Origin of the sequence: Burkholderia sp. COPS, assembly GCF_019425585.1 — a bacterium.
Taxonomy (GTDB): domain Bacteria; phylum Pseudomonadota; class Gammaproteobacteria; order Burkholderiales; family Burkholderiaceae; genus Burkholderia; species Burkholderia cepacia.
The window spans coordinates 1-54,835 of the sequence record NZ_WIXR01000043.1 but is presented as its reverse complement, the minus strand read 5'-3'; the positions used below and the strand labels follow the sequence as shown (position 1 = coordinate 54,835).

55 protein-coding genes and 2 pseudogenes (1 of these 57 cut by a window edge) are annotated in these 54,835 nt (G+C 68.9%); 26 read left to right on the top strand and 31 right to left on the bottom strand.

The genetic code is table 11. From position 1 onward, the window contains the following. The 3 genes in view from FOZ70_RS29855 to FOZ70_RS29845 are tightly spaced (at most 9 nt apart) and all read left to right on the top strand, a layout consistent with a single transcriptional unit that may run on beyond the window. Positions 1–486: the 3' portion of a serine hydrolase domain-containing protein gene (locus tag FOZ70_RS29855; protein ID WP_060127139.1), read on the top strand. 711 nt of this gene lie to the left of the window's left edge; the window shows 486 of its 1,197 coding nt (coding positions 712–1,197); its start codon lies off the left edge, out of view; its stop codon occupies positions 484–486. Then, on the top strand, positions 483–1,694 hold the full coding sequence (locus FOZ70_RS29850) for an MFS transporter (protein ID WP_060127142.1): 1,212 nt from the start codon (positions 483–485) through the stop codon (positions 1,692–1,694). The genes FOZ70_RS29855 and FOZ70_RS29850 overlap by 4 nt, the downstream gene beginning before the upstream one ends. 9 nt (positions 1,695–1,703) lie before the next feature. Next, positions 1,704–1,913, top strand: a complete 210-nt coding sequence (locus FOZ70_RS29845) for a helix-turn-helix transcriptional regulator (RefSeq protein ID WP_059497611.1) — start codon at positions 1,704–1,706, stop codon at positions 1,911–1,913. 75 nt (positions 1,914–1,988) lie between these two features. On the opposite strand, the gene FOZ70_RS29840 is transcribed toward FOZ70_RS29845, so the two are convergent. The 4 genes and pseudogenes from FOZ70_RS29840 to FOZ70_RS38270 all read right to left on the bottom strand — a co-directional run. Further along, a complete protein-coding gene (locus FOZ70_RS29840) occupies positions 1,989–2,993 on the bottom strand; it encodes a sugar-binding transcriptional regulator (protein ID WP_175849138.1) in 1,005 nt (334 codons plus the stop codon). A gap of 65 nt (positions 2,994–3,058) precedes the next feature. Beyond that, a complete protein-coding gene (xylB, locus tag FOZ70_RS29835) occupies positions 3,059–4,540 on the bottom strand; it encodes a xylulokinase (protein WP_219707420.1) in 1,482 nt (493 codons plus the stop codon). A gap of 83 nt (positions 4,541–4,623) precedes the next feature. Then, on the bottom strand, positions 4,624–6,063 hold the full coding sequence (gene dalD, locus FOZ70_RS29830; RefSeq protein WP_219707419.1) for a D-arabinitol 4-dehydrogenase: 1,440 nt from the start codon (positions 6,061–6,063) through the stop codon (positions 4,624–4,626). A 191-nt stretch (positions 6,064–6,254) separates the two neighbouring features. Then, positions 6,255–6,407 (bottom strand): annotated as a pseudogene (locus FOZ70_RS38270) (LysR family transcriptional regulator); the annotation flags it as partial. Here FOZ70_RS38270 and FOZ70_RS29825 point away from each other — a divergent pair. Further along, positions 6,402–6,548: pseudogene (locus FOZ70_RS29825) on the top strand (MFS transporter); the annotation flags it as partial. The pseudogenes FOZ70_RS38270 and FOZ70_RS29825 overlap by 6 nt on opposite strands. Before the next feature lie 120 nt (positions 6,549–6,668). Here FOZ70_RS29825 and kynA read toward each other — a convergent pair. The 3 genes from kynA to kynB form a co-directional block, all read right to left on the bottom strand. Continuing rightward, positions 6,669–7,604, bottom strand: a complete 936-nt coding sequence (gene kynA, locus FOZ70_RS29820) for a tryptophan 2,3-dioxygenase (protein WP_219707426.1) — start codon at positions 7,602–7,604, stop codon at positions 6,669–6,671. Positions 7,605–7,693: 89 nt separating this feature from the next. Next, a complete protein-coding gene (gene kynU / locus FOZ70_RS29815; RefSeq protein ID WP_104767033.1) occupies positions 7,694–8,944 on the bottom strand; it encodes a kynureninase in 1,251 nt (416 codons plus the stop codon). A 27-nt stretch (positions 8,945–8,971) separates the two neighbouring features. Beyond that, positions 8,972–9,613 carry an arylformamidase gene (kynB, locus tag FOZ70_RS29810; protein WP_021162542.1) on the bottom strand — a complete coding sequence of 214 codons (642 nt, stop codon included), beginning with the start codon at positions 9,611–9,613 and terminating at the stop codon, positions 8,972–8,974. A 130-nt stretch (positions 9,614–9,743) separates the two neighbouring features. Here kynB and FOZ70_RS29805 point away from each other — a divergent pair, with 130 nt between their 5' ends. Beyond that, complete coding sequence (locus tag FOZ70_RS29805) at positions 9,744–10,244, top strand: Lrp/AsnC family transcriptional regulator (protein ID WP_006477992.1); 501 nt, start codon at positions 9,744–9,746, stop codon at positions 10,242–10,244. Here FOZ70_RS29805 and FOZ70_RS29800 read toward each other — a convergent pair. From FOZ70_RS29800 to FOZ70_RS29790, 3 genes are all read right to left on the bottom strand, one after another. Continuing rightward, positions 10,231–10,740 carry a flavin reductase family protein gene (locus tag FOZ70_RS29800; protein WP_060069749.1) on the bottom strand — a complete coding sequence of 170 codons (510 nt, stop codon included), beginning with the start codon at positions 10,738–10,740 and terminating at the stop codon, positions 10,231–10,233. The genes FOZ70_RS29805 and FOZ70_RS29800 overlap by 14 nt on opposite strands. A 305-nt stretch (positions 10,741–11,045) precedes the next feature. Then, positions 11,046–11,711, bottom strand: a complete 666-nt coding sequence (locus FOZ70_RS29795) for a hypothetical protein (RefSeq protein ID WP_027789263.1) — start codon at positions 11,709–11,711, stop codon at positions 11,046–11,048. After that, on the bottom strand, positions 11,708–13,114 hold the full coding sequence (locus FOZ70_RS29790; protein ID WP_048024939.1) for a selenium-binding protein SBP56-related protein: 1,407 nt from the start codon (positions 13,112–13,114) through the stop codon (positions 11,708–11,710). Before FOZ70_RS29790 ends, FOZ70_RS29795 begins: the two co-directional genes overlap by 4 nt. A gap of 583 nt (positions 13,115–13,697) precedes the next feature. Between FOZ70_RS29790 and msrA the strand changes: the two genes are divergently transcribed. After that, positions 13,698–14,258 (top strand): peptide-methionine (S)-S-oxide reductase MsrA, encoded by a 561-nt coding sequence (msrA, locus tag FOZ70_RS29785; protein WP_041492935.1) that lies wholly within the window; start codon positions 13,698–13,700, stop codon positions 14,256–14,258. A 34-nt stretch (positions 14,259–14,292) separates the two neighbouring features. Here msrA and FOZ70_RS29780 read toward each other — a convergent pair whose 3' ends face one another. From FOZ70_RS29780 to pdxH, 3 genes are all read right to left on the bottom strand, one after another. After that, positions 14,293–15,582, bottom strand: coding sequence for a DUF72 domain-containing protein (locus FOZ70_RS29780; RefSeq protein WP_060321102.1), 1,290 nt, complete (start codon positions 15,580–15,582; stop codon positions 14,293–14,295). A gap of 23 nt (positions 15,583–15,605) precedes the next feature. Next, on the bottom strand, positions 15,606–16,826 hold the full coding sequence (locus FOZ70_RS29775; RefSeq protein WP_021162549.1) for a cyclopropane-fatty-acyl-phospholipid synthase family protein: 1,221 nt from the start codon (positions 16,824–16,826) through the stop codon (positions 15,606–15,608). A 121-nt stretch (positions 16,827–16,947) separates the two neighbouring features. After that, positions 16,948–17,592 (bottom strand): pyridoxamine 5'-phosphate oxidase, encoded by a 645-nt coding sequence (gene pdxH / locus FOZ70_RS29770; protein WP_021162550.1) that lies wholly within the window; start codon positions 17,590–17,592, stop codon positions 16,948–16,950. 128 nt (positions 17,593–17,720) lie between these two features. On the opposite strand from pdxH, the gene FOZ70_RS29765 reads away from it, so the two are divergent. Next, on the top strand, positions 17,721–18,578 hold the full coding sequence (locus tag FOZ70_RS29765; protein ID WP_048024931.1) for a tRNA threonylcarbamoyladenosine dehydratase: 858 nt from the start codon (positions 17,721–17,723) through the stop codon (positions 18,576–18,578). 144 nt (positions 18,579–18,722) lie between these two features. On the opposite strand, the gene trxA is transcribed toward FOZ70_RS29765, so the two are convergent. Both trxA and FOZ70_RS29755 read right to left on the bottom strand, forming a co-directional pair. Further along, on the bottom strand, positions 18,723–19,571 hold the full coding sequence (gene trxA, locus FOZ70_RS29760; RefSeq protein WP_219707418.1) for a thioredoxin: 849 nt from the start codon (positions 19,569–19,571) through the stop codon (positions 18,723–18,725). 52 nt (positions 19,572–19,623) lie between these two features. Beyond that, complete coding sequence (locus FOZ70_RS29755; protein WP_060049557.1) at positions 19,624–20,505, bottom strand: pirin family protein; 882 nt, start codon at positions 20,503–20,505, stop codon at positions 19,624–19,626. Positions 20,506–20,768: 263 nt separating this feature from the next. Here FOZ70_RS29755 and FOZ70_RS29750 point away from each other — a divergent pair, with 263 nt between their 5' ends. Further along, a complete protein-coding gene (locus FOZ70_RS29750) occupies positions 20,769–21,647 on the top strand; it encodes an EamA family transporter (RefSeq protein WP_175849485.1) in 879 nt (292 codons plus the stop codon). Between the two features lie 72 nt (positions 21,648–21,719). On the opposite strand, the gene FOZ70_RS29745 is transcribed toward FOZ70_RS29750, so the two are convergent. Together FOZ70_RS29745 and tsaE are read right to left on the bottom strand one after the other, a co-directional pair. Then, entirely contained in the window at positions 21,720–23,246 is a 1,527-nt protein-coding gene (locus tag FOZ70_RS29745) for an N-acetylmuramoyl-L-alanine amidase (protein WP_042977130.1), read from the bottom strand. Further along, the gene (gene tsaE / locus FOZ70_RS29740; RefSeq protein WP_048024926.1) at positions 23,228–23,782 is read right to left on the bottom strand and encodes a tRNA (adenosine(37)-N6)-threonylcarbamoyltransferase complex ATPase subunit type 1 TsaE; all 555 of its coding nucleotides are present in this window, start codon (positions 23,780–23,782) and stop codon (positions 23,228–23,230) included. Before tsaE ends, FOZ70_RS29745 begins: the two co-directional genes overlap by 19 nt. Before the next feature lie 17 nt (positions 23,783–23,799). On the opposite strand from tsaE, the gene queG reads away from it, so the two are divergent. The 3 genes from queG to xerD all read left to right on the top strand — a co-directional run bounded on the left by queG (position 23,800) and on the right by xerD (position 26,505). Further along, positions 23,800–25,023 (top strand): tRNA epoxyqueuosine(34) reductase QueG, encoded by a 1,224-nt coding sequence (gene queG, locus FOZ70_RS29735; protein WP_111997488.1) that lies wholly within the window; start codon positions 23,800–23,802, stop codon positions 25,021–25,023. Positions 25,024–25,087: 64 nt separating this feature from the next. Continuing rightward, a complete protein-coding gene (locus tag FOZ70_RS29730; RefSeq protein WP_021162558.1) occupies positions 25,088–25,555 on the top strand; it encodes a methylated-DNA--[protein]-cysteine S-methyltransferase in 468 nt (155 codons plus the stop codon). After that, positions 25,555–26,505, top strand: a complete 951-nt coding sequence (gene xerD, locus FOZ70_RS29725; RefSeq protein WP_021162559.1) for a site-specific tyrosine recombinase XerD — start codon at positions 25,555–25,557, stop codon at positions 26,503–26,505. Before FOZ70_RS29730 ends, xerD begins: the two co-directional genes overlap by 1 nt. A gap of 48 nt (positions 26,506–26,553) precedes the next feature. Here xerD and FOZ70_RS29720 read toward each other — a convergent pair whose 3' ends face one another. After that, positions 26,554–28,116, bottom strand: coding sequence for an AMP-binding protein (locus FOZ70_RS29720; protein WP_111997489.1), 1,563 nt, complete (start codon positions 28,114–28,116; stop codon positions 26,554–26,556). A gap of 269 nt (positions 28,117–28,385) precedes the next feature. On the opposite strand from FOZ70_RS29720, the gene ybaK reads away from it, so the two are divergent. Together ybaK and plsY are read left to right on the top strand one after the other, a co-directional pair. Beyond that, the gene (gene ybaK / locus FOZ70_RS29715) at positions 28,386–28,877 is read left to right on the top strand and encodes a Cys-tRNA(Pro) deacylase (RefSeq protein WP_059590557.1); all 492 of its coding nucleotides are present in this window, start codon (positions 28,386–28,388) and stop codon (positions 28,875–28,877) included. A 114-nt stretch (positions 28,878–28,991) separates the two neighbouring features. After that, positions 28,992–29,630 carry a glycerol-3-phosphate 1-O-acyltransferase PlsY gene (gene plsY, locus FOZ70_RS29710; protein WP_059484351.1) on the top strand — a complete coding sequence of 213 codons (639 nt, stop codon included), beginning with the start codon at positions 28,992–28,994 and terminating at the stop codon, positions 29,628–29,630. A 79-nt stretch (positions 29,631–29,709) separates the two neighbouring features. Here the strand turns inward: plsY and FOZ70_RS29705 are convergent, their stop codons facing one another. Further along, a complete protein-coding gene (locus tag FOZ70_RS29705; RefSeq protein WP_021162564.1) occupies positions 29,710–30,195 on the bottom strand; it encodes a YajQ family cyclic di-GMP-binding protein in 486 nt (161 codons plus the stop codon). Between the two features lie 137 nt (positions 30,196–30,332). Between FOZ70_RS29705 and murB the strand changes: the two genes are divergently transcribed. Continuing rightward, entirely contained in the window at positions 30,333–31,382 is a 1,050-nt protein-coding gene (gene murB / locus FOZ70_RS29700) for a UDP-N-acetylmuramate dehydrogenase (RefSeq protein ID WP_219707417.1), read from the top strand. 90 nt (positions 31,383–31,472) lie between these two features. Here the strand turns inward: murB and argF are convergent, their stop codons facing one another. Further along, positions 31,473–32,402: an ornithine carbamoyltransferase gene (gene argF, locus FOZ70_RS29695; RefSeq protein ID WP_027789281.1), complete on the bottom strand. Its 930-nt coding sequence runs from the start codon at positions 32,400–32,402 to the stop codon at positions 31,473–31,475. A gap of 413 nt (positions 32,403–32,815) precedes the next feature. On the opposite strand from argF, the gene FOZ70_RS29690 reads away from it, so the two are divergent. Beyond that, complete coding sequence (locus FOZ70_RS29690; RefSeq protein WP_021162567.1) at positions 32,816–33,136, top strand: DUF3579 domain-containing protein; 321 nt, start codon at positions 32,816–32,818, stop codon at positions 33,134–33,136. 168 nt (positions 33,137–33,304) lie between these two features. On the opposite strand, the gene rpsT is transcribed toward FOZ70_RS29690, so the two are convergent. Beyond that, the gene (gene rpsT, locus FOZ70_RS29685) at positions 33,305–33,577 is read right to left on the bottom strand and encodes a 30S ribosomal protein S20 (protein ID WP_006482211.1); all 273 of its coding nucleotides are present in this window, start codon (positions 33,575–33,577) and stop codon (positions 33,305–33,307) included. 304 nt (positions 33,578–33,881) lie between these two features. On the opposite strand from rpsT, the gene murJ reads away from it, so the two are divergent. Together murJ and FOZ70_RS29675 are read left to right on the top strand one after the other, a co-directional pair. Next, positions 33,882–35,432: a murein biosynthesis integral membrane protein MurJ gene (gene murJ / locus FOZ70_RS29680; RefSeq protein ID WP_059623896.1), complete on the top strand. Its 1,551-nt coding sequence runs from the start codon at positions 33,882–33,884 to the stop codon at positions 35,430–35,432. 8 nt (positions 35,433–35,440) lie between these two features. Continuing rightward, positions 35,441–36,283 carry a SirB1 family protein gene (locus FOZ70_RS29675; protein ID WP_027789283.1) on the top strand — a complete coding sequence of 281 codons (843 nt, stop codon included), beginning with the start codon at positions 35,441–35,443 and terminating at the stop codon, positions 36,281–36,283. A gap of 70 nt (positions 36,284–36,353) precedes the next feature. Here the strand turns inward: FOZ70_RS29675 and FOZ70_RS29670 are convergent, their stop codons facing one another. The 5 genes from FOZ70_RS29670 to lpxK form a co-directional block, all read right to left on the bottom strand. Then, entirely contained in the window at positions 36,354–37,112 is a 759-nt protein-coding gene (locus FOZ70_RS29670; protein ID WP_059623898.1) for an SDR family NAD(P)-dependent oxidoreductase, read from the bottom strand. 294 nt (positions 37,113–37,406) lie between these two features. Continuing rightward, on the bottom strand, positions 37,407–38,069 hold the full coding sequence (adk, locus tag FOZ70_RS29665) for an adenylate kinase (protein ID WP_021162571.1): 663 nt from the start codon (positions 38,067–38,069) through the stop codon (positions 37,407–37,409). 207 nt (positions 38,070–38,276) lie between these two features. Further along, positions 38,277–39,068 carry a 3-deoxy-manno-octulosonate cytidylyltransferase gene (kdsB, locus tag FOZ70_RS29660; protein WP_027789285.1) on the bottom strand — a complete coding sequence of 264 codons (792 nt, stop codon included), beginning with the start codon at positions 39,066–39,068 and terminating at the stop codon, positions 38,277–38,279. Between the two features lie 116 nt (positions 39,069–39,184). Further along, positions 39,185–39,379, bottom strand: a complete 195-nt coding sequence (locus tag FOZ70_RS29655) for a Trm112 family protein (RefSeq protein WP_006482216.1) — start codon at positions 39,377–39,379, stop codon at positions 39,185–39,187. Next, positions 39,360–40,388, bottom strand: coding sequence for a tetraacyldisaccharide 4'-kinase (lpxK, locus tag FOZ70_RS29650; RefSeq protein ID WP_048026552.1), 1,029 nt, complete (start codon positions 40,386–40,388; stop codon positions 39,360–39,362). Before lpxK ends, FOZ70_RS29655 begins: the two co-directional genes overlap by 20 nt. 450 nt (positions 40,389–40,838) lie before the next feature. Here lpxK and xseA point away from each other — a divergent pair, with 450 nt between their 5' ends. After that, positions 40,839–42,221: an exodeoxyribonuclease VII large subunit gene (gene xseA, locus FOZ70_RS29645; protein WP_048026554.1), complete on the top strand. Its 1,383-nt coding sequence runs from the start codon at positions 40,839–40,841 to the stop codon at positions 42,219–42,221. Positions 42,222–42,435: 214 nt separating this feature from the next. Beyond that, positions 42,436–43,014: a superoxide dismutase [Fe] gene (gene sodB / locus FOZ70_RS29640; protein ID WP_011352986.1), complete on the top strand. Its 579-nt coding sequence runs from the start codon at positions 42,436–42,438 to the stop codon at positions 43,012–43,014. Positions 43,015–43,120: 106 nt separating this feature from the next. On the opposite strand, the gene chrA is transcribed toward sodB, so the two are convergent. Together chrA and FOZ70_RS29630 are read right to left on the bottom strand one after the other, a co-directional pair. Then, positions 43,121–44,329: a chromate efflux transporter gene (gene chrA, locus FOZ70_RS29635; RefSeq protein ID WP_193094921.1), complete on the bottom strand. Its 1,209-nt coding sequence runs from the start codon at positions 44,327–44,329 to the stop codon at positions 43,121–43,123. A gap of 87 nt (positions 44,330–44,416) precedes the next feature. Continuing rightward, positions 44,417–45,124 (bottom strand): Crp/Fnr family transcriptional regulator, encoded by a 708-nt coding sequence (locus FOZ70_RS29630; protein WP_069253748.1) that lies wholly within the window; start codon positions 45,122–45,124, stop codon positions 44,417–44,419. A gap of 81 nt (positions 45,125–45,205) precedes the next feature. Here FOZ70_RS29630 and FOZ70_RS29625 point away from each other — a divergent pair, with 81 nt between their 5' ends. From FOZ70_RS29625 to FOZ70_RS29615, 3 genes are all read left to right on the top strand, one after another. Then, positions 45,206–45,730: an Mpo1-like protein gene (locus FOZ70_RS29625; RefSeq protein WP_021156377.1), complete on the top strand. Its 525-nt coding sequence runs from the start codon at positions 45,206–45,208 to the stop codon at positions 45,728–45,730. Then, a complete protein-coding gene (locus tag FOZ70_RS29620) occupies positions 45,723–46,769 on the top strand; it encodes a 2-dehydropantoate 2-reductase (protein ID WP_219707416.1) in 1,047 nt (348 codons plus the stop codon). Before FOZ70_RS29625 ends, FOZ70_RS29620 begins: the two co-directional genes overlap by 8 nt. Positions 46,770–46,869: 100 nt before the next feature. Further along, positions 46,870–47,472, top strand: coding sequence for a methyltransferase domain-containing protein (locus FOZ70_RS29615; protein WP_219707415.1), 603 nt, complete (start codon positions 46,870–46,872; stop codon positions 47,470–47,472). Between the two features lie 19 nt (positions 47,473–47,491). Here FOZ70_RS29615 and FOZ70_RS29610 read toward each other — a convergent pair whose 3' ends face one another. Further along, complete coding sequence (locus FOZ70_RS29610; RefSeq protein ID WP_021156380.1) at positions 47,492–48,766, bottom strand: EAL domain-containing protein; 1,275 nt, start codon at positions 48,764–48,766, stop codon at positions 47,492–47,494. 180 nt (positions 48,767–48,946) lie between these two features. After that, positions 48,947–50,383 carry a multidrug transporter subunit MdtD gene (mdtD, locus tag FOZ70_RS29605; protein ID WP_021156382.1) on the bottom strand — a complete coding sequence of 479 codons (1,437 nt, stop codon included), beginning with the start codon at positions 50,381–50,383 and terminating at the stop codon, positions 48,947–48,949. A gap of 218 nt (positions 50,384–50,601) precedes the next feature. Between mdtD and FOZ70_RS29600 the strand changes: the two genes are divergently transcribed. Further along, complete coding sequence (locus FOZ70_RS29600) at positions 50,602–50,925, top strand: DUF2917 domain-containing protein (protein ID WP_021156384.1); 324 nt, start codon at positions 50,602–50,604, stop codon at positions 50,923–50,925. A gap of 463 nt (positions 50,926–51,388) precedes the next feature. Beyond that, on the top strand, positions 51,389–52,780 hold the full coding sequence (locus tag FOZ70_RS29595) for a CoA transferase (RefSeq protein WP_176129730.1): 1,392 nt from the start codon (positions 51,389–51,391) through the stop codon (positions 52,778–52,780). A gap of 21 nt (positions 52,781–52,801) precedes the next feature. Here the strand turns inward: FOZ70_RS29595 and FOZ70_RS29590 are convergent, their stop codons facing one another. Next, on the bottom strand, positions 52,802–53,548 hold the full coding sequence (locus FOZ70_RS29590; protein ID WP_021156386.1) for a GntR family transcriptional regulator: 747 nt from the start codon (positions 53,546–53,548) through the stop codon (positions 52,802–52,804). 166 nt (positions 53,549–53,714) lie between these two features. Between FOZ70_RS29590 and FOZ70_RS29585 the strand changes: the two genes are divergently transcribed. Beyond that, on the top strand, positions 53,715–54,560 hold the full coding sequence (locus FOZ70_RS29585) for an aldo/keto reductase (protein ID WP_059816165.1): 846 nt from the start codon (positions 53,715–53,717) through the stop codon (positions 54,558–54,560). A 60-nt stretch (positions 54,561–54,620) separates the two neighbouring features. Continuing rightward, the coding region (locus FOZ70_RS29580; RefSeq protein WP_219707414.1) for a hypothetical protein at positions 54,621–54,835 on the top strand (215 nt) is incomplete at its 3' end.

Below are 54,835 nucleotides of genomic sequence, written 5' to 3'. Positions count from 1 at the left end.
CCGCGACGGATGGCGGACGTCGATCTCGTGCCGGTGTTCGACGGCACGATCGGCATCCGCTTCGAGCCGGCGCGCGTGTTCGATGCCGATGCGTGGCCGTCGGGCGGCGCGGGGATGGTCGGCACCGCGCGCGATTGCGTGACGCTGCTCGACGCGCTGCGCACGGGCCGCGACGGCTGGCTCGAACCCGCATGGGTCGACGAGATGGCGCGCGTCCAGCCGGGTGCGCGCGAACTGCGGGATGCGCCGGGTTTCGGCTTCGGGCTCGGGTTCTCGGTGCTGCGCGATCCGGTGGCCGCGCGGTCGCCGGAGTCGGTCGGCACCTGGCGCGGGGGCGGCGCGTACGGGCACACGTGGTTTGTCGACCGCGCGGCGGGGCTGACGGCCGTCGCGCTGACCAACACGCTGTACGAGGGCCTCGACGGGCGGATCGTGACCGCGGTGCGCGATGCGGTCTACGGCGTCGATACCGGGAGCGCGGCATGAGCGACTGCACGACGATCGATGACGAGCCCGCCGTTCAGCCGGTGCAGGCCGGTGCGCGCCTGCCGGTTGCGAACCTGCTGGCGCTCGCGACGGCCGCGTTCATCACGATTCTCACCGAGGCGTTGCCGGCCGGCCTGCTGCCGCTGATGAGCGCCGACCTGCGCGTGCCCGAGGCGCTGATCGGCCAGCTCGTGACCGTATATGCGCTCGGCTCGATCGTCGCGGCGATTCCGCTCGTCGCCGCGACGCGCGCGATGCGCCGGCGCACGCTGCTGCTCGCGGCGCTGGCCGGCTTCGTCGTGTCGAATGCGCTGACGGCCGTGTCGCCGTACTACGCGCTGACGCTCGCCGCGCGTTTCGTCGCGGGGATGGCGGCCGGGCTGCTGTGGGCGCTGCTCGCCGGCTACGCGAGCCGGATGGTCGATGCCCCGTTGCGCGGCCGGGCGATCGCGGTCGCGATGCTCGGCGCGCCGGTCGCGATGTCGATCGGCATTCCGGCCGGCACCGCACTCGGCGCGGCGCTCGGGTGGCGCGTCGCGTTCACGGGTATCACGCTCGCGGCGCTCGTGCTGATCGGCTGGATCCGTTGGCGTCTGCCCGATTATCCGGGGCAGCAGGCCGGCGCGCGCGAGCCGGTGCTCGGCGTGATGACGCTGCCCGGTGTGCGGCCGGTGCTGACCGTGATGTTCGCGTACGTGCTGGCGCACAACATGCTGTATACGTACGTCGCGCCGTTTCTCGCGGGCGTGCGGATGGGCGCGCAGATCGATGCGGTGCTGCTCGTGTTCGGTATCGCGTCGCTGGTCGGCATCGCGCTGACGGGCGCGTGGATCGGCGCCGCGCAGCGGCGGCTGACGCTCGCCAGCATCGCGTTGTTCGCCATCGCGGCGGCGATGCTCGGCGCCGGTTCCGGCATGGCGATCGTCTATGCGGGCGTCGCGCTGTGGGGGCTCGCGTTCGGCGGTGCGCCGACGCTGTTCCAGACGGCCACCGCGAACGCCGCGGGAGAGGCGGCGGACGTCGCGCAATCGATGCTCGTGACGGTGTGGAACCTCGCGATCGCGGGTGGCGGTATCGCGGGCGGGATGCTGCTCGGCGCAACCGGGGCGGGCGCGATTCCGTGGGTGCTCGTCGCGCTGCTGGCGGCCGCGTGGGTCGGCGCATGGCGTGCTCGCCGGCATGCGTTTCCGGCGCCGCGCGCCGCGTGAGTTGGCAGTGTGCAGGTACGGGCGCGATCGCTGACGGCGCGCGAGAAGGAGGGGCTGAAATGGACTGCGGCAGGCAAGACGTATGCCGATGTCGGACTGATACCGTCCATCCATGACAGGACTGCGAAGTTTTACCCAATGAACGTGATGCGCAAGCTTCGTGCGGCCAACCAGGCGGTGGTCGTCATGAAGGTCACGATGCCCGGGTGTCTGCAGTGATGTGCGGTTTGTCCGGACGCGTCGGCGATCCGGTGTGCGGCGACCGCATGCGGTGACGGGAAGCCGGCACGCCGGCTACGCGTCCAGCGCCGCCCTCGCGCACGTCTCGTCGGTGACGAGCCCCGACATCCAGCCGCCGCGCAATGCGGCGATCACCGCATCGCGTTTCTTCGGGCCGCCCGCGAATGCGATCGTCGGGCGCTTCGGCGGCGTGGCGAGCGACACGCTCGTCACGCGCGTGCCGGTCGACACATCGATCAGCTTGCCTTGCGCGTCGATCGGCACGCCGAGCAGTTCGGCCACCGCGCCGCGCGCGGTCATCTCGTCGCGCTCCTGTTCGGTGATGAAGCCGTCTTCGTAGAGCGGGCAGTGCGGGCCGATGTTGCCGATCCCGACGAACGCGACGTCGGCCTGGCCCGACAGCGCCTCGACGATCCGGTACAGCCGGTGATTGCACCACTGCGCGCGCTCGGCGGCGCTGTCGGCGAACAGCGGCGCGGGCAGCAGGAAGTGCTTGCTGCCGGTTTTCTCGGAGATGTACTGCGCGACGTCGTAGCGGTTCGACGAACCGTCGGCCGCGATCGCGCCGACCATCGACACGAGGCGATGCTGCGGGCGGTCGATCTGCGCGATCTGTGCGACCGCGGCCTTCAGCGTCCGGCCGCTGCTGACCGCGATCACCATCGGCCGCGTTTCGTTCAGGTAGCGCTCCATCACCTGCGCGCCGGCGACGGCCAGCTTGCGGTCGATCGCGTCGGGCGCATCGGCATCGACGGGCACGACTTCGCACATCGCGAGGCCGTAGCGCTTCGACAGCTGCGCGCCGAGATCGAGACAGTCGGCGAGCTGGTGGTCGACGCGCACGCGGATCAGGTTCTTCTCGACCGCGAACGCGACGAGGCGCTGCGCGACCGGGCGCGACACCTGCAGCTTTTCCGCGATCTCGTTCTGCGTGTCGCCCGCGACGTAGTAGAGCCACGCGGCACGCGTGGCGAGATCGAGTTTTTCTGAGGACTTGGACACGATAGCGATTCGGTTCGGAGCTGGGGGGCCGCCCGCGGGCCGGCCGGCGGGCCGCATGACGGCATCCACTGTACCGCATGTCGCGCATGCGGCCGACGGCCGGCACGCGTGACGGGCGGCGCTTACGCGAGCCGTGCGCGCGACGGTTCGTACAGCGGCCGCACGTGGCGGTACAGCGAGCGAAACGCATCGAGGCGTTCGCGCAGCAGCGCATGGCGGGCGGCATCCGGCGCGTATTCGGCCCGCACCGGCGGCTTGGCCAGCACCGCATGCGGATCGCCGCCGACGGCCAGCCAGCCGAGCCGCGCCGCGCCGAGCGCCGCACCCGTTTCGCCGCCGCCGTGCTGGCGCGTGCGCACGTTCAGCGCATCGGCGATCAGTTGTGCCCAGTACGCGCTGCGCGCGCCGCCGCCGATCAGCGACAGCTGGGCGGTTTCGACGCCGGCCGCATGCAGCGCGTCGAGACCGTCGGCGAGGCCGAGCGTCACGCCTTCGAGCACCGCGTAGCCGAGATGCGCGCGTTCGGTCGCATGCGTCATCCCGAAGAACACGCCTTGTGCGTACGGGTCGTTGTGCGGCGTGCGCTCGCCGGACAGGTAGGGCAGGAACAGCGGGGCCGTCGCGCGCGCGTCGGCGTCGAGCGCCTCGACTTCGGCGAGCAGGGCGGGCTCGTCGGTGCCGGTCAGCTTGCAGACCCAGCGCAGGCAGCTCGCGGCCGACAGCACGACGCTCATCAATTGCCAGCGATCCGGAATCGCATGGCAGAACGCATGCACGGCCGATGCGGGGTTCGGCATGAAGCGATCGCCGACCACGCTCAGCACGCCGGACGTGCCGAGCGACACGAAGCCGTCGCCTGCATGGATCGCACCGATGCCAAGCGCGCTCGTTGCGTTGTCGCCGCCGCCGCCGGCTACCACGACCGCCTCCGACAGTCCGAGTTCGCGCGCGATGTCCGCGCGCAGCGTGCCGGACGGCGCGTTGCCTTCGACGATGCGCGGCATCTGGTCACGCGTCATCCCGCATGCGGTGAGCAGCGCGTCGGACCAGTCGCGGCGTGCGACGTCGAGCCACAGCGTGCCGGCTGCGTCCGACGGATCGGACACCTTTGCACCGGTGAGCCGGAACCGCAGGTAGTCCTTCGGCATCAGCACGCAGGCAGTGGCCGCGAACACATCGGGTTCGTGCTTCGCGACCCACAGCAGCTTCGGCGCGGTGAAGCCCGGCATCGCGAGATTGCCGGCGAGGGCGTGGAGATCGGGCGCGCGTTCGGTGAGCAGCGCGCACTCGTCGGCGCTGCGCATGTCGTTCCACAGGATCGCGGGGCGCAGCACGCGATCGTCGCGGCCGAGCAGCACGGCGCCGTGCATCTGGCCCGACAGGCCGATGCCGCGCACGGCCGCGAATGCTTGCGGATGTCGTTCGCGCAATGAGGCGAGCGCGGCGAGCGTGCCTTGCCACCAGTCGTCCGGATGCTGTTCGGCCCAGCGCGGATGCGGCCGCGACACGGTAAACGGCGAGCCGGCGGTGCCGACGACCGTGCCGTCCGGGGCGAGCAGCAGCACCTTCACTTCCGAAGTGCCGAGGTCGATGCCGAGATACATGAGCGATCCGTTCCGTCAGTGGGGACTCGCTACTTTAGCCGCGCGGCCGTGCACGTGCCAAGGCAGGTTCGCCCCGATGCGCGTCAGCGCGCCGCGAGCCATGCATCGACCCGCGCGAGTCCGGCGCGCAACGCCTCGAACAGCGCCGGGTTGCCGGCGAGCGAACCCCACAGCGCGCGGCTTGCGCACAGCGCGGCGACCTGGTCGTCGGCCTCCGGGTGGCCGGCCCCCGGATGGCCGGACCCCGGACGGCCGGCCCCGACGATCGCACGCGCGGCGCTTTCGTCCATCACGCCGTCCTGGTACGCATACGGCAAGGTGCCGCGCGCCCAGCGTTCGAGAAAGCGCAGGAACAGCGCGGGCAGCACGGCGGTGGCGACCGGTGCCGCGCCGCGTGCGAACGATTCGACGAGCGTCGGTGCGATGAAGCCGGGGATCTTCGAGAAGCCGTCGGCCGCGACGCGCTGGTTCGTGTCGAGTACGTACGGGTTGCCGAAGCGCTCGAGCACGACGTCGCGGTAGCGCGCGAGATCGAGCGGGCTCGGCGTCAGGCACGGGATCACGTCCTGCGTCACGTAGTCGTGCGCGAAGCGCCGGATCGCCGCGTCGTGCGTCCCTTCGTGGATATACGTGTGGCCCGCGAGCGTGCCGGCCCACGCGATGCAGCTGTGCGTCGCGTTGAGGATGCGGATCTTCGCTTCCTCGTACGGGTGGACGTCGTCGACGAGTTCGGCACCGGCCAGCTCCCAGCGCGGCCGGCCGGCCGCGAAGCGATCCTCGATCACCCACTGGATGAACGATTCGCCCATCACCGGGCATGCGTCGTCGATGCCGGTGGCGGCCAGCACGCGCTCGCGCACGTCGGCGGTCGGGCGCGGCGTGATGCGGTCGACCATCGCGCTCGGCGTCGCGACGTTCGCATCGAACCACGCGAGCAGGTCGGCCTGCCCGCGCCGTTCGAGGAATTCGCGCATCCCCGCGCGAAAGCGCGCACCGTTGTTGCGCAGGTTGTCGCAGCTCTGCAGCGTGAGCGGGCCCGCGCCGCGCTTCACGCGTTCGGCGAGCAGCGCCGCGAGCGCGCCGTACAGCGTCGTGCGCGCACCCTGCAGGTCGGCCGCGAGATCGGCATTCGCGACGTCGAGCCGGTTGTGTTCGTCGAGGTAGTAGCCGCCTTCGGTGACGGTGAACGACACGATCCGGCAGGCCGGATCGGCGCCGGCGTCGATCAGCGCGGCGAGATCGATCGACCAGGGCAGCACGCGCGTGATCGCGCGGATCGTCTCGTACGCGCGCTCGCCTTGCGGCGTGACGGTCTCGAGCGTGTATTCGCCGTGCTGCGCGGCGAGCGCGTCCATCGTCGCGCGCATGTCGTCGCGGATGTTGCCGACGGTCAGCGACCAGCGCTCGTCGGGCGGCACGGCCGCGTTCACGCGATGCAGATACCACGCCTGGTGCGCGCGGTGAAACGAGCCCGCGCCGATGTGCAGCAGCACGGGCGTGCGGGCGGAGGGCGATGCGCTCATCCGGTGTCTCCTGTTCGTGCCAGATTTTCCTGCCGAGTACGAATACGATCATTTGCTCTATGTGTGAGCGAATGATCGTATTCGGGCGAGCGAAAGTCAAGGCGGGGAAACGGCATTTCGATGGTGCGCTGCGGCGGCAGGCGGAATGAGCGGGCGGAAAGGGCGGACGGGCCGCCGGCCGGGAGGCGCCGTCAGCGTTCCTCGCGCGTCAACGCGAAGAGTTCCTCGAGCAGCTTGCCGGCCGGCTGCGGCAGGATGCCGTGGCGGCGCCGGAACGCGGTGAGCGTGCGCACGGCGACGACTTCGCGCACGGGCAGCGTGTCGATCGTGCCGGCGCGCTGCTGCTCGCCGCGCTCGCGATCGTGCTCGACGGTTTCGACTGCCAGTTGATCGGTTTCGCGATTCCGGTGCTGATCCGCGAATGGGGAATCACGCGCGGCGCATTCGCGCCGGCGGTGGCTGCCGGGCTGATCGGGATGGGCATCGTCTGCGTTGCGCTGTTGGCCGTGCGGCGGCATATCCCCCGACTGTCACGTGCGGCAGCGCAGCCGCGCGAAGGGGAGGAACTGGCCCGCACGTCGTCGTGACGGCGGGCGAGTGGGGCGTTACAGCGTGGTGCGCACGTGCCAGAGCTCGGGGAACAGCACGACGTCGAGCATCTTGCGCAGGTACGGCGCACCGCTGGTGCCGCCCGTGCCCTGCTTGAAGCCTATGATGCGTTCGACGGTCGTCACGTGACGGAAGCGCCACTGGCGGAATGCATCCTCGAGATCGACGAGTTCCTCGGCCATCTCGTAGAGCTCCCAGTGCTGCTGCGGGTGGCGGTACACCTCGAGCCACGCGGCTTCGACCGTTTCGTCGTGCTGCGTCGGCTGCGTCCAGTCGCGCTCGAGCCGCGCTTGCGCGATCGGGAAACCGCGCCGCGCGAGCAGGCGGACGACCTCGTCGTAGAACGACGGCGCCTCGAGCGTCGTGCGCACCTGTTCGAGGATGTCGGGCCGGTGCGCATGCGGCTGCAGCATCTGCACGTTCTTGTTGCCGAGCAGGAATTCGAGCTGGCGATACTGGTACGACTGGAAACCCGACGACTGCCCGAGATACGGCCGCATCGCCGAATACTCGGACGGCGTCATCGTCGACAGCACGTTCCACGCCTGCACCAGTTGCTCGAGGATCCGCGACACGCGCGCAAGCATCTTGAACGCCGGCGGCAGCGCGTCGGTGCGCACCGCGTCGAGCGCGCCGCGCAGCTCGAACAGCGCGAGCTTCATCCACAGTTCGCTCGTCTGATGCTGGATGATGAACAGCATCTCGTTGTGATCGGGCGACAGCGGATGTTGCGCGTCGAGGATCGAATTCAGCGACAGGTAGTCGCCGTAGCTCATCGACTTCGAGAAATCGAGCTGTGCGTTGTGCCAGCCGGCTTCGCCCGAGGCTTCGCCCGGCACGTGAGGCGCTTCGTGCGCCGCTTGTGCCGGATGTGCGGCGCGTGCGCCCGAGAACGGGCAGCCCGCCGGCGCGTCGCCGCCGGGTGGCTGCATATGACCAGAATTCACGACTATCTCCAGATTTGAATGACGGGGCGCGGCGCGCAATCCGCGTGACCGCGTTGCGCGCCGGGCAAGGCCGCTCAGGTCACCGCGCCGCGTTCGGCGAACTCGGGCGCCTTCCACGCGTCGGTGGCGAGGATGTCGCGCAGCGTCTCGACGGCATCCCACACGTCGACGAAGCGCACATAGAGCGGCGTGAAGCCGAAGCGCAGCACGTACGGCTCGCGGTAGTCGCCGATCACGCCGCGCGCGATCAGCGCCTGCATCACTTCGTAGCCGTGCGGGTGCTCGAAGCTCGCCTGCGAGCCGCGCTGGTGATGCGCGCGCGGCGTGACGAGCTTCAGCGACAAGCCCGCGCAGCGTGCTTCGACGAGCGCGATGAAGGCATCGGTCAGCGCGAGCGATTTGCGGCGGATCGTTTGCATGTCGGTTTGCAGGAACACGTCGAGCCCGCATTCGACCATCGACATCGACACGATCGGCTGCGTGCCGCACAGGAAGCGCGCGATGCCCGGATCGGGCGCGAAGCCCGGCTGCATCGCGAACGGTGCGCGGTGGCCCCACCAGCCGGACAGCGGCTGCGAGAAGTGTGCGTGATGACGCTGCGGCACCCACACGAATGCGGGCGAACCCGGGCCGCCGTTCAGGTACTTGTACGTGCAGCCGACCGCGCCGTCGGCGCGCGCGCCGTTCAGGTCGACCGGCACCGCGCCGGCCGAGTGCGCGAGGTCCCACAGCATCAGCGCGCCCGCGTCGTGCACGAGCTGCGTGACGGCCGGCATGTCGTGCATGTAGCCGGTGCGGTAATTCACGTGCGTGATCATCGCGACGGCCGTGTCCGCGCCGAGCGCGGCCGGCAGGTCGGCCGGATCGTCGATCAGGCGCAGTTCATAGTTGCCGCCGAGCTGCTCGATCAGCCCCTGCGCGATATACAGGTCGGTCGGGAAGTTCGAGCGCTCCGACACGATCACGCGGCGCTCGGGCGCGCGCTCGGCCTGGTGGCGCAGCATCGCCGACAGCAGCTTGAACAGGTTGATCGAGATGGTGTCGGTGACGACCGTTTCGCCCGGTGCGCCGCCGATCAGCGTCGCGAGCTTGTCGCCGAGACGGCGCGGCAACGCGAACCAGCCGGCCGTGTTCCAGCTGCGGATCAGGCCTTCGCCCCATTCGGCGCCGATCACCTGCTGCGCGCGGGCGGCCGATGCGCGCGGCTGCGCGCCGAGCGAGTTGCCGTCGAGATAGATTACGCCGTCGGGCAGCGAGAACTGGTCGCGCAGCGGGGCGAGCGGATCGTCGCGGTCGAGCGCGAGCGCGTCTTCACGGGTCTTGATCATGATGTGGGTCGTCAGTCGGGGTAATCAGGAGGCACGCGCGGGCAGCGCGCGCAGCACCGCGCGCACGGGGCTTGCGTCGAGCGTCGCGAATTTCAGCGGCAGTGCGATCAGTTCGTAGTCGCCGGGCGGCACGTCATCGAGCACGATGCCTTCGAGGATCGCCATCCGGTGCGCGCGCACGCGGTGATGCGCATCCATCGTCTTCGATTCCTGCGGGTCGAGCGACGGCGTATCGATGCCGATCAGCTTCACGCCGTGCGCGGCGAGCAGGTCGACGGTCCCGGGCGCGACCGCGCAGAAGTCGCTGTCCCACCGTTCGACGCTGGCGCGTGCATACGTGCGCAGCAGCACGCGCGGCGGCACGCCGTCGAGCGCGGCCGCGACATCGGCCGGCTGCACGACCGGCGATGCGCCGATGCAGTGGATCACGCGGCACGGGCCGAGATAGGTGTCGAGCGGCACGGCGCCGATCGGCGCGCCGTCGGCGTCGTAATGCAGCGGCGCGTCGCAGTGCGCGCCCGTGTGCGGCGACAGCGTCAGGCGTGCGACGTTGACCGGCGAGCCGGCCTCCATCCGCCACACGCGTTCGACGGAAACCGGCGTATCGCCCGGCCACACGGGGGTGGCGGGGCTGACAGGCGGCGAGATGTCCCAGAGGGTGTCCATGGCATGACGATTCGGTGAGTCGATGCTTCGAATGATAGGTGGACGCTCGCAGAAAGTGCTTGCGAAATAAACATGGACAAACCGCCGGATTGGCAGATAATTCGACTCAGAGGGAAAACGGGGACCAAAAATGCACGCGATCACGCTCGATGCCACCGACTGCCGGATTCTGGCGGTACTGCAGGAAGAGGGCAGAATCAGCAATCTCGACCTGGCGGAACGCATTTCGCTTTCGCCATCCGCCTGCCTGCGCCGCATGCGCCTGCTCGAGGAGCAGGGCGTGATCGAGCACTATCGCGCGTGCCTGAGCCGCGAGAAGCTCGGCTTCGAGCTCGAGGCGTTCGTGCAGGTATCGATGCGCAACGAAGAAAATCAATGGCACGAGCGCTTCGCGGAAGCGCTGCGCGAATGGCCGGAGGTGGTCGGCGCGTTCGTCGTGACGGGCGAGAGCCACTATCTGCTGCGCGTGCTCGCGCACAACCTGAAGCACTACTCGGATTTCGTGCTGAACCGGCTCTACAAGGCGCCGGGCGTCATGGACATCCGTTCGAACATCGTGCTGCAGACGCTGAAGGACGAAGCCGGCGCGCCGGTCGGGCTGGCGCGCACGGGGGCGATCAAAGCGGTGTAAGGCCGTGGAAGCCGCCGCCGTGGAACACGAGCGGCGGCGTCGTGTCCGATGCGGCGCGCACGCCGCAGCGTTCGACCTCGCCGACGAAGATCACGTGGTCGCCTTCGTCATAGCGGCTGCGGTTGTGGCATTCGAACCATGCGAGCGCGCCGTCGAGCACGGGCATCCCGGAGTTGCCGGCCGCATGCGCGATTCCTTCGAAGCGGTCGCCCTTGTAGGTCGAGAAGCGCTTGCACAGGTCGAGCTGCGAGGCCGCCAGTACGTTCACCACATAGTGGCTGTTGCCGCGGAACACGGGCGTCGACGCCGATTTGTGCGCGAGGCTCCACAGCACGAGCGGCGGATCGAGCGATACCGAGTTGAACGAGCTGGCGGTGATGCCGATCAGCTGCCCGGACGGCGCGCGCGTCGTGATCACCGTCACGCCCGTTGCGAACTGGCCAAGCGCTTGCCGGAAAGCGGCCGAGTCGAAATCCGGAGGATTGGCCAGGCTCATCGGGCAGCCATCCGGAACGAGACGGGCGGGCGCGGCGCGACGCGAGCGGGGCGGGCACGGCGGACGAAAGGCGACAAGGTGGTCGATGGGGAAGGGGTGCGCATGGCCCGATTTTAGCGGAATCGGGGCCGCCGGGCCCGGCCAGACGGCGCATCGAGGGGGCAGGGTGGCGTAGCGAACACTGCGGCGCGCGGCAGGACGGGCAATCGCGCGCGGCCGGCAACGCCGTTCTGTCGCGTTTTTCGAGCGGTGCCGCCGCGCGGTCCCGCGCAGTGGCATGTCCCGACCGCCGATCCCCGCGCCATCTATCGCGCCGCCGCCAGTCCGAGCGACAGCGCGCCTGTCACGATCAGGCTCGACGCCCACACCGCATCGAGATTGAACCAGCTCCGCGACACGAACTTCAGCCCGAGATAGCGGTACACGAGCCACGCGAGCCCGCCGCCGGCGCCGATCATCGCGATGGCATGCACGGCCGCGACGACGAGCGCCATGCCCAGATGCGCATCGACGAGCGTGGCCGCCGCCCGGTGGCCGGCGTCCCGGTCGAGCCCGCAGAGCCCGAGGTAGATCGGCACCAGCATCAGCCCCGCGCCATGCGCGATCGCGACCGCGAACGACCACAGGCCGAGCCGCGCCGGCGGGATCCGCGCGAGCGCACGCGGATGCCGGCGCCGGATCAGCAGCACCGCGCCGAAGCCGATCACGAGCGCGCTCGCGCCGATCCGGATCGCCGATTGCCAGGCAAGCAGCGCGGCGAGCAGCCCGAACGGCAGCATCACCGCGAAGACCGCAAGCGCATGGCCGAGCGCGAGATAACCAAGCGCCGCGACGAGCGCGCCGCCGCGGCGGGTCATCAGCGCGTTCGACACCGCGAGCGGCCAGCCCATCGCGGGGTTGAGCCCGTGATACACCCCGCTCGCGAGCACGGCCGCCCACAGTGCGAACTGGGCGTGAAGGCCGGCGTTCAACGCTTGACCGACGGGTAGCAGAACGAGTCGGTCGAGCAGTCGCCGCCTTCGAGCCGGATCTGGTGCGCGCGATAACCTTCGGGGAACTCGACCCAGTAATCGTCGGCGAGCGTCAGCCCGCCTTCCGGCCCCGCATGCGCGAGCACCTGCGCGGCCGGCACGCCATCCGGATAAAACTGGTCGTCCCACGTCGAATAGAGAGAATTGGTCCAGTACACGCGCCGGCCGTCGCGGCTGATCTCGACCATCTGCGGGCCGCCCGCGAACGCGCGGCCGTTCGAGTGCGGCGCACGGCGCGCGATGCCGCCGATGCGCACCGACCCGGCGAGCACCGGGTTGTGCGGGTCCGATACGTCGTACTGGCGCATCTCGCCGGTGCCCCAGCACGACACGTACAGGAAGCGGTCGTCGAGCGACAGGTCGATGTCGGTCACGAGCGGCGGCACCGCGCCGAACGATTTCAGCAGCGGCGGCAGTTCGTCGGCCGCGGCCGGCTCGGCCGGGATGGTCGCGGTCTTCTTCACATGGAACTTGCCGCCTTCGCGCCACCAGGTCCAGATCGAGCCTTCGAGATTCGTCGTGTCGACCACGACGCCGACGAACCCGTATTCGCGCACCGGGTCGTGCGCGGGCCGCACTTCGAGCGCCATCTGATGCTGCGCGCCGAGATCGATCGTCTGCACGTTGCGCCGCGCGCGCAGGTCCCAGAAATGCAGCCGGTGCCCGTATTTGTTCGCGAGCAGGTCCTCGGGCACGATGCCGTTCTCGAATTGCGGCGGCAGCGCCCATTCGCTCGACACCATGTAGTCGCGCGGCAGGTTCCACCAGAAGTCGTAATGCTTGTCCTGCGGGCCGCGGTCGATCTCCCAGCGGCCGAGCACGTCGAAGGTTTCGCAATCCATGATGAAGATGCCGGGCGCGCCGTCGGTGCCGTCCTTGCCCGCGCCGCCAAGCGTGCTCACATAGATGCCTTCGGGGCCGCAGTGAACTGTGTGCGGCCGCGAATAGCCGGTTTTCGAGAAGATCTCGTCGGGCTCGATGATCTTGTGGATGCGCGCCTGCGTCGGATGCGGCTTCGTGTCGATCACGTAGATGCGCGACGAGCGCAGGCCGGGGATGATCAGGAAGCGGCGCTCGAGGAACGCATGGCCGGTCAGCGGCGACAGCGACGACGAACACGCATTCCAGCCGAAGTGGTGAAACTCGTCGCCGGTGTTCGGCATCGTCACCGTATGCACGATTTTTCCGTAGGTCGGCGAGCCGGGCTTCACGTCGATCACGGCGAGCGCGTCGGGTCTGGAAAAATCGGGGCTCAGCAACAACGTATAGGCAAACTCTTCCGCCGGCGCCTGCATCGCAAGCTCGGGCGAAGCGTGAAACGTCGGGTCAGGTCGCATGCTCATGGTGATGCCCTCTCGATGGGTTCGGATCGTTGACGCACGGCGGTTCGTTGCGGGCGTGCGGGTCGGGGTTGCCGCGCGGCGCGCGTGGCGCCGGCAGGCACGATCGGCAGGTGGGTGCACGCGTCGGCGACACGTGCGGCGCGCCGTGCATCAGATCGTGAAAGCGGAGAAAGGCGGTGTTCCGGATCGCCGCACGTGGGGCGAGACGGACGCACGGCAAGGGGGGGGCACGGTCGAAGCGGTAGCCCGCGATGCGGCGACGGCCGGGCGAGTGATGCGGACAATGTCTGTTAAGGCATGCATATCGATGTTCCGGCAGATGATGTTTGCATCAGGGTCGGGCACGCATCGGGCGCTTTGCGCGAGGCAGCGGGTTTGCCGCCGCGCTCGCGCGTGCCTAAGTGTAGACGAGAACGCGGGCGGTCGGTCGTGCGCGGTACCTGTGCAACCTGTCAGGTTCGCGCGCGAGTGAGATACTTGCCGCAGTGCCGTTGCGACCCGCCCCCGGGCGGGCAGCGGCGAGACGGAACGGTGGCGCCGGCGCATGCGTGCCGGCTGCCGACATCAACGAAGGACTGATTTCATGGTGAACGAGATGCTTGAAACCGCGACATTGGGAGGCGGGTGTTTCTGGTGCACGGAGGCGGTGTTTCTCGACGTCGACGGCGTGACGGCCGTCCAGTCGGGCTACGCGGGCGGCCATACGCGCAATCCCGGCTATCGCGACATCTGCGAAGGCGACACGGGCCACGCGGAAGTCGTCAACGTGACGTTCGATCCGGCGCGCATCGGCTATCGCGAGATTCTCGAGATCTTCTTCGCGACGCACGATCCGACCCAGTTGAACCGGCAGGGCAACGACGTCGGCACGCAGTACCGTTCGGTCGTGTTCACGCATTCGGACGCGCAACGCGACACGGCGCTCGACGTGATCCGCGAGCTGGAGCGCGAGCAGGTGTTCGGGCAGCCGATCGTCACGCAGGTCGTGCCGCTCGACGGCAACTACTGGCCGGCCGAGGATTATCACCAGAACTATTACGCGCGTAACCCGGGGCAGGGCTACTGCTCGGTCGTGATCGGGCCGAAGCTCGCGAAATTCCGGCAGAAGTTCTCGCACCGGCTGAAGTCGCTGCGCGGCGCGTAAGCGCCGGAACGGCGGGAGCCGGCGCAAACGGGCGTCAGGCCGCCTCGTTGCGCCACTGCGCGCACGCGGCGGCGATTTCGCGCGCGAGCGCGATGCACGACAGCGGCGCGGAGCCTTCCGCCTTGTTGTTGATCGTGATGATCACCGGCTGCCCGGCCAGCGCATAGCGCGCGGCCAGTTCGGCGAGCGCCGAGCGCGTGGCCGGATCCTCGTCGACGAGTTTGTCGAACGGCTCGTATTTCGCTTTCGCCTGTTCGTACCTGAAGCCGCTGTGCAGGCTCCAGCGCACGATCAGCGGGCCCGGCGCGTCGCCGTCGAGCAGGGCGAGCGCGGCCGCCTGGCGCAGCGCGTCGGGCATCCGCGCGTGCAGGCCGACGCAGTAGCGCACACCGAGCGCGGCGAGCGCGCGGATGAAACGCGGCGTGAGCAGGCTCGCGTCGCGAATCTCGATCGCATAGCGGGTGCCGTCGGCGTCCGGCGGCAGCGGCGGCAGCGCCGCGAAGAATGCGGCGAGCCGGTCGATCAGCGCGGCCGGCTGCGCGAGCAGCTGGTCGGGCAGCGGCGAGAACTGGAACACGAGCACGCCGGCTTTCCGGCCGAGCCCTTCGAGGCACGGCTGCACGAACTCATGGGTGGCGAGCTGCGCGTCGAGGAAGGTCGGGTTCGGCCCCGACGGCTCGCCGCGCCGGCCGCGGATGACCGCGTCGGTCACGGAGGCCGGCGCCTTCACGACGAAGCGGAAATCGTCGGGCACCTGCTGCGCGTAGCGCAGGTAATCGGCGACCGACAGCGGGCCGTAGAACGACCGGTCGAGGCTCACGCTCTTCAACAGCGGATGCGCGCCGTACGCTTCGAGCCCTTCGCGCGACAGCTTGGTCTGCGCGAAATCGCCGTCGTAGACGATGCCGTCCCAGCCGGGGAAGTACCACGACGACGTGCCGAGCCGAACGTTCGGCGGCAGGCCGGCCGCTGCGTCGGCGACCTCGGGCGCGATCGGCGCGGGCAGCACGCCGCGTCGGCGCCGGCCTTTCTTCGGCGGCGCGGCCGGCGGGGACGGTTCGTCCCACAGCAGGCCGGAAGCGGCAGGCGGTGTTTCGTCGGAAGAACGGGAGCGGGCGCGCGGTGCAGGCTGCGCGTCGTCACGCGCGTCCGGTTTCACGTGTTCGTCGGTGCGGGCAGGCGGGCCGTCGTCCTCGGGCGACGCGCGTGCAGCGTCGGCCGGCACGCCGAACAGGTCGAATTGCCCGTCGGCGTGCGGCGCGTGCGCGTCGTCATGCTGCTGTCGTTCCGGCGGCCCCTTGCGCCGCGTCCTGCCGTCACCCATGCATGCCCAGCGTGAAGCGCCGCCTAGCGCGGCAGCGCGTGTTCGTACATATAGCGCCGCGACCACGGCAGCGTTTTCGCGCTGCGTCCGGCCTTGCGGCACACGATCTGGAAGATCGACACGTCGTCGTGCTCGAACGCATACGCGCAGCCGGCGAGATACACGCGCCAGATGCGGAATTTTTCGTCGTCGACGAGTTGTCGCGCCGCTTCTGCCTTCGCCTCGAAGTTTTCCGTCCAGATGTCGAGCGTGCGCGCATAGTGCCGTCGCAGGCTTTCGACGTCAATCGCTTCCAGGCCGCCGCGCTGCGCGGCTTCCAGCGCGAGGCTGATGTGCGGCAGCTCGCCGTCCGGGAACACGTAGCGGTCGATGAACTCGCCGCCGCCGAGCGCCGTCTCGCCGCTTTCCGCGTCGGTCGACGTGATCCCGTGGTTCATCGCGATGCCGTCGTCGACGAGCAGGTCATGAATCCGCGTGAAATAGAGCGGCAGGTTCTTGCGCCCGACGTGCTCGAACATCCCGACACTCGTGATGCGGTCGAACTGGCCGTCGATCTCGCGGTAGTCCTGCAGCCGGATCTCGATCCTGTCCTCCAGCCCGGCCGCCTTCACGCGCGCGGTCGCGAGGTCGAACTGGTTCTGCGACAGCGTGACGCCGAGGCACTGCGCGCCGAACTTCTGCGCGGCGCGCAGCACGAGCGCACCCCAGCCGCAGCCGATGTCGAGCAGGCGCTGGCCGGGCTCGAGCCGGATCTTCGTCAGGATGTGGTCGATCTTCTTGATCTGCGCGGTGGCGAGATCCTCGTCGCCGTTCTCGAAGTAGGCGCACGAGTACACCATGTTCTCGTCGAGCCACAGCTTGTAGAACTCGTTCGAGACGTCGTAGTGATACTGGATCGCCTTCTTGTCGGTGCTCTTCGAGTGATTGAAGTAGCGCTTCACGCGCGCGAGCTTGCTCGCGCTCGTCACCGTGCTGCGCGCGAGCGAGTAGCCGATGTTGATGATGTCCGACAGCTTGCCTTCGATGTCGATCTTGCCCTTCACGTAGGCCTCGCCGAGATTGTCGAGGCTCGGTTCGAGCAAGAGCGGCAGCGCCGACGCGCTGTTCACCTTCAGCGTGACCTGCGGCGCGCTGAAGGTGCCGAAATCGAGTTGATCGCCGTTCCACAGCACGAGGCGTGCCGGTATGTTCGCTTTCGCCCGTACGTCGTCCGCCCACTGTGCCAGCTTCTTTTCCCAGAACATTTGGATTCTCCGTTTGTTCGTTGAATCGAATACAGCCAAGTATCTTGACCGGCGCCCGCCGCTTGCGCGGCGGGCGCCCGGATGCAACACGAGACACGACCGGCGTGCGCCGGCGCCGCGCTTACGGCGACAGGCGCGAGATCGACCAGCCCGACGAAGCGTTGGCGTCGCGCGTATAGAGCAGACGGTCGTGCAGCCGCGACGGGCGGCCCTGCCAGAACTCGATCGAGTCGGGCACGAGGCGGTAGCCGCCCCAGTGGGGCGGGCGCGGCGGGTTGTCGCCGTAGCGTTCGCTGACGGCCTTTTCCTGCGCTTCGAGCGTCGCGCGGCTGTCGATCACCGTGCTTTGCTCGGACGCCCATGCGCCGATGCGCGAGCCGAGCGGACGCGACGCGAAATAGCGGTCGCTTTCCTCGGCGCTGGTTTTCTCGATCCGGCCTTCGATGCGCACCTGGCGCTCGAGCTCGATCCAGTAGAACAGCAGCGCTGCCTGCGGATGCGCGGCGAGGTCGTGCCCCTTGCGGCTTTCGTAATTGGTGAAGAAGACGAACCCGCGTTCGTCGACGCCCTTGATGAGCACGATGCGTGCCGACGGCCGGCCGTCGGCGCCGACGGTCGCGAGCGTCATCGTGTTCGGCTCGGGCAGCTTGGCGGCAAGCGCCTCCTTGAACCAGCGATCGAACTGGGCGAAGGGGTCGTGGGCGACATCGGCTTCGTCGAGCGAAGCACGCGAATAATTGATGCGGAGATCGGCGAGAGTCGTCATGTTATGCAAACGCTTCAATCTGGAACCATTGTAGCCAACGCGCAAGAAACGTGCGTGCACAGTGGCGCGGGCGAGCGGGGAGTTCAGGCAAAATAGAGGGCTGCACGACTTACGATTTCCTTGCTGCCATGTCCGTCGCCGACACCGCCCCGCCCAGTTCTTCTGATCTTACCCCGACCCCGGAAATCCAGCTTGACGTGGATCGCGCGCGGCGTTTCGGCGGCGTCGCGCGGTTGTACGGCGCGCCGGCCGCCGCCGCGTTCGAGCGCGCGCACGTCGCGGTGATCGGGATCGGCGGCGTCGGGTCGTGGGTGGCCGAGGCGCTCGCACGCAACGCGGTCGGCACGCTCACGCTGATCGATCTCGACAACGTCGCGGAAAGCAATACGAACCGGCAGATCCACGCGCTCGACGGCAATTACGGCAAGCCGAAGGTGGACGCGATGGCCGAGCGGATCGCGCTGATCGATCCCGCGTGCCGCGTGAACCGGATCGAGGATTTCGTCGAGCCCGACAACTTCGACGCGCTGCTCGGCGGCGGTTTCGACTACGTGATCGACGCGATCGACAGCGTGCGCACGAAGGTTGCGCTGATCGCATGGTGCGTCGCGAAGCGTCAGCCGCTCGTCGTGGTCGGCGGCGCGGGCGGCCAGCTCGATCCGACGCGCATCCGGATCGACGATCTCGCGCTGACGATCCAGGATCCGCTGCTGTCGAAGGTGCGCGCGCAGTTGCGCAAGCAGCACGGCTTTCCGCGCGGGCCGAAGGCGCGTTTCAAGGTCAGCGCCGTGTATTCGGACGAGCCGCTGATCTATCCGGAAGCGGCCGCCTGCGATCTAGAGGACGGTGCGGAGCCGTCCGCGGCCGCGCACGTCGCGGGGCTCAACTGTGCGGGATTCGGTTCGAGCGTGTGCGTGACCGCGAGCTTCGGCTTCGCGGCCGCCGCGCATGCGCTGCGCGCGATCGCGGCGCAGGCCGCCGGCTGAGCGCGCGACACGCGGGCGCGGGCGCCGGCGCGATGCCGCAGCGCGTGATGCGCGCCGCATGCGATGCGGGGCTGTTGCGCAGCCGGGCCGTTACGTGGTCGGGCCGTTACGCAGCCGGGCCGTTGCGGCCCGGCCGGTCGTCCCTCAGTTGAGCGCCATGCTCAGCTTGCGCCGCCACCCGGCGACGAGGTCCGGGCGGTCGCCGGCCAGCTCGAATACCGAGATCATCGTGCGGCGGCCGAGATCGTCGCCGTACGCGCGGTCGCGCGTGACGATTTCCAGCAACTGCTCCAGCGCCCCTTCATACGCACGCCGCGCGATCAGGCTCTGCGCGAGATCGAAGCGCGCGTCGAGATCGGCCGGGTTGGCCGCGATGCGTGCTTCGAGTGCATCGGTCGGCGGCAGGTCGGCCGTGGCTTCGAGGGCGTCGAAACGAGTCTTGATCGCCTGGTAGCGCGGGTCGCCGCCTTGCACGGTCTGCGGCGACAGGCGTTCCGTCTCGGCGCGCGCGGCGTCGACCTGGTTGCTCGCGAGCAGCAGTTCGATCAGGTCGAGGCGTGCGTCGTCGAAGCCGGGACTCAGCGCGAGCGCCGCCTCGAGGTGCGTGAGCGCGTCGTCGTGGCGCTCTTCGGCCATCGCGTATTGCGCGGCGCGCCGTTCGGCTTCCTCGGGGGCCGGCAGCAGCCGGTCGAGAAAGGCGCGCAGCTGGCCTTCGGGCAGCACGCCGACGAACTGGTCGACCGGGCGCCCGTCGGCGAACGCGATCACGTGCGGGATGCTGCGGGTCTGGAAGTGCGCGGCGAGTTCCTGGTTCTCGTCGACGTTGACCTTCACGAGCTTCCAGCGGCCTTCGTAGTCGCCTTCGAGTTTTTCCAGCAGCGGGCCGAGCGTCTTGCACGGGCCGCACCACGGCGCCCAGAAGTCGACCAGCACGGGGGCGTCCAGCGACGCCTCGATGACGTCTTTCTCGAATGTGGCAAGCGTGGTGTCCATGTCGTTCTCTTTCGTTCGAATGTCGTCAGGATGGGGGCGGAGCGCCCCTTTTTCAACGCGGCTTCGACTCGGGCAGCGGAATCCACTCGGTTTCGCCCGGCACCTTGCCCATTTCCTGGCGCGTCCATGCTTCTTTCGCGCGTTCGATCGCTTCGCGGCTGCTGGCGACGAAGTTCCATTCGATGAAGCGTTCGCCGTCGATCTTGTCGCCGCCGAGCAGCATCGCGCGCGCGCCGCTGCCGCTCGTCAGCGTGACTGCGGCACCGGGCGCGAGCACGGCCATCTGTTCGGCGGGCACCGGCGTGCCGTCGATCGCGAGCTCGCCGTCGACCACGTACACCGCGCGCTCCTCGTGCGACGCGTCGAGTTCGAGGCGGCCGCCGGCCGCGAATTCGGCTGCGACATACAGCGTGCGCGAGAACGTCGTGACCGGCGAGCGCAGCCCGAACGCATCGCCGGCGATCACCGTCAGCGACACGCCGTCCTCGTTGCGCTTCGGCAGCGTGTCGGCCGGATGGTGCTCGAACGACGGCTCGGTCGTCTCGTGCGCGCGCGGCAGTGCGACCCAGGTCTGGATCCCGTGCACGGTATGGCCGTTTTCGCGCTGCGCGTCGGGCGTGCGTTCGGAGTGGACGATCCCGCGGCCGGCCGTCATCCAGTTCACGTCGCCCGGCACGATCTCCTGCAGCGATCCGAGGCTGTCGCGGTGCAGGATCGCGCCGTCGAACAGGTAGGTGACGGTGGCGAGACCGATGTGCGGGTGCGGGCGCACGTCGAGCCCCGTGCCGGGCGGCAGCGTGGCGGGCCCCATGTGATCGAAGAAGATGAACGGGCCGACGAGGCGTGCGGCGAGTGCGGGCAGCGTGCGGCGCACCTGCAGGTTGCCGATGTCGCGCACGTGCGGCTTCAGCAGGGCTTTGATCGGGGCGTTCATGGCGGATCCTGTGGGGCGGCGGAGGAGATGCCGGTCATTGTACTGGCCGTCCGCCGCCGATTCCATTCGCGCCGCGCGGGTATCGGGCCGGGTGCCGAAACCCGGTAGACTGACCGGCTTCCCGGGAAAACGCCGGGCCGCCCCGGTATTTTTTGCCCCGCAGGCAGTCCCTTTTGGGGATCGCCTCCTCAGGCGCCTGGCGCGAAGCGACAGGGCTCGAGAGCACCTTGCACAACGATTCGACAATCGAGGAGACGCCGATGATGGCCCCGAAGGACTTGCTGCTTGCGCTGGTCGTGATCCTCGCGTGGGGCGTGAACTTCGTCGTGATCAAGGTCGGCCTGCACGGCATGCCGCCGATGCTGCTCGGCGCGCTGCGCTTCACGCTCGCGGCCGTGCCCGCCGTGTTCTTCGTACGCCGGCCGCAGATTCCGTGGCGCCTGCTGGTGCTGTACGGCGCGACGATCCAGCTCGGCCAGTTCGTGTTCCTGTTCACCGGCATGTACGTCGGCATGCCGGCCGGCCTCGCGTCGCTCGTGCTGCAGTCGCAGGCGTTCTTCACGCTCGTGTTCGCGATGCTGTTCCTCGGCGAGCGGCTGCGCATGCAGAACCTGCTCGGGCTCGCGATCGCCGCGGGCGGGCTCGTCGTGATCGCGGCGCAGGGCGGCCGCGCAATGACGCTCGCGGGCTTTCTGCTGACGATCTGTTCGGCCGCGATGTGGGCGTTCGGCAACATCGTCACGAAGAAGGTCGGGAAAGCGAACCTCGTGTCGCTCGTCGTGTGGGCGAGCCTCGTGCCGCCCGTGCCGTTCTTCCTGCTGTCGCTGTGGTTCGAAGGGCCGCAGCGGATCGCGACCGCGCTCGCCGGGCTGAACGGGGCGTCGATCTTCGCGGTCGTCTATCTCGCGTTCGTCGCGACGCTGCTCGGCTACGGGCTCTGGAGCCGCCTGCTGTCGCGCTATCCGGCCGCGCAGGTCGCGCAATTCTCGCTGCTGGTGCCGATCGTCGGCCTGGCTTCGTCGGCGCTGCTGCTCGACGAGCATCTGACGCGCGCGCAGCTGATCGGCACGGCGCTCGTGATGGGCGGCCTCGCGGTGAACGTGTTCGGCGGGAAACTGATGCGCCGCTTCGCGGCATCGTGACGCGCCGGCACGCACTGCGTGCCGGCGGCGGGGCGGGGTGGCCGAGTATGGCTAGATACGGCCGTCGGGCCGTCAGGCCATCCGGCTCTTCGCGAGCGGCGGGTTCGCGGCGAAATAACGCTTGATGCCGCGGAAGATCGCGTCGGCCATCTGGTCGCGATAGCTGTCGTCGTTCAGCCGGCTCTCCTCTTCCGGGTTGCTGATGAACGCGGTCTCGACGAGGATCGACGGAATGTCGGGGGCTTTCAGCACCGCGAACCCGGCCTGTTCGACCGAGCCCTTGTGCAGCTTGTTGATACCGCCGACTTCCTTCAGCACGTAGTTGCCGTAGCGCAGCGAGTCGCGGATCTGCGCGGTCGTCGACATGTCGAACAGCGCGCGGTTCACGGCCGCATCCGCCGTCTTGATGTTGATGCCGCCGATCAGGTCGGACGAATTTTCCTTGTTCGCCATCCAGCGCGCCGCGGCGCTCGTCGCGCCGTGATCGGACAATGCGAACACCGACGAGCCGCGCGCGGACGGCGTCGTGAACGCGTCCGCATGGATCGACACGAAGAGATCGGCGCCCACGCGGCGCGCCTTCTGCACGCGCACGTTCAGCGGCACGAAGAAGTCGGCGTCGCGCGTCATCATCGCGCGCATGTTCGGCGCGGCGTCGATCTTCGCGCGCAGCTTCTTCGCGATGTCGAGCGCGATGTGCTTCTCGTACGTGCCGCCGCCGCCGATCGCGCCCGGATCCTCGCCGCCGTGGCCCGGATCGATCGCCACCGTCAGCAGGCGCACGGTGCCGCCCTTGCCGGATTTCGGTGCGGTGAACTTGTAGGTGTCGCCGTCGTCGTCGCTGTCGTCGCGGCGTGCGATGACCGGCGGCGGCTTGACGGCCGGCTTCGCGGGCGTCGAGGGCGTGCCGGCGGCGGGCGGCGTGTGCGGCGTGGCCGGTGTGTTCTGCGCGAAGCGCTGGAAGAACGCATCGCTGTTGTCGCCCGCGGCGGGCGGCGGGGTGCCCGGGCCGGCCAGCGTGGACGGCGGCTGCATCTGCTGCGCGCGCGCGGTGTCGTTGAGCGCCTGTTCCTTGCGTTCCGTCTGCGCGATCAGGTCGGACAGCGGATCGGGCGCGACGGCCGGATACAGGTCGAACACGAGCCGGTACTTGTACGCGCCGACCGGCGGCAGCGTGAACACCTGCGGCTTCACCGAACCTTTCAGGTCGAACACCATCCGCACGACGTGCGGCTGATACTGGCCGACGCGCACCGACTGGATCTGCGGATCGTTCGGCGCGATCTTCGATACGAGATCGCGCAGCGCCTGATCGAGATCGAGGCCGCTCAGGTCGACGACGAGGCGGTCGGGACCCTGCAGCAGCTGTTGGGTATTCTGCAGCGGCTGGTCGGATTCGATCGTGACGCGCGTGTAATCGCGTGCGGGCCACACGCGCACGCCGAGCACCGACGACGCGTGCGCGAGCCGCGGCGCGACGAGACCGAGCACCAGCGTCGACGCGCCCGCGCGCAGGATCTGGCGACGCCGCCAGTTGTGCGTCGCGGTGGCCGCCGATTCGATCGAGCGGAACGGTTTGATCAACATCTTTCGAGACATGCCTTTCCTGAAGCGCTGTACGCCCGGACGGTGAGGACGCGGCCGTCGCCATCCACGTCGAGCGAGAAAACCAGATCGGGTACGCCGAGCAGCGTGCCCGCCTGTTGTGGCCATTCGACGAGGCAGATCGCGCTGGAATTGAAATATTCGCGAAAGCCTGCGTCGGACCATTCGGCCGGATCGTTGAAACGATACAGATCGAAGTGATAGACCTCGAGTTCCCCATCCTCGCGTTCGAGTGCGTACGGCTCGACGAGCGTATAGGTCGGGCTGCGCACGCGTCCCGTGTGGCCGAGGCCGCGCAGGATGGCGCGCACGAGGGAGGTCTTGCCCGCGCCGAGGTCGCCGACCAGCTGGATCTGCAGCCCGTCGAACGCATGCGCGCGGGCGAGTTCGGTGCGCGCCGCGTCGAGCGCGTGCGCGAAGCGGGTGCCGAAGGCCTCGGTCGCCGCTTCGTCGGCGAGCGCGATCACGCGCTCCGCGAGCAGGGCGGGCAGCATGGCGTCGTGAGGCGGTTGGCTGGGCGTGGCTGGCATTCTCGTAAAATAGTGCGATGAACCGATTACCGGAACTCGCCGCATCCGACAGGCCTTCGACTCGTGCCGAAGGCGCGGCACCGTGCGCGCTCGACGATGCGGCGTTGACTGCGCTCGCCGCGCGCATCAGGGCGTGGGGGCGCGAATTGGGTTTCGGGGCGATCGGCATCAGCGATACCGATCTCTCGGATGCCGAAGCAGGCCTCGCCGCCTGGCTGGAAGCCGGATACCACGGCGAAATGGATTATATGGCGAAACATGGGATGAAACGCGCGCGCCCGGCCGAACTTGTGGCCGGTACGCGACGCGTGATCTCCGCGCGGCTCGCCTATCTGCCGGCTCAAACACTCGTTGACGATGCGCCCGGCGCACTCGTGCCGCACGACTGGCGCGCGCGCGAACGGGCCCGGCTCGACGATCCGCAGGCGGCCGTCGTGTCGATCTATGCGCGCGGCCGCGACTATCACAAGGTGCTGCGCAACCGGCTGCAGACGCTCGCCGAGCGCATCGAGCGTGAGATCGGCGCGTTCGGCTACCGCGTGTTCACCGATTCGGCACCCGTGCTCGAGGTCGAGCTTGCGCAGAAGGCCGGCGTCGGCTGGCGCGGCAAGCACACGCTGCTGCTGCAGCGCGATGCGGGTTCGCTGTTCTTCCTCGGCGAGATCTACGTCGACGTTCCGCTGCCGACCGACGCGCACACGTCGCCCGACACCGCGCCCGAGACGCCCGGTGCCCACTGCGGCAGTTGCACGCGCTGCATCGACGCATGTCCGACCGGCGCGATCGTCGAGCCGTACCGCGTCGACGCGCGCCGCTGCATCTCGTACCTGACGATCGAACTGAAAGGCAGCATCCCCGAGCTGCTGCGGCCGATGATCGGCAATCGCGTGTACGGCTGCGACGATTGCCAGCTCGTATGCCCATGGAACAAGTTCGCGCAGGCCGCGCCCGTCGCCGATTTCGACGTGCGGCACGGCCTCGACCGCGCGACGCTCGTCGAGCTGTTCGCGTGGGATGCGGACACGTTCGATACGCGGATGCAGGGCAGTGCGATCCGGCGCATCGGCTACGAAAGCTGGCTGCGCAATCTCGCGGTCGGCCTCGGCAACGCGCTGCGCGCGGGTGAGGACCGGCTCGCGCCGCAGGCGCGCGAGGCGATCGTCGACGCGTTGCGCGCGCGGGCCGACGATCCGTCGCCGGTCGTGCGCGAGCATGTCGAATGGGCGCTGCGTGCCGCGTGAAGGCGGCGTAAAGTGTCGTCGGCGCGCGGTGCTGCCGCGCGCATCCATCGGTCAGGAGAGGGCCATGTTCAATGCAGTCATCGACGCACCGTTCGGCAAGGTCGGCATCCGCACGGATGCCGCGGTGGTGCGCGAGATCGTCTATCTGCCCGAATCGGTGAAGCCGGTCGATCCGGATACGCCGCTCGCGAAGCGCGCGGTCAAGCAGATCGAACGTTACTTCGCGCGCGCGTCGGCGCGCTTCGACCTGCCGCTCGCCGAGGTCGGCAGCGCGTTCCAGCACCGCGTGTGGGACGTGATCAGCGATATCCCGCCCGGCACGGTGCTGACCTACGGCCAGGTCGCGAAGCGGATCGGCAGCGCGCCGCGCGCGGTCGGCCAGGCGTGCGGCGCGAACTACTTCCCGCTCGTGATCCCGTGCCATCGCGTCGTCGCGGCGGGCGGCCTCGGCGGTTTCGCGAACCACGACGACAACGGGTATTACCAGAAAGTGAAGCGCTGGCTGCTGGCGCACGAGGGCGTGCCGTACTGATGAGTGAATCGCTGATTTCCCCCGAAGCCGACGGCGATGCCGCCGCGGCATCCCCCGCGCTGCTCGCGAGCCGCGCATCGATCGACGTGTTTTGCGATGCGCTGTGGCTCGAGCACGGGCTCGCACGCAACACGCTCGATGCTTACCGGCGCGATCTGGTGCTGTTTTCCCAATGGCTGGCCGCGACCCACGACACGTCGCTCGATTCGGTCGACGAAGCGATGGTGACGGGCTACATCGCCGCGCGCAGCGACGGCAAGGCGACGTCGTCGAACCGGCGGTTGTCCGTGTTCCGGCGCTATTACGGCTGGGCCGTGCGCGAGCATCGCGCGAGCGCCGACCCGACGCTGCGGATCTCGTCCGCGAAACAGGCGGCCCGGTTCCCGTCGACGTTGTCGGAGGCGCAGGTCGAGGCGCTGCTCGGTGCGCCCGATATCGGCACGCCGCTTGGCCTGCGCGATCGCACGATGCTCGAGCTGATGTATGCGAGCGGATTGCGCGTGAGCGAACTCGTGACGTTGAAGACTGTCGAGGTCGGGCTCAACGAGGGCGTCGTGCGCGTGATGGGCAAGGGCTCGAAGGAGCGGCTCGTGCCGTTCGGCGAAGTCGCGCACGGCTGGATCGAGCGCTATCTGCGCGATGCGCGGCCGGCGCTGCTCGGCGCGCGCGCAGCCGACGCGCTGTTCGTGACCGCACGCGGCGACGGGATGACGCGCCAGCAGTTCTGGAACATCATCAAGCGTCACGCGCTGCACGCGGACGTGCGCGCCCACCTGTCGCCGCACACGTTGCGGCACGCGTTCGCGACGCACCTGCTGAACCATGGCGCCGACCTGCGCGTCGTGCAACTGCTGCTCGGTCACAGCGACATCTCGACCACGCAGATCTATACCCACGTCGCGCGCGAGCGGTTGAAGACGCTGCACGCGCAACACCATCCGCGCGGTTAGCGCACGTTTCGCTGAGCAGGCTCCGGTGCGCGTACCGGCCTGCCTGCGTCAGACCATCTCGCGCAGCTTGTGCTTCAGCACCTTGCCTGTCGATGCGGCCGGCAACGCGTCGAGGACGCGGATATGCGCGGGGCGTTTGTAAGGCGCGAGCCGCTCCGCACACCATGCGTGCAGCGCCGCTTCGTCGGCGGTCGCACCGGGCACCCGTTCGACGAACGCAAGCACTTCCTCGTTGCCTTCGACCGCACGGCCGATGACGGCCGCCTGTACGACGTCAGGGTGCGCGTTCAGCACCTGCTCGACTTCGACCGGATAGACGTTGAAGCCCGAGCGGATGATCAGCTCCTTGCTGCGACCCGCGATCGTTACCGCGCCGTCCGCTTCTTGCCGCGCGAGATCGCCGGTGCTCAGCCAGCCATCCGGCGACACGGCCGCGCGGGTGGCGTCCGCGTTGCGGTAGTAGCCGAGCATCACGTTCGGCCCGCGTACGTGAATCTCGCCGACTTCGCCGGGCGGCACGTCGGTGCCGTCCGGTGCGACGATCCGCATCTCCACACCGGGAATCGGCACGCCGACCGAGCTGTCGGTGCGTGGCGCGTCGAGCGGTGTCTGCGTGATCGTCGGGCTGCTCTCGGTCATTCCGTAGCCGTTGTGCAGCGGCACGCCATACAGGCGCTCGACGCGTGCCTTCAGGTTCGTGTCGAGCGGCGAGCCGCCCGAATACGCGAAGCGCAGGCGCGGTGCGTGCCATGCGTGGCCGTGGGTGTGCAAGTGTTCGAGCAGCTTCGCGTGCATCGCGGGCACGCCCTGGAAGATCGTGACGCCTTCGTCGGCGAGCGCGACGCGCACGGCTTCCGGCGAGAAGCGCGGCGCAAGCCGCAGCGTCGCGCCCGCGTACAGGCTGCCGAGGCAGACCGACGCGAGCCCGTACACGTGCGACACGGGCAGCACCGTGTAGACGACGTCGTCGGGCGACACGCGGCGCAGCGCGCTCGACGTCGCCGCGATGAACAGCAGGTTGCGATGCGACAGCATCACGCCTTTCGGCGTGCCGGTCGTGCCGGTCGTGTAGATCAGTGCCGCGCATTGCGCGGCGCCGTCGGCGGCAACCGGCTCGCCCGGCGCGCTGGCGTCGACGCGATACGACCATGCACCGATGTCGACCGGCAGTGCGCCGGCAGGTGTCGCGCCGTGCCGCGCGGCATGCGTGCGCGCGTCGGGCGATACGTCGGTGGTGAACGCGATCAGCTTCGGGCGCGCGTGCGCGGCGATCGCGTCGAGTTCGCCGGCCGACAATCGCGCGTTCGACACGAGCGCCCACGCGTCGAGGCGGGCGACCGCGAACAGCAGCACGATTTGCGCGACGCAGTTTTCGGCGACGATCATCACGCGGTCGCCGCCTTGCACGCCGAGGCCGGCGAGCAGCGCGGCCGCCGCATCGACGGCTTGCGACAGGTCGCCGTACGACAGCCGGCGTGCGTCCTCGATCAGCGCCGGATGCCCGGGTGCCTGCGCGGCCCGGCGTGCGGGCACGTCGGCGATGCGGCGGGGCAGCGCGGCGAGCAGTGCATCGACGTCGAGCGGCTCGGAAGAACGGAGGGGCGAGGACATGGCGTCTCCAGAAAAGGGGCGGGCGGCGGCCGACGAGGTTGGCGAACGATCGTGCCATGACGGCGCGTGCGCCACAATCGGCCATTCGGGCAATAGCGCTTCGCGATGTCCGCAATGATGATGGACGGAATCGCTGCGGCGCCGCAGCAGGCCGCCCGGCGGAAAACGGGCCGCGAGTATACCGCCGGCGCGGGTGCGAGGGCTCAAGGGCCGAAGGGCCGAAGGGCGCGATTGCGCGCCAGCCGGTCGTTCACCATTAAAATGCCGCCATGAGCAAATCCAGACACGTGTCCGAAACCCCTGCCACCCAGCTGTTGCGCCGCCACGGCGTGGTGTTCGGCGAGCATCCGTACGACTACGTCGAGCACGGCGGCACCGGCGAATCGGCGCGCCAGCTCGGCGTCGACGAGCACAGCGTCGTGAAGACGCTCGTGATGGAAGACGAGCATGCGAAGCCGCTGATCGTGCTGATGCACGGCGACCGCACGGTATCGACGAAGAACCTCGCACGGCAGATCGGCGCGAAGCGCGTCGAACCGTGCAAGCCCGAGGTCGCGAACCGCCATTCGGGCTATCTCGTCGGCGGCACGTCGCCGTTCGGCACGCGCAAGACGATGCCCGTCTACGTCGAGGAGACGATCCTCGAACTGCCGACGATCTACCTGAACGGCGGCCGCCGAGGCTACCTCGTCAGTCTCGCGCCGGCCGTGCTCACGTCGCTGCTCGGCGCGCAGCCCGTACAGTGCGCCAGTGTCGACTGAGGGTTTCACCTTCGTGGCACGCCGCGCCCGTTCGGTAGAATGGGCGCCGTTTCGGCTTGCGGGCTTGCCGCGCAGCCGTCCCTTTACCGATACGTTGAAAGAAGAGTCCACCGCATGCAGATCCTGCTCGCCGCCCTCGTTGCCTACCTGATCGGTTCGGTGTCGTTCGCCGTCGTCGTCAGCGGCGCGATGGGCCTGGCCGACCCGCGTTCGTACGGGTCGAAGAATCCCGGCGCGACCAACGTGCTGCGCAGCGGCAACAAGAAGGCCGCGATCCTGACGCTCGTCGGCGATGCGTTCAAGGGCTGGATTGCCGTCTGGCTCGCCCGCCACTTCGGCCTGCCCGACGTCGCGGTCGCATGGGTCGCGATCGCCGTGTTCCTCGGTCACCTGTATCCGGTGTTCTTCCGCTTCCAGGGCGGCAAGGGCGTCGCGACCGCGGCTGGCGTGCTGCTCGCCGTGCACCCGGTGCTCGGGCTCGCGACCGCGCTCACCTGGCTGATCGTCGCGTTCTTCTTCCGCTATTCGTCGCTCGCGGCGCTGGTGGCGGCCGTGTTCGCGCCGGTGTTCGACGTGTTCCTGTTCGGCACGGGCCACAACCCGGTCGCATGGGCCGTACTCGCGATGAGCGTGCTGCTCGTGTGGCGTCACCGCGGCAACATTTCGAAGTTGCTGGCGGGGCAGGAGAGCCGGATCGGTGACAAGAAGAAGGCGGCCGCGGACGGCGGCGCGCAGGACGGCGGCAAGGCCTGAGAACGCGCGGCGCTTGCCGCACGCCGGGCGCGCCGCGTGTGCGGGGCCCGGCAGGATGACGTGACGGATCGTTTGGCGATCAGTCGCGGAAGTTGTTGAAGTCGAGCGGCGTGTCGGTCACGTCCTTGCGCAGCATCGCGATCGTGCTCTGCAGGTCGTCGCGCTTCGTGCCCGATACGCGCACCGCGTCGCCCTGGATGCTCGCCTGCACCTTGATCTTGCTGTCCTTCACGAGCCGCACGATCTTCTTCGCGAGATCGCCGGTCACGCCCTTCTTCACGGTGACGATCTGCTTGACCTTGTCGCCGCCGATCTTCTCGACCTTGCCGTAGTCGAGGAAGCGCACGTCGACGTTGCGCTTGGCCAGCTTGCCGATCAGCACGTCCTTGACCTGGCCGAGCTTGAAATCGTCATCGGCGAACAGCGTCAGCTCGCGCTCCTTCTGCTCGACGCGCGCGTCGGAGCCCTTGAAGTCGAAGCGCGTCGAGATTTCCTTGTTCGACTGCTCGATGGCGTTCTTCACTTCGATCATGTTCGCTTCGGAAACGACGTCGAACGATGGCATGGCATTCCTCCCTTGAGATGCGGATGCCCGGCTCGCGCGCGGGCACTCGCTATAATTGCGGACTGTTTGCCATTTTACCGATGCCCCTCCGTTTGCCCAAGGCCGGCCATGTGCCGCCCTGGCGGACGTGACCGCGAATGCCGATGCCTCCTGACGATTCCGCCCTGTCGCTGCTTCCCGACCATCCGCTCGCCGCGCACAACACGTTCGGCATTGCCGCGACCGCGCGCCTTGCCGCGCGCGTCACGCATGCGTCGCAATTCGAGGCGCTCCATCGCGACCCGCGCGTCGCGAACCTGCCGCGGCTCGTGCTCGGCGGCGGCAGCAACGTCGTGTTCACGCGCGATTTCGACGGTATCGTGCTGCTCGACGAAATCAAGGGCCGCCGCGTCGTGCGCGAGGACGACGATGCGTGGTACGTCGAGGCCGGCGGCGGCGAGAACTGGCACGCATTCGTCGCATGGACGCTCGAGCAAGGGATGCCCGGCCTCGAGAACCTCGCGCTGATTCCGGGTACGGTCGGTGCCGCGCCGATCCAGAACATCGGCGCATACGGTCTCGAGATGAAGGTGTATTTCGACTCGCTGGTCGCGGTCGAGCTGGCGACCGGGCGCAGCGAGCGCTTCGACGCCGCGCGCTGCGCGTTCGGCTATCGCGACAGTTTCTTCAAGCGGGAAGGGGCTGGCCGGTTCGCGATCGTGTCGGTGACGTTCCGGCTGCCGAAGCAATGGGCGCCGCGGCTCGGCTACGCGGACGTCACGCGCGAACTCGACGCCCGTGGCATCGCACCCGATGCGGCCGCGCCGCGTGATGTGTTCGACGCCGTCGTCGCGATCCGCCGCGCGAAGCTGCCCGATCCGCTCGTCCTCGGCAACGCGGGCAGTTTCTTCAAGAATCCGGTGATCGATGCGGCGCAATTCGATGCGCTGCGCGCCCGCACGCCCGAGATCGTGTCGTATCCGCAGCCGGATGGCCAGGTCAAGCTCGCGGCCGGCTGGCTGATCGACCGCTGCGGCTGGAAGGGGCGCGTGCTGGGCGCGGCGGCCGTGCACGACCGCCAGGCGCTCGTGCTCGTCAATCGCGGCGGCGCGACGGGCGCCGACGTGCTCGCGCTGGCGCGGGCGATCCAGGCCGACGTGCGCGCGCATTTCGGCGTCGAGCTCGAGCCCGAACCCGTCTGCCTGTAAGCGGGGTTTCGCACCGCTTTTCGCGGGCCCGAACAAAAAGCGCCGATCGGCGATCGGCGCTTTTTACATGGGTTGCCGGGTGCCGGCGCGTCAGTGCTTGAGGCGGCCGAGCAGCAGGAACTCCATCAGTGCCTTCTGCACGTGCAGGCGGTTTTCCGCTTCATCCCATACGACGCTCTGCGGGCCGTCGATCACGCCGGCCGTCACTTCCTCGCCGCGGTGCGCGGGCAGGCAGTGCATGAAGAGGGCGTCCGGGTTCGCGTGGCCCATCATCTCCTCGTCGACGCACCAGTCGGCGAATGCCTGCTTGCGGGCCTCGTTCTCGGCCTCGAAGCCCATGCTCGTCCACACGTCGGTGGTGACGAGATCGGCGCCCTTGCACGCTTCGTTCGGATCGTCGAACACTTCGTAGAACGGCGCGCTGTCGGGCGACACGAGCTTCATGTCGAGCGCGTAGCCGGGCGGCGTGGACAGGCGCAGCTTGAAGCCGAGGATCTGCGCGGCTTCGATCCACGTGTAGAGCATGTTGTTCGCGTCGCCGACCCACGCGACGGTCTTGCCGGCGATCGGGCCGCGGTGCTCGTAGTACGTGAAGATGTCGGCGAGCACCTGGCACGGGTGGTATTCGTTCGTCAGGCCGTTGATCACCGGCACGCGGGAGTTGTCCGCGAAGCGCTGGATGATCTCCTGCTCGAACGTGCGGATCATGATGATGTCGACCATCCGCGAGATCACCTGCGCGGAATCCTCGACGGGTTCGCCGCGACCGAGCTGCGTGTCGCGCGTGCTCATGAAGACGGCGTGGCCGCCGAGCTGGAAGATCCCGGCTTCGAACGACAGGCGCGTGCGCGTCGAGTTCTTCTCGAAGATCATCGCGAGCGTGCGGTCGTGCAGCGGGTGATAGGTCTCGTAGTTCTTGAACTTGCGCTTCAGGATACCCGTGCGTTCGAGCACGTACTCGTAGTCTTCCAGCGAGAAATCCTTGAACTGCAGGTAGTGACGAATGGTTTTGGCGGTCATGAAGCGAAATGCGGCGGGTTGCACCCGGCAGCAAGGCCGGACGGCGCCGCCGTCGGGTGTGGATAACTCAAAGCAGCATAAAGGATTTTCTGTGCTTTGACGAGCCGGGGAGAGAAGCGGGGCACGATCGCCATGCGTTGCGGGCGGCGCAGGAGGAGGGGTGTCGGGACGACGCGCGATGGCGCGCTGCGGTATAATCCAAAAGTTTTCTCCAGCCCGGCAGGCAAGCCTCTTCGCGCTCTGCCGGACACAAGCCGTGCGCTGCACAAATCCGGTGCAGTCCGCCGGCGGCGCACGTCGACGTCTCGTTTTCGGGATATCGGAATGCTTGTGCCGCCGTCCGTTTCAGCTTTGTGTTCGCGTATCCAGGCGCCGTTGCCTGGACATCGCCGGGCCGTCACTTGGGTAACCACATGGCTGAAACCCCTCCGACCGAATTCTTCATCCAGGGCATCACGAAAGACGGGAAAAAGTTTCGCCCGAGCGACTGGTCGGAACGTCTGGCCGGTGTGATGGCCTGCTTCGGGCCGGGGGCGAGCGGGCCGAACGCGCGCCTCAAGTATTCGCTCTACGTGCGTCCGACGATGCTCGGCGACCTCAAATGTGTGATCCTCGATTCCCGGCTGCGCGACGTTGAGCCGATGGCGTTCGATTTCGTGCTGAATTTCGCGAAGGACAACAACCTCGTCGTTACCGAGGCGTGCGAACTGCCGGACTACGACGCGAAGAAGTGATGCCGGCACGGGCGAGGGCGCATGCGGCGCCCACCCTGGCGCCCGTCCTGGCGCATGTTGCCGGCCCGCAGGATGTGCGCCGGCGACAGGCGACAAAAAAGCCCGCCTAGGCGGGCTTTTTTGCGATCGCAGGAAACAGGAACGCCCGCGTGAGCGGGCGCACCGGAGTTACGCTGCTGCCTGCAGGCCCTTGACGGCCGCGGCGAGGCGGCTCTTGCTGCGAGCGGCCTTGTTCTTGTGAACGATCTTCTTGTCGGCGATCGTGTCGATCGTCTTCACGGCAGCCTTGAACAGCTCGGCAGCCTTTGCCTGGTCGCCGGCTTCAACAGCCTTGCGAACCGACTTGATCGCGGTACGGAATTTCGAGCGCAGCGCCGAGTTGTGCGAGTTTGCCTTCGCGGCCTGGCGGGCGCGCTTGCGTGCTTGTGCGGAGTTAGCCATGACGGTTCCTTATCCTGTCCTGTTTCCAGAGCTTGGAGCCTGACGGCCAAGCGCTGCTTTTCGATCCGTCCCCTGAGAACGATTGCCCAGGGGCGCATAAAAAAACGGTGATTTTAACCGAGGCCGGGACATGAAAACGGCAGTTGCCGTGCATGTACGAGCCCAGAAACCGGCGATTATAGCAACAAAATCAAGCGAGTGGCAAGTTGAACGTGACAACCGTCGGGCGGGGCATCGGTGGCGTGCGCGCTTTTCGGCATCGGCCGCTGGCCGGGCCACGCAACGTCCGTATAATAAGCGCCCCATGAATCTATTCCGAGCCCTGCTGACGGTCAGCGGCTTCACGCTGCTGTCGCGCGTGACCGGACTGGCCCGCGAGACGCTGATCGCCCGTGCGTTCGGCGCCAGTCAATACACCGACGCGTTCTACGTCGCCTTCCGTATTCCGAACCTGCTGCGCCGCCTGTCCGCCGAAGGCGCGTTCTCGCAGGCGTTCGTGCCGATCCTCGCCGAGTTCAAGAACCAGCAGGGGCACGATGCGACGAAAGCGCTCGTCGACGCGATGTCGACGGTGCTGGCGTGGGCGCTTGCCGTGCTGTCGGTCCTGGGGATCGCCGGCGCATCGTGGGTCGTGTTCGCGGTCGCGTCCGGCCTGCACACCGACGGGCAGGCGTTCCCGCTCGCGGTCACGATGACGCGGATCATGTTCCCGTACATCGTGTTCATTTCGCTGACCACGCTCGCGTCGGGCGTGCTGAACACGTACAAGAGCTTCTCGCTGCCCGCGTTCGCGCCGGTGCTGCTCAACGTCGCGTTCATCGCCGCGGCCGTGTTCGTTGCGCCGCACCTGAAGGTGCCGGTGTTCGCGCTTGCATGGGCCGTCATCGTCGGCGGCGTGCTGCAGTTCCTCGTGCAGCTGCCGGGCCTGAAGAAGATCGACATGGTGCCGCTGATCGGCCTCAACCCGCTGCGCGCGCTGCGCCACCCGGGCGTGAAGCGCGTGCTCGCGAAGATGGTGCCCGCGACGTTCGCGGTGTCGGTCGCGCAACTGTCGCTGATCATCAACACCAACATCGCGTCGCGGCTCGGGCAGGGCGCCGTGTCGTGGATCAACTACGCCGACCGCCTGATGGAATTCCCGACGGCGCTGCTCGGCGTCGCGCTCGGCACGATCCTGCTGCCGAGCCTGTCGAAGGCTCACGTCGACGCCGATTCGCACGAGTATTCGGCGCTGCTCGACTGGGGGCTGCGCGTCACGTTCCTGCTCGCGGCACCGAGCGCGCTCGCGCTGTTCTTCTTCGCGACGCCGCTCACGGCGACCCTCTTCAACTACGGCAAGTTCGACGCGCATACCGTCACGATGGTCGCGCGCGCGCTCGCGACCTACGGGATCGGCCTCGTCGGCATCATCCTGATCAAGATCCTCGCGCCGGGCTTCTATGCGAAGCAGGACATCAAGACGCCCGTCAAGATCGCGATCGGCGTGCTGATCGTCACGCAGATCTCGAACTACGTGTTCGTGCCGTTGATCGGCCACGCGGGCCTGACGCTGAGCATCGGCGTCGGCGCGTGCCTGAATTCGCTGCTGCTGTTCCTCGGGCTGCGCAAGCGCGGCATCTACCAGCCGTCGCCGGGCTGGCTGCGCTTCTTCGTGCAGCTGATCGGTGCGGCGCTCGTGCTCGCGGGCCTGATGCACTGGCTGTCGATCAGCTTCGACTGGACCGGGATGCGCACGCAGCCGCTCGATCGCATCGCGCTGATGGCCGCGTGCCTCGTGCTGTTCGCTGCACTATATTTCGGTATGTTGTGGGTGATGGGCTTCAAATACGCTTATTTCAGAAGGCGCGCCAAGTGACGACCGCAATGACCCGCGTCCTCGACTACTTCAGCACGCTCGTGGCAGACGACGACAGCCTGCCCGTCACGGAAGCGGCGCTGTCGCTGGCACAGGACGCCTATCCCGACCTCGACCTGCAGGGCACGCTGGCCGAACTCGACATGCTGGCGGCGCGGCTGCGCCGGCGGCTCGCCGACGACACGGACCTGAAGGGCCGCGTCGCCGCGCTGAACGACTTCTTCTTCCGCGAGCTCGGCTTCGCGTGCAATCACAACGATTACTACGACCCCGATAACAGCCACCTGAACGCCGTGCTGAAGCGGCGGCGCGGGATTCCGATCTCGCTGTCGGTGCTGTACCTGGAGCTCGCCGAGCAGATCGGCGTGCCGGCGCGCGGCGTATCGTTCCCCGGCCATTTCCTGCTGCGCGTCACGCTGCCGGACGGCGACCTGATCATCGACCCGGCCAACGGCCATTCGCTGTCCGAAGCCGAGATGGTCGAGATGCTCGAGCCGTACGTCGCGCGTGCGGCCGGTGCGGTCGACAGCGCGTTGCGCGCACTGCTGCAGCCGGCGACGAGCCGCGAGATCATCGCGCGGATGCTGCGCAACCTGAAGACGATCTATCTTCAGACGGAGCGCTGGCAACGGCTGCTCGCGGTGCAGCAGCGGCTCGTGATCCTGCTGCCCGAGCATCTCGACGAAGTTCGCGACCGCGGTTTCGCGTATGCGCGGCTCGACTACCTGCGCCCCGCACTCGAGGATCTCGAGCAGTATCTCGGCGAGCGGCCGGACGCGGACGACGCGACCGTCGTCGAATCGCAAGTGACCGAGTTGCGGCAGCGGATGCAGCGCGACGGCGAGGACTGAGCCGCCGCCGTGCTGCCTGCAGGAATCGTGAATGACACAACGCCCGCGATGCGGGCTTTTTTTTGCGTGCTTATTTCGGCTGCATCCGGATCGCGCCGTCGAGGCGGATCACTTCTCCGTTGAGCATCAGATTCTCGACGATCTGGCGCACCAGCAGCGCGTATTCGGCCGGTTTGCCGAGCCGCGGCGGGAACGGCACCATCGCGCTGAGCGCGTCCTGGACGTCCTGCGGCATGCCGAGCAGCATCGGCGTCTCGAACAGGCCGGGCGCGATCGTCATCACGCGGATGCCGTTGCGCGACAGGTCGCGCGCGATCGGCAGCGTCATGCCCGCGACGCCGGCTTTCGACGCCGCGTACGCGGCCTGGCCGATCTGCCCGTCGAATGCGGCGACCGACGCGGTGCTGACGATCACGCCGCGCTCGCCCTCTGCGGTCGGCGCGGTGGCGGCCATCGCGGCGGCCGCGAGCCGGATCATGTTGAACGTGCCGACGAGGTTCACGTTGATCGTCTTCGCGAACACGTCGAGCGGATGCGCGCCGTCCTTGCCGACGGTCTTCGCGGCGGGCGCGATGCCGGCGCAGTTCACGAGGCCGCGCAGCGTGCCCGCGCGCGTCGCTGCGTCGACGGCCGCCTGCGCGTCGGTCTCGCTCGACACGTCGCAGTGCACGAAGATGCCGCCCAGCTCGGTCGCGAGTGCGGTGCCTGCCGTGTCGTTCAGGTCGGCGAGCACGACCGTGCCGCCTGCTTGCGCGAGCATCCGCGCCGTGCCGGCACCGAGGCCGGATGCGCCGCCCGTGATCAGAAATACGTTGCCGCGAATTTCCATGACTGTCTCCGTGTCGACCGCCCTTGGCGCTTCAGCGCTTAGGGCGGTCCCATGCAAGGCGGTCGAGCGCCGTCCGCGCTTCAGCACAAGTTACGCTTCCGGGGGCAATGCGATTGTCTGATTCTTGCCCCGTGATCGGTTGAAATGCCGGCGCACCGGTAACACAGACGCCCGCACCTGCCGATTGTACGGGGCACCCTCACGCGGCGGCGATACCAGAACGGTCGTGCGAATTCCGCCCGGGCATAAAAAAGCCGCCCGGGGAGGGCGGCTTGCGGGTGCGCGACGCGCTGCTTACTTCAGTGCGTCAAACGCGCGCTCGCGGATTTCCTCGACGGCGCCGAGGCCCGAGATCTTGCGATACTGCGGCGCCTTCAGGCCGTTTTCCTCGCCGCGCTGCGCCCAGTCGCCGTAGTACGTGATCAGCGGCTTGGTCTGCGCTTCGTACACTTCGAGACGCTTCTTGACGGTTTCTTCCTTGTCGTCGTCGCGCTGGATCAGCGGCTCGCCCGTCACGTCGTCGTGGCCTTCGACCTTCGGCGGGTTGAACTTGACGTGGTACGTGCGGCCCGATGCCGGGTGCGTGCGGCGGCCGCTCATGCGCTCGATGATTTCCGAGAACGGTACGTCGATCTCGAGCACGTAGTCGATCGCGACGCCCGCTTCCTTCATCGCGTCAGCCTGCGCGATCGTGCGCGGGAAGCCGTCGAACAGATAGCCGTTCGCGCAGTCGGCTTCCTTCAGGCGCTCTTTGACGAGGCCGATGATCAGCGCATCCGGAACGAGCTTGCCGGCGTCCATGTAGCCCTTCGCCTCGACGCCGAGCGGCGTGCCGGCCTTCACGGCCGCGCGCAGCATGTCGCCCGTCGAGATTTGCGGGATGCCGAACTTTTCCTTGATGAAGTTTGCCTGGGTGCCCTTTCCCGCGCCGGGCGCGCCCAACAGGATCAAACGCATGGTGATATCTCCAGTATGTAGATTCGTGTGGCGAGACGCAAAAAGCGCCGCGACGGTGGGCGCGGCGCTTGCCTGGCGCGCGGCGGACCGGTCTGATGCGGCGCGTCGGGTTGAGCGACGCGCGGCTGCCGGCAGGGCCGCGGGCGGGGTCAAGCGAGGACGCGCTGGTCGCGGACGGCTCGCACAATCGCCTGATTATGCCACGGGTTATTTTGGTCCCGGCTGAAAAAGGGCCTGCACGCGTGCGAGATCGGCCGGCGTGTCGATGCCGGCTTCGGGCGCGGACTCGGTGATCAGCACCGCGATGCGCTCGCCGTGCCAGAGCGCGCGCAGCTGCTCGAGCTGCTCGGCCTGTTCGATCGGCGCCTGCGCAAGCGTCGGATACGTGCGCAGGAAACGCGCGCGATACGCGTAGAGGCCGATGTGCCGATAGACCGGGAAAGCAGGCGCAGGCATGGCTGCGACGTCGGGCCAGTGCGGCTGGTACGCGTCCCGGCTCCATGGAATCGGCGCGCGCGAGAAGTACAGCGCGACGCTCTGCGCGTCGAGCGCGACCTTCACGACGTTCGGGTTGAACACGTCGGCCGCATCGTGGATCGGGTGGGCGGCCGTCGCAATCGCGCACGCCGGATGCGCGGCGAGGTGCGACGCTACGTCGCGCACGAGTACGGGGTCGATCAGCGGCTCGTCGCCCTGAACGTTGACGACGACCGTGTCGTCGCTCCACCCGAACGTCGCCGCGACTTCCGCGAGACGGTCGGTGCCGGACGGATGGTCGGCGCGCGTCAGCACCGCTTCGAAGCCGTGATCGCGCGCGGCATCGAGCACGCTCTGCGCGTCGGACGCGACGAGCACCTGCTGCGCGCCAGCCTCACGTGCACGCTCGGCGACGCGCACGACCATCGGCTTGCCGCCGAGATCGGCGAGCGGCTTGTTCGGGAGCCGCGTCGACGCGAGCCGGGCGGGAATGACGGCGATGAAGGGTTGCGGGTGAGTCATCGGGGCGGGCGGTGAGAAGAACGGAGCGGGCGGCGCGCCTGGCGCGGGTCGCCCGGAGGGTTCGGCGCCCTGGCCGCGGACGGGCCGCGGCTCGGGCTGGAGCGGGGTCGGGCGGCTCAGCGGCCGGCCGGGTCGACCGGCGTGCCTTCGACGGTCTGGCGCGCTTCGTCGACCAGCATCACGGGGATGCCGTCGCGGATCGGGTAGGCGAGCTTGTCCGCGTTGCAGATCAGCTCCTGCGCGGCACGGTCATAGTGGAGCGGGCCTTTGCAGATAGGGCACACAATGATTTCAAGCAGGCGAGCGTCCACGGAGTTTCTCCACAACGAGGGCAATGAGGCGAGGGTCGAGCGCGGCTTCGACGGGGACGACCCACAGTCGAGCGTCGCGCCAGGAAGCGCCCAATTTTACTGCATCCTTCTCGGTGATCAGGATCGCGTCGACGGCGTCGTCGACGAACGGATTGTCGGCGAACGCGTAGTGATCGGGCAGCGCGCGCGTCGCGGGCGCGAGACCGGCCGCGCGCAGCGTCGCGAAGAAGCGTTCCGGCGCGCCGATGCCGGCCGCGGCGAGGACGCGCTCGTTCGCGAATTGCGACAGCGGGCGGCGCAGCGCCGGCTGGTCGAGGTGCCATGCGGCGCCCGGCGTGAGCGCGAGCGAATAGGTGTCGGGCCACGGCGGCAGCGCGCCGCTGTACGGATCGTTGACGAGCGTCGCATCGCGGTGCCGCGACAGCGGCTCGCGCAACGGCCCGGCCGGCAGCAGGAAACCGTTGCCGCCGAGCCGGTGGTCGAACACGACGAGTTCGACCGTGCGCGCGAGGCGGTAGTGCTGCAGGCCGTCGTCGCTGACGATCACGTCGACGTCCGGATGCGCGGCGCGCAGCGCCTGCGCGGCCGCGACGCGATCCGGGCAGACCCAGACGGGCGCGCCGGTGCGGCGTGCGATCAGGAGCGGCTCGTCGCCGCCCGCGCCGGCACGCGACGCGGCCGTGATGGCGGTCGGCGCCTTCACGTTCGCGCCGTAGCCGCGCGACACGATGCCGGGGGTGAAGCCGGCCGCCCGCAACGCGTCGACGAGCGCGATCACGGTCGGCGTCTTGCCGGTGCCGCCGACGGTCACGTTGCCGACGACGACGACGGGCACGCCGACGTCGACCGGCTTCTTCCAGCCCTGCGCGTACGCGGTGCGCCGCAGCGCCGCGCACAGGCCGAACACGCACGCGAACGGCGTGAGTGCCCACGCGAGCGCGCCGCGGCGCTGCCATTCGCGCGTCAGGCGCGCTTCGAGCCGGGCGAGCGGGCCGTCGGGCGCGCTCATCGGGCCGGGCGCGGCAGGTCGTGCGCCGCGGCGTGGGACGGATTCGTCAAGGCGGATTCTCCGTTGGGCGGCGCATGCCGCGGGGTCTGCGGAAGGCGGCACTCTAGCGCGCCGCAGGCGGGCGCGGCAAGCGCGACCGGCCGACGCAGCCCACGGGGCCGGATCGTGACGGCTTGTGGATAACTCTGTGAAGAACTCCCCGTTCGAATGAGTCAAACGCCCGCCGGGCGGGCCTCGAATCGGATGAGAATCGTTTCGAAAGTTTTAAAAATATATAAAAATCAATACGTTATCTCAAATCGTCTGGATTTTTCCGCGGTTTTCCGGCGTTTTAGGCCGACGATTGCCAAAGTGTGGACACCTTCCGCGCGTCACCGCGCACACGCCCGGCGCTGGACGTCGCGCGCGTGTCGGACTATCGTGTCGCCGCCAGCATTCATCCGACCGTCCATGCCTTCCGACTCCCCATTTGCCGCGCCGGGTGCCACCCGCGGCGGCGACGAAGTGATACCCGTTTCGGCGCTCAATCGCGCGATTTCGACGATGCTCGAGCGCTCGTTTCCGCTGCTGTGGATTTCGGGCGAAGTGTCGAATTTCACGCGCGCCGCGAGCGGCCACTGGTATTTCTCGATCAAGGACCAGCAGGCGCAGATGCGCTGCGTGATGTTCCGTGGCCGCGCGCAATACGCGGAATTCACGCCGCGTGAAGGCGACCGGATCGAGGTACGCGCGGTCGTGACGATGTACGAGCCGCGCGGCGAAGTGCAGCTCAACGTCGAGGCCGTGCGGCGCACGGGCCAGGGGCGCCTGTACGAGGCGTTCCTGCGGCTGAAGGCGCAGCTCGAGGGCGAGGGACTCTTCGCGCCCGAGCGCAAGCGGCCGCTGCCGCCGCACCCGCGCGCGATCGGCATCGTCACGTCGCTGCAGGCCGCCGCGCTGCGCGACGTGCTGACCACGCTCGCGCGCCGCGCGCCGCACATTCCGGTGATCGTCTATCCGGCGCCCGTGCAGGGTGCGGGCTCGGCGGAAAAGCTCGTCGCGGCCGTCGAGACCGCGAATGCGCGCCGCGAGGTCGACGTGCTGCTGGTCTGTCGCGGCGGCGGCTCGATCGAGGATCTGTGGTCGTTCAACGACGAGGCGCTGGCGCGCGCGATCGCGGCGAGCGAACTGCCGGTCGTGAGCGGCGTCGGGCACGAGACCGATTTCACGATCGCGGACTTCGCGGCCGACCTGCGCGCGCCGACGCCTACCGGCGCCGCCGAGCTCGCGAGCCCGCAGCGCGCACTGCTGCTGCGCGAGGTCGGCGAGCGCCAGCGTGCGCTCGCTCGCGGCATGGAGCGCCGGCTGGAGCAGCGCGCGCAGCAGCTCGACTGGCTCGCGCGCCGGCTGGTGAGTCCGGCCGAGCGGCTGCAGCGGCAGCGCACGCACGTCGAGCAGCTTGCCGTGCGGCTGGCGTCGGCGGCGTCGCGGCCGGTACGCGACGCGCGCGCGCGGTTCGCGCTCGCGCAGTTGCGCTGGCAGCGCGCGCGCCCCGATCCGTCGCAGGCGCGCCAGGCACTCGCGGGGCTGTCGCAGCGCCTTGCGCTCGCATTGCAGCGCCGTCACGAACGCGACACGGCTCGCGTGTCAGCCTGTGCGGCAAGGCTCGAGGTGTTGAGCCCGCAGCGCACGCTCGAGCGCGGTTATGCGGCGCTGATCGATGCGCAGACGGGCCGCGCGGTGCGCACGCCGAACGCATTGAAGCCGCAACGCCGCCTGACCGTGCATCTCGCCGAAGGCTCGGCCGACGTGTCGCTCGCCGACGTGCAGCCGCGCCTTGCCGATACGATCTGACGTGAGCGGCGCACGCGCCGCGACCGGGCAAAACGAGCGGGAACGGCGGTTGCGCGGTATCGGCTCGTCCCTGTGGACGATGCGCGAACATCGCTTTTCCGCATACCGCGGATAAATGGCCCGTGAGTTTGCGGGGTTATTCGTCCTCGCCTACAATCGGACGCTCGGCAGCATTCAACACAAGCCCCCCTACATACTCAACGAAGGAATCGCCATGGCTCATACGCTCCCGCCGCTCCCGTACGCTGAAGACGCACTCGCGCCGACCATCTCGCTCGAGACGATCCAGTACCACTACGGCAAGCATCATCAGGCTTATGTGACGAACCTGAACAATCTGATCCCGGGCACGGAATTCGAAAACCTGTCGCTGGAAGAGATCGTGAAGAAGTCGTCGGGCGGCATCTTCAACAACGCCGCGCAAATCTGGAACCACACGTTCTTCTGGAACAGCCTGTCGCCGAACGGCGGCGGCGCGCCGACGGGCGCGCTGGGCGACGCGATCAACGCGAAGTGGGGTTCGTACGACGCATTCAAGGAAGCGTTCACGAAGGCCGCAGTCGGCACGTTCGGTTCGGGCTGGGCATGGCTCGTGAAGAAGGCTGACGGTTCGCTCGACATCGTGTCGACGAGCAACGCGGCAACCCCGCTGACGACGGCCGACAAGGCACTGCTGACGATCGACGTGTGGGAACACGCGTACTACATCGACTACCGCAACGCACGTCCGAAGTTCGTCGAAGCGTTCTGGAACATCGTGAACTGGGACTTCGCAGCGAAGAACTTCGCGTAAGGTCCGGCACCTGCGCGCCGCGACGGCGCGCGGTACCCAGCAGAAAAGCCCTCGTTTCGAGGGCTTTTTTGTTTTTGCCGCAGCGGAACGTGCCGCCCGTGCCCGGTCAGGCGAGGAGGCCGAGCCCCCAGCCGAGCGCCGCGCTCGCGATCACGACGGCCCAGGGCGGCAGGCGCCAGAACACCAGCGCGACGAATGCGACGAGTGCCGCGGCCAGGTCGCGCGGCGCCATGATCGTGTCGGTCCAGACCGGGTGATAGAGCGCCGCGAGCAGCAGCCCGACGACGGCCGCGTTCACGCCCGCGAGCGCGGCCTGCATCCGCGTGCTGCGGCGCAGGCGCTCCCAGAACGGCGCGGTGCCGGCCACCAGCAGGAACGACGGCGCGAAGATCGCGACCAGTGCGATCGTGCCGCCGAGCCAGCCGTTCGGCGCATCGCGCAGCGACGCGCCGAGGAATGCCGAGAACGTGAACAGCGGCCCCGGCACGGCCTGCGCGACACCATATCCGGCCAGGAACGCCGCATCGCCGACCCAGCCGGGCGCGACCACGGCCGCCTGCAGCAGCGGCAGCACCACGTGGCCGCCGCCGAACACGAGTGCGCCGGTGCGGAAGAACGCATCGACGACGGCGAGCGTATCGGAATGGAGCGCGCGGGCGGCGAACGGCAACGAGACGAGCAGCGCCGCGAACAGCGCGAGCCACAGCAGGCCCGCGCGATGCGACACGTGCAGCGGCAACGGCTCGTGTGCGTCGCGCGCCGGCTGCGGCAGCAGCACGAGGCCGGCTGATCCGGCCGCGACGATCACCGCAATCTGCGTCCACGCAGCCGGCGCGAGCAGTGCGGCGCACGCGGCCGCGGCCATCAGCGTGACGCGGCGCGCATCCGGGCACAGCGTGCGTGCCATACCCCATACGGCCTGCGCGATCACGGCGACCGACACGATGCGCAACCCGTGCAATGCACCGGCTTCGATCGGCGCGCCCGTCGCGTGCACGCCGAGCGCGAACAGCATCATCAGCAGCGCCGACGGCAGCGTGAAGCCGAGCCAAGCGGCGAACATGCCCGCGTAGCCGGCGCGCGCGAGGCCGATCGCCATCCCGACCTGGCTGCTCGCGGGCCCCGGCAGGAACTGGCACAGCCCGACGAGATCCGCGTAGGTGCGTTCGGTGAGCCAGCCGCGTCGCGTGACGAATTCGGCGCGGAAGTAGCCGAGGTGCGCGACCGGGCCGCCGAACGACGTGAGGCCGAGCCGCAGGAACGCGACGAAGACGGGCCACGGATGGCGGGAGGGGGCGGCGGTCGATGGATTCAAGGCGGGGCGATGGGGGAGCGGACGAGCCGCCACGATAGCGCAACCCGGCGGTGGCGGGGTGACGCATCACGGTGCGGTGCGCGTTGCTCAGCGCGTGCCGTCTCCCAGCCCGCTCGCGCGGCGCAGCGCGTCGATATCGACGAGTTCGATCTCGCCGACGTGCAGCCGCACGATGCCGTCGGCCTGCAGCGCCTTCAGCAACTGGTTGGTGGTCTGACGCGTGATCGACAGCATCGATGCGAGCGTTTCCTGCGACAGCCGCACGCGCGTGCGTCCGGCGCTGATCCCGCCGTAGCCGTCGGCGATCATCAGCAGGCGCGCGGCGAGCCGCTGCGCGGCCGGCATCACGCTCATCGACTCGACGGTCAGGAAGCTCAGGCGCAGCTTCTGCGCCATCAGCAGCGCGAATTGCCGCCAGTATTGCGGCGTCGCGTCGAGAATCGCGAGCAGCGCGGCCTGCGGGACGTGCAGCAGCAGCGCGTCGTCGAGCGCGATCGCGTCGTGCGTGCGCGGCTGGCCGTCGAACAGCGCGATTTCGCCGAACCACGTGACGGGCTCGGCGACCGTCAGCAGCGCCTCCTTGCCCTGCGGATCGACCGCACCTATCGTGAGTGAACCGGCCAGTACCGCGTACAGCCCGCACGGCGGGTCGCCGCGCCGGAACAGCGCATGGCCGGCCGGCAGCCGGCGCAGCGCCGCGCGGGCGAGCAGGTCCGCGCGCAACGCGGGCGGCAGCGCGGCGAACCACGAGTTCGCTTCGATCTGCGGCAGGTACGGGGCGAGCGAAGAGGGCATGGGCACGCGATGTCGGGTAGCTGACAGAGGTTCTCGGGCGTGACGCGCATCATAGCGCCCAACAACCGACCAGGAGACGCGATGAAGACGCTCGAAGACCATCTTTCCCAGTATGCGGCCTACCACCGCGACGCGCGCAACATCGCGACGCATCTGGTCGGGATCCCGATGATCGTATTCGCGGTCGAGGTGCTGCTGTCGCGGCCGGCGCTCGGGACGCTGGCCGGCGTCGCGCTGTCGCCGGCGCTGCTGCTCGCCGTCGCGTTCGCGGTGTTCTACCTGCGTCTCGACCTGCGGTTCGGGATCGTGATGACCGCGCTGTTCGCGCTGGGCCTGTGGGGCGCGCAGGCGCTCGCGTTGCTGCCGACCGCGCAATGGCTCGCGACCGGCATCGGCGCGTTCGTCGTCGGCTGGATCGTCCAGTTCGTCGGGCACTGGTTCGAAGGGCGCAAGCCCGCATTCGTCGACGATCTGGTCGGCCTGATGGTCGGGCCGCTGTTCGTCGTCGCCGAGGTCGCGTTCTTCGCGGGACTGCGCGGCGAAGTGCGCCGCGAAGTCGAGCGGCGGGCCGGCCCCGTGCACGGCGGCGCGCATTCGCATGTCTGACGCACCGGTCTGCGTATTCGGTGCGGGCGCCGTCGGCTGCTATCTCGGCGGACGGCTCGCGGCGGCCGGCGCGAAGGTGACGCTCGTCGGCCGCGCACGGATCGGCGATGCGATTCGTCGGCACGGGCTGACGCTGACCGACCGGCGCGGCTATCGCGCGACGCTCGCCCCGGCCGATGTCGTGTTCACGACCGATCCGGCGGCTGCGGCGGCCGCGCGGCTCGTGCTCGTGGCGGTGAAATCGGCCGCGACGCGTGAGGCCGCGGCGCAGCTGGCCGGCGTGCTGCGGCCCGGCACGGTCGTGATCAGCTTCCAGAACGGCCTGCACAATGCCGACGTGCTGCGCGAGGCGCTGCCGCAAGCAACCGTGCTGGCCGGCATGGTGCCGTTCAACGTGATCGAGCGCGCGCCCGGCGCGTTTCACCAGGGCTCGGCCGGCGCGCTTGCGGCCGACGCGTCTCCCGCGCTGCCGCCGTTTGTCGACGCATTCGCGCGCGCCGGGCTACCGCTCGCGCTGCATCGCGACATGCGGGCCGTGCAGTGGGCGAAGCTCCTGCTCAACCTGAACAACGCGGTCAATGCGCTCGCGAACCTGCCGCTGCGCGACGAACTCGCGCAACGTGCGTACCGGCGCTGCGTCGCGCTCGCGCAGCGCGAAGCGCTGCACTGCCTGGCGCGGGCCGCGATCCGGCCTGCGCGGTTGACGCCGTTGCCGGCCGCGTGGATCCCGGCCGTGCTCGACTTGCCCGATTTCGCGTTCCGCGTGCTCGGCGGCCGGATGCTCGCGATCGACCCGCTCGCGCGTTCGTCGATGTCCGACGATCTCGCGGCGCAGCGTGCGACGGAAGTCGAGTGGATCAACGGCGAGGTCGTATGGCTGGCCGCGCGCTTCGGCACGCAGGCGCCCGTCAATGCGCGACTGTGCGCGCTCATGCATGACGCGGAACGTGCGGCGGCGCGCCCGGCCTGGCGCGGCGACGCACTGTGGGCCGAGTTGACCGCGCAGGCAGTGCGCGCGGGCGACGTGCGGGCCGCGTAGGGGCCGCGCAAGCCGACGCGCGGGGCGTGGGGGGCCGCACGGCAGGTGCTGTGGCCAAGATGCGCGGTGCGTCATACGACGCTTATGCGGAGCTGTCACCATGGTGGATCGCCCGACTCTCGATGCCTACGACGCCCACGCCGCGCAATACGCGCAGGACTGGCTCGACCAGGCCGCGCCAGACGACATGTACGCGCTGCTGGAGCAGTATTTCTCACCGGGGCCGACCGCGGACGTCGGCTGCGGAGCCGGGCGCGATACGGCCTGGCTCGCGTCGCGCGGCTTCGACGTGCGCGGCTACGACGCGAGCGCCGCACTGCTCGACGAGGCGCGGCGCTGCCATCCGGACCTCACCTTCGAGCTGGCCGCAGTGCCCGCGCTGGCCGGCGTGCCGTCCGGCGCGTTTCGCAACGTGCTGTGCGAAACGGTCGTGATGCATCTCGAACAGGCGGATGCGGCGGCCGCCGCCGCGCGGCTGGCCGAGCTCCTGATGCCGGGCGGCACGTTGTACATGAGCTGGCGGGTGGCCGGCAACGGCGCGTTGCGCGACGAGCGCGGCCGCCTTTACACGCCGCTCGATGCGGCGCGGATGCGGGCGGCGCTCGAGGCGGGCACGCAGGTGATCGACGAGCACGAGGTCGTCAGCGCATCGTCCGGCAAGCGCGTGCACCGGCTGATCGCGCGCAAGGCCGCCGCCGCGTGAGCGCGGCGCGGCGGCGCGCTCATTCGCGGTTGAGTGCCGCTTCCCAGTTGATGTCGACGCACAGCACCTGCATGCCGGTCGCGACCGGCGCGGCGATCGACGCGGTCACGCACAGGTGCGCCTCGTTGATCGACAGGTAGGGGGACGTCAGGTGCACGTGGCCCGGCGCGCGCATCGCGTCGATGAAGTACGGGCGCCGTTCCCAGCTCGCGCCTTCCGAGTGCAGCAGCGGCCGGAAGCGCTTGGCGCGCTGCGATACGCTGCCGCGCGCGAGCACGTTGTCGCCGATCTGGCGCCCCGATGCGTCGAGCAGGAAACACCGGGCGGTCTCGGGCAGCCCGAGTACGACGGCCGCCGCGTCGGTGAGCGGCTCGCCCGCGCCGAGCTTCCGGCTCGCTTCCTCGAGCGCCGCGACGTACGGCGCGAGCCGTTCCGCCTGCGTGCGCTCGCGTTGCGCGACGCGCAGCCGCAATGCGGCCGACAGCGTATCCATGCAGCCCGCGGCGGCCTGCGGCTGCACCGGTTCGACGCTCGGCCCCGCGAAATACTGGCCCTGCACGAAATCGACGTCGCACTCGAGCGCGATCAGCGCGTCGCGCTCGGTCGCGAGCCCGCCCATCAGCACGAGCTGGCCGGATTCGTGCAGCAGCGACACGAGCCCCGGCAGCACCCGTTCGAGATGCGAGTGCTCGCTTGCCTGCGCGAGGATGCCGCGATCGAGCGTGACGATGTCGGGATGCAGGTGCCACACGCGGTCGATGTTCGAATGCTTCGCGCCGAACCCGACCAGCGCGATCAGGAAGCCGGCCTTGCGCAGCCCGTCGACGATCGCCGCGTAGCGCGGCGTTTCGCCGCCCGCCTGCTCGGGCACTTCGAGCACCACGCGATGCGGCGGCAGCCCGAGCGCCTTCAGGTTCGCGAGCAGGGCGTCGCTGTAGACGGTGTCCATCAGCGCGGCCGGATGCAGGCTCAGGAAGAGCCATTCGTCATGACTGTCGAACGCGTGGAAGTTGCCGAGATGCAGCGATTCGGCGAGCCGGCCGAGCTCGAGCAGGTCGCCGCGCCGCGCCGCCTGCGTGAACACCTCGTGCGACGCCACCTGGCGGCTGTCCTCGTCGTGCGCACGCAGCGACGCGTGATAGCCGATCGCGCGGCGGTGCGACACCGAGAAAACGGGCTGGAACACGCTGAACACGGTGTAGCCGCCGTACAGCACGGTGCGCCGGTTCCCGTCGTCGCCGGCGATGGGGCGGGGCGGCTGAAAGCCGGGGGGATCGATTTCGATCATGCTCATGATGTCGGCCGAAGGAAGACTGCCAGTTTACCTAGAGAATAGGCGAGCAAGAAGCGTGCACGGCATCGTACCCCGTGCGGCGGCGCGTCGCGGCCGGGCCGTCGGTCATCGCCGGCGCATCGAACGGCCCGCACTGCACCGCAATGGTGCGCGCCGACCCGGTTCGGCGCGCGCCGCGCGTCACGCGCGTTCGGACGGGTCGGTCTTGCGCGCGGTGCTGCGGATCTCGGGCGCGAGTTGCGCGAAGATCCACGCGGAAGCGGCCGTGATGATCCCGACGCAGATGAACGTCGCATGGAATGCCGGCAGCGTGTTGCTCGGCGTCACGGTGCGCAGCATGCCGGTGAACGTCGCGAGCAGCGCCCCCGCGACCGTGACGCCGAGGCTCATCGACAGCATCTGCACGAGCGAGAACAGGCTGTTGCCGCTGCTCGCGCCGCCCGTGCCGAGATCCTTGAGCGTCAGCGTGTTCATCGCGGTGAACTGCATCGAGTTGAAGCCGCCGAACAGCGCGAGATGCACGATCTTCACCCAGACCGGCACCGTGTCGCGCATCAGCGCGAAGCTCGCCATCATCACGCCGACCATGATCGTGTTCACGAGCAGCACCTTGCGATAGCCGTAGCGCGTGATCAGGCGCGTGATGATCCGCTTCGAGAACATCCCGGCCGCCGCCACCGGCAGCATCATCAGCCCGGCCTCGAACGCCGAGTAGCCGAGGCTCACCTGCAGCAGCAGCGGGATCAGGTACGGCATCGCGCCGCTGCCGATCCGCGCGAACAGGTTGCCGAGCAGCCCGACGCTGAACGTGTGGATCCGGAACAGCTCGAGCGAGAAGATCGGCTGCGGCGCGCGCACCGCATACAGGCCATATGCGACGAAACACGCGAGGCTCAGGATCAGCAGCACGAGCACGGCCGCGTGCTGCATGCCGAGATCGGCGAGGCCGTCGAGCGACAGCGAGATCGCGACCATGCCGATCGTCAGCAGCAGATAGCCTTTCAGGTCGAAGCGGCCGACGGCCGGGTTGCGCGAATCGGGCATCGAATAGAAGGTCGCGATGCAGCCCGCGACGCCGACCGGCACGTTGATCAGGAAGATCCAGTGCCACGACGCGATCTTCACGAGCCAGCCGCCGAGCGTCGGCCCGATCAGTGGGCCGATCAGGCCGGGAATCGCGACGAACGACAGCGCGGACAGGTAGCGTTCGGCCGGGAACGTGCGTAGCACCGCGAGTCGCCCGACCGGCAGCAGCATCGCGCCGCCGACCCCCTGTACGACGCGGAACGCGACGAGTTGCTGCAGCGTATGCGCGTTCGCGCACAGCAGCGAGCCGAGCGAGAACACCAGGATCGCGCTGAAGAACACGCGCCGCGTGCCGAAGGTATCGGCGAGCCAGCCCGACACGGGGATCATCACCGCCATCGTCAGCGAGTACGCGATCACGACCGACTGCATGCGCAGCGGCGACTCGCCGAGGCTCGCGGCCATCGACGGCAGCGCCGTGTTGACGATCGTCGAGTCGAGCGTCTGCATGAAGAAGCCCGTTGCGACGAGCCAGAGCATCACGGTGAGGTTCTTTTCGCCGGGAGCGGCGGCAGGCGGGCGCTGGAACATGGGGGCGGGGCGGTGGTGCGGGACAGCCGACATTGTAGGGAAAGCCGTCGCGCCGTGCAGGTTCGGCGCAACGGCGGTGCGAAGTCCGGCCGGCGGGCGCCTGTCCTCGTCGAGCGACCGGTACAGTTCAGCCGAAAGTGTTCGTCGCCGTATCTGTCCGTGTGCCGCCGCTGTCCGAAATACTGGTGCCATCGGACCCGTGCGACCAGGAGGCTGCCATGCGCGAACTGCGACTTTACGTGATCGAAGGCGACGAGCCGGCCGGTCGGTGGCGGATCGTCGATCGCACCGCGCTGGAGGTGGCTGACGGCGAGGTCTGGGTGACGATCGAGGGCCGGATCGACGATCACTGGCTCGGCGCCGGCGATTCGCTGACGCTCACGCCCGGCATGCGCGTCTGGGTCAGCGCGGGGGCGCACGGCGCGACGTTCGCGTTCGGTCCGCTCGACGCGCCCGCCGTGCGTGCCGCGCAGGCGTGGTGGCGGCCGCTCGTCGCATGGCGCGACGGCCGGCGTCACGCGCCCGCATCGCTGCCGACGTAGCCCCCCGGCGCTGGCGGATCGGCGTGCGTCCTGGTATTGCTCGGGCACATGCGCGATTCGGCCGGCCGTGCGGCCATCGGCGATCCGCGTGGTCGGCGAGCCCGGCGCCGGAATGCGCCGGTCGAGCGAATGCTCGTCGACGTATCCCGAGCGTTTCGCTGCGGCACGGCGGCGTGCGAGCTGCCGCATTTCGTCCGCGCGGTAGCGGCGGAGCCTGACCGTGCCGCCCGGCAGCGAGCGCAGCGGGGCGCGGTTCACGTGCGCATGGAGGGGCACGCCGGCACCGAGGATGCCGGCAGACTTGCCGTGCGTTGGGGATGTCGGGCCGGCTGCGCGTGCCGGGGAGCAGGCGATACATCCGCGCCACGACCGTCTGCGAGGTGCCGATTCGCACAATCAGGATTGCTCGCGACGGTCGCGAATTCTAGACTCGATCCTGTCTCCCCCCACGGCCCGTCCCGCCATGACACCCGAACTCGCGTTGACGCATCTGTGGCGGCTCGCACACGGCGACCCCGACGCGCTGGCACGCGCGACCGTGACGGGGCAGGACCCGACGCTGCCGTCGACCTTCCGGGTCGGCACGCTGGCCGCGGCGACGATCGCGGCAGCCGGGCTCGCGGCGGCCGAATGCCACCGGCTTCGCACGGGCGTTGCGCAAACCGTCGACGTGTCGGTGCGCGACGCGCTCGTCGCGTTCCGCAGCGAACGCTATCTGCGTGTCGACGACGGCCCGCCGCCGGAGTTGCGTCATCCGGTGACGGGCTTCTACGAGACGCGCGACGGACGCTGGATCCAGTTGCACGCAAACTTCCCGCATCACCTGCAGGGGATTCTCGGCGTGCTCGGCTGCGGCGCGCGGCGCGACGACGTCGCCGCGGCGATCCGCATGCGGGACGGCGCAGCACTCGACACCGCGCTGGCCGAGGCAGGGCTGTGCGCCGCATTGATCAGAACACCTGACGAGTGGGCGGCGCACGAGCAGGCGCGTGCGATTGCCGCGCTGCCGCTGTTCGAGATCGAGCGGATCGGCGATGCGCCCGTCGAGCCGATCGGCGGAGGCGACGCCGGCCAGCCGCTTGCCGGTGTGCGCGTGCTCGATCTCACGCGGATCATCGCGGGGCCGGTCGCGGGCCGCACGCTGGCGTCGCACGGCGCGCAGACACTGCTCGTCAACGGCCCGCACCTGCCGAACATCGCGCCGCTCGTGATCGACAACGGGCGTGGCAAGCGTTCGACGTGGATCGACCTGCGCGACGACGCGGGCATCGATACGCTGCACGCGCTCGCTCGTGATGCGGATGTGTTCCTGCAGTCGTACCGGCCCGGTGCGCTCGCGGCGCGCGGCTTCGGGCCGCTCGCGCTGGCGGCGCGGCGGCCCGGCATCGTGTGCGTGTCGATTTCCGCATACGGGCATGCGGGGCCGTGGGCGCAGCGGCGCGGCTTCGACAGTCTCGTGCAGTCGGCGAGCGGGATCGCGTGGCAGGAACAGCAGGCCGCGCACGCGAACGCGCCGCGCCACCTGCCGTGCCAGGCGCTCGATCATGCAACGGGTTATCTCGCGGCGTTCGGCACGATGATCGCGCTCGCGCGCCGGGCACGCGAAGGGGGAAGCTGGCACGTGCGACTGTCGCTCGCGCAGACGGGCCGCTGGCTGCAGTCGTTCGGCATCGTGCCGGACGGCCTGCAGGCACCCGATTTCGCGCGCACCGATGTATGCGACCGGATCGAGCGCATCGCGTCGCCGTTCGGCATGCTCGACGCGGTGCGGCCCGCCGAGCGGTTATCGGTGACACCGCCGTCGCTTGCGCGCCCGTCCGTGCCGCTCGGCACCGACGACGCGTGCTGGCTGTAAGCGCCGGCGGCGCGGCCGGCGTTACTTGCGCAGTTCGACGACGAAGTCGTAGTAGTCGTTGCGGCAGTAGGTATCGGTCAGTTCGATCGCGCGCTGGTCCGACGTATAGCCGATTCGTGTGATCAGCAGCAGCGCGTCGTGCGGTGCGATGCCCATCTGCTCGGCGATCTCGTCGGTCGCGTTGACCGCGCGGAAATGCTGCAGCGCGCGCACGATCGGCGTGCCGCGCGCTTCGAGATAGCTGTACAGCGACCCGCCGATTGCCTGCGGATCGGGGATCAGCGTCGCGGGAAACGTCGAATTCTCGACGGCCATCACGATGCCGTCGGCGAGGCGCAGGCGCTTCAGGCGCGTGACCGATGCGGCCGGCGACAGCCCGAGCTGGATCACTTCGTCGCGGTTCGCCGGTTGGATCTCGCGTGCGATCCATTGCGAGCTCGGCTTGAAGCCGCGCCGTTCGAGCATTTCGCTGAAGCTCGACAGCCGCGACAGCGGATCCTCGTAGCGCGGCTGGATGAAGTTGCCGGCGCCCTGCGTGCGGCGAATCAGGCCTTGCTCGACGAGCAGCGCGATCGCCTTGCGCGCGGTGATGCGCGATACGCCCAGTGCATCGGACAGCACGCGCTCGGAGGGCAATGCCTCACCGGCTGTCCAGCGGTTGTCGTGGATCGCGTCGCCGAGCTTGCGGGCGAGCTGCAGGTAGAGCGGCGTGTCGTTGTCGGGGTCGGGGCGCAGGTCCTGCCAGCGGTCGTCCGTGGATGCCTTCATGGAGTGGGTATCGATCAGGGTGCGGCCATTCTAAGTCATCGCGTGGCGCCGTTATAGCCGGTTTTTGCCGTGCAATAGGTGAATCGCGCGCCGATTGACTACACTGATGCGTCGTATTCCATGCCTGGGTCGCGGTGCGCGGCCACGAATCCGCAACGAGGAACGCATGACAGACACGATCGCCACGGTCGTCCTGCCGGACGGCGAGACGATTCCGAAGCTTGGCCTGGGCACGTGGGAGATGGGCGAGCGGCCGGCCCGGCGCGCGGACGAGATCGCCGCGCTGCGCGAAGGCGTCGCGCTCGGAATGACGCTGGTCGATACGGCCGAGATGTACGGCGACGGCGCGACCGAGGAACTGGTCGGCGAGGCGCTCGCGGGCCTGCGCGACGACGTGTTCCTCGTCAGCAAGGTCTATCCGCACCATGCGAGCCGGCGCGGCGTCGTTGCCGCGTGCGATGCGAGCCTCAAGCGCCTGCGTACCGATCGCCTCGACCTGTATCTGCTGCACTGGCGCGGCTCGGTGCCGCTCGATGAAACGGTCGAAGGCTTCGAAGCGCTGCAGCGCGCGGGCAAGATCCGTCACTGGGGTGTCAGCAACTTCGATACGGCCGACATGGCCGAGCTCGTCGATGAAGCCGGTGGCGGCGCGTGCGCGACCAACCAGATCCTCTACAACATCGCGCGGCGCGGCCCGGAATTCGACTTGCTGCCATGGCTTGCCGGGCACGGGATGCCGGCGATGGCCTACAGCCCGGTCGATCATGGACGGCTGCCGAAGCGCTCGCCGCTCGACGAGATCGCACGGCAGCACGGCGTGTCGGTGATGCGCGTCGCGCTTGCGTGGGTGCTCGCGCAGCCGGGGGTTTTCGCGATCCCGAAGGCGTCGCGCATCGAACACGTGCGCGACAACCGGGCCGCGCTCGATTTCATGTTCAGCGATGATGAGCGCGCGCAGCTTGACGCGTACTTCCGTCCGCCACGCAGCAAGCGCGCGCTCGAGATGCTCTGACGACGCCCGGCCGGGCAACGCGGCAGGTCAGTGGTTGCCTCCGGAGGATCCGCCGTTGCCGTGACCGCCGCCATTGCCGTTCCCGCTGCCATGGCCATTGCCGACACCGTTGGCACCGCCATTGCCGGCGCCGCCACTGCCGTTTCCATTTCCGTTGCCACCGCCATTGCCGTGGCCACCGTTGCCACCGTCGCCATGGCCGCCGCTGTCGCCGCTGCCATGGCCGCCGCCGTTACCGTGACCGCCGCCATCGCCGTTGCCATGGCCACCGCCGT

Coding starts and splice junctions, on each gene's coding strand:
- sodB (WP_011352986.1), top strand. CDS start 42,436: ATGGCTCATACGCTCCCGCCGCTCCCGTACGCTGAAGACGCACTCGCG.
- pdxH (WP_021162550.1), bottom strand. CDS start 17,592: ATGACGACTCTCGCCGATCTCCGCATCAATTATTCGCGTGCTTCGCTC.
- trxA (WP_219707418.1), bottom strand. CDS start 19,571: ATGGACACCACGCTTGCCACATTCGAGAAAGACGTCATCGAGGCGTCG.
- FOZ70_RS29780 (WP_060321102.1), bottom strand. CDS start 15,582: ATGGGTGACGGCAGGACGCGGCGCAAGGGGCCGCCGGAACGACAGCAG.
- xylB (WP_219707420.1), bottom strand. CDS start 4,540: ATGTATCTCGGCATCGACCTCGGCACTTCGGAAGTGAAGGTGCTGCTG.
- tsaE (WP_048024926.1), bottom strand. CDS start 23,782: ATGCCAGCCACGCCCAGCCAACCGCCTCACGACGCCATGCTGCCCGCC.
- FOZ70_RS29805 (WP_006477992.1), top strand. CDS start 9,744: ATGCACGCGATCACGCTCGATGCCACCGACTGCCGGATTCTGGCGGTA.
- FOZ70_RS29720 (WP_111997489.1), bottom strand. CDS start 28,116: ATGTCCTCGCCCCTCCGTTCTTCCGAGCCGCTCGACGTCGATGCACTG.
- FOZ70_RS29730 (WP_021162558.1), top strand. CDS start 25,088: ATGTTCAATGCAGTCATCGACGCACCGTTCGGCAAGGTCGGCATCCGC.
- FOZ70_RS29840 (WP_175849138.1), bottom strand. CDS start 2,993: ATGCGGCCCGCCGGCCGGCCCGCGGGCGGCCCCCCAGCTCCGAACCGA.
- FOZ70_RS29675 (WP_027789283.1), top strand. CDS start 35,441: ATGACCCGCGTCCTCGACTACTTCAGCACGCTCGTGGCAGACGACGAC.
- FOZ70_RS29755 (WP_060049557.1), bottom strand. CDS start 20,505: ATGAACGCCCCGATCAAAGCCCTGCTGAAGCCGCACGTGCGCGACATC.
- FOZ70_RS29790 (WP_048024939.1), bottom strand. CDS start 13,114: ATGAGCATGCGACCTGACCCGACGTTTCACGCTTCGCCCGAGCTTGCG.
- xerD (WP_021162559.1), top strand. CDS start 25,555: ATGAGTGAATCGCTGATTTCCCCCGAAGCCGACGGCGATGCCGCCGCG.
- xseA (WP_048026554.1), top strand. CDS start 40,839: ATGCCTTCCGACTCCCCATTTGCCGCGCCGGGTGCCACCCGCGGCGGC.
- msrA (WP_041492935.1), top strand. CDS start 13,698: ATGGTGAACGAGATGCTTGAAACCGCGACATTGGGAGGCGGGTGTTTC.
- FOZ70_RS29745 (WP_042977130.1), bottom strand. CDS start 23,246: ATGTCTCGAAAGATGTTGATCAAACCGTTCCGCTCGATCGAATCGGCG.
- adk (WP_021162571.1), bottom strand. CDS start 38,069: ATGCGTTTGATCCTGTTGGGCGCGCCCGGCGCGGGAAAGGGCACCCAG.
- FOZ70_RS29690 (WP_021162567.1), top strand. CDS start 32,816: ATGGCTGAAACCCCTCCGACCGAATTCTTCATCCAGGGCATCACGAAA.
- FOZ70_RS29600 (WP_021156384.1), top strand. CDS start 50,602: ATGCGCGAACTGCGACTTTACGTGATCGAAGGCGACGAGCCGGCCGGT.
- FOZ70_RS29670 (WP_059623898.1), bottom strand. CDS start 37,112: ATGGAAATTCGCGGCAACGTATTTCTGATCACGGGCGGCGCATCCGGC.
- murJ (WP_059623896.1), top strand. CDS start 33,882: ATGAATCTATTCCGAGCCCTGCTGACGGTCAGCGGCTTCACGCTGCTG.
- FOZ70_RS29765 (WP_048024931.1), top strand. CDS start 17,721: ATGTCCGTCGCCGACACCGCCCCGCCCAGTTCTTCTGATCTTACCCCG.
- lpxK (WP_048026552.1), bottom strand. CDS start 40,388: ATGAGCGCGCCCGACGGCCCGCTCGCCCGGCTCGAAGCGCGCCTGACG.
- FOZ70_RS29850 (WP_060127142.1), top strand. CDS start 483: ATGAGCGACTGCACGACGATCGATGACGAGCCCGCCGTTCAGCCGGTG.
- murB (WP_219707417.1), top strand. CDS start 30,333: ATGCCGATGCCTCCTGACGATTCCGCCCTGTCGCTGCTTCCCGACCAT.
- FOZ70_RS29705 (WP_021162564.1), bottom strand. CDS start 30,195: ATGCCATCGTTCGACGTCGTTTCCGAAGCGAACATGATCGAAGTGAAG.
- mdtD (WP_021156382.1), bottom strand. CDS start 50,383: ATGTTCCAGCGCCCGCCTGCCGCCGCTCCCGGCGAAAAGAACCTCACC.
- FOZ70_RS29620 (WP_219707416.1), top strand. CDS start 45,723: ATGTCTGACGCACCGGTCTGCGTATTCGGTGCGGGCGCCGTCGGCTGC.
- FOZ70_RS29615 (WP_219707415.1), top strand. CDS start 46,870: ATGGTGGATCGCCCGACTCTCGATGCCTACGACGCCCACGCCGCGCAA.
- ybaK (WP_059590557.1), top strand. CDS start 28,386: ATGAGCAAATCCAGACACGTGTCCGAAACCCCTGCCACCCAGCTGTTG.
- FOZ70_RS29625 (WP_021156377.1), top strand. CDS start 45,206: ATGAAGACGCTCGAAGACCATCTTTCCCAGTATGCGGCCTACCACCGC.
- queG (WP_111997488.1), top strand. CDS start 23,800: ATGAACCGATTACCGGAACTCGCCGCATCCGACAGGCCTTCGACTCGT.
- FOZ70_RS29775 (WP_021162549.1), bottom strand. CDS start 16,826: ATGTTCTGGGAAAAGAAGCTGGCACAGTGGGCGGACGACGTACGGGCG.
- FOZ70_RS29800 (WP_060069749.1), bottom strand. CDS start 10,740: ATGAGCCTGGCCAATCCTCCGGATTTCGACTCGGCCGCTTTCCGGCAA.
- FOZ70_RS29595 (WP_176129730.1), top strand. CDS start 51,389: ATGACACCCGAACTCGCGTTGACGCATCTGTGGCGGCTCGCACACGGC.
- FOZ70_RS29590 (WP_021156386.1), bottom strand. CDS start 53,548: ATGAAGGCATCCACGGACGACCGCTGGCAGGACCTGCGCCCCGACCCC.
- kynA (WP_219707426.1), bottom strand. CDS start 7,604: ATGCAGCCACCCGGCGGCGACGCGCCGGCGGGCTGCCCGTTCTCGGGC.
- FOZ70_RS29630 (WP_069253748.1), bottom strand. CDS start 45,124: ATGCCCTCTTCGCTCGCCCCGTACCTGCCGCAGATCGAAGCGAACTCG.
- kynB (WP_021162542.1), bottom strand. CDS start 9,613: ATGGACACCCTCTGGGACATCTCGCCGCCTGTCAGCCCCGCCACCCCC.
- kdsB (WP_027789285.1), bottom strand. CDS start 39,068: ATGACTCACCCGCAACCCTTCATCGCCGTCATTCCCGCCCGGCTCGCG.
- plsY (WP_059484351.1), top strand. CDS start 28,992: ATGCAGATCCTGCTCGCCGCCCTCGTTGCCTACCTGATCGGTTCGGTG.
- argF (WP_027789281.1), bottom strand. CDS start 32,402: ATGACCGCCAAAACCATTCGTCACTACCTGCAGTTCAAGGATTTCTCG.
- dalD (WP_219707419.1), bottom strand. CDS start 6,063: ATGAGCGCATCGCCCTCCGCCCGCACGCCCGTGCTGCTGCACATCGGC.
- rpsT (WP_006482211.1), bottom strand. CDS start 33,577: ATGGCTAACTCCGCACAAGCACGCAAGCGCGCCCGCCAGGCCGCGAAG.
- FOZ70_RS29585 (WP_059816165.1), top strand. CDS start 53,715: ATGACAGACACGATCGCCACGGTCGTCCTGCCGGACGGCGAGACGATT.
- FOZ70_RS29750 (WP_175849485.1), top strand. CDS start 20,769: ATGGCCCCGAAGGACTTGCTGCTTGCGCTGGTCGTGATCCTCGCGTGG.
- FOZ70_RS29610 (WP_021156380.1), bottom strand. CDS start 48,766: ATGAGCATGATCGAAATCGATCCCCCCGGCTTTCAGCCGCCCCGCCCC.